At 73.1% G+C, this 57,029-nt stretch carries 52 protein-coding genes and 3 pseudogenes (1 of these 55 running past the window's edge); 27 read left to right on the forward strand and 28 right to left on the reverse strand.

Features of this window, described 5'->3' with window-relative positions; translation table 11 throughout:
- Both J421_RS24045 and J421_RS24050 read left to right on the forward strand, forming a co-directional pair.
- A protein-coding gene (locus J421_RS24045) for a WD40/YVTN/BNR-like repeat-containing protein (RefSeq protein WP_025413666.1) crosses the window boundary here: on the forward strand, window positions 1-2,851 show its 3' portion. The gene continues 584 nt to the left of window position 1, outside the view; the window shows 2,851 of its 3,435 coding nt (coding positions 585-3,435); its start codon lies off the left edge, out of view; it ends in the stop codon at window positions 2,849-2,851.
- Between the two features lies 1 nt (window position 2,852).
- On the forward strand, window positions 2,853-3,434 hold the full coding sequence (locus J421_RS24050) for a TMEM165/GDT1 family protein (protein ID WP_025413667.1): 582 nt from the start codon (window positions 2,853-2,855) through the stop codon (window positions 3,432-3,434).
- On the opposite strand, the gene J421_RS24055 is transcribed toward J421_RS24050, so the two are convergent.
- A complete protein-coding gene (locus J421_RS24055; RefSeq protein WP_025413668.1) occupies window positions 3,435-4,799 on the reverse strand; it encodes a Gfo/Idh/MocA family protein in 1,365 nt (454 codons plus the stop codon).
- A 319-nt stretch (window positions 4,800-5,118) separates the two neighbouring features.
- Here J421_RS24055 and glpK point away from each other — a divergent pair, with 319 nt between their 5' ends.
- Both glpK and J421_RS24065 read left to right on the forward strand, forming a co-directional pair.
- A complete protein-coding gene (gene glpK / locus J421_RS24060; protein ID WP_025413669.1) occupies window positions 5,119-6,651 on the forward strand; it encodes a glycerol kinase GlpK in 1,533 nt (510 codons plus the stop codon).
- Window positions 6,648-7,559, forward strand: a complete 912-nt coding sequence (locus J421_RS24065) for an MIP/aquaporin family protein (protein WP_025413670.1) — start codon at window positions 6,648-6,650, stop codon at window positions 7,557-7,559. The genes glpK and J421_RS24065 overlap by 4 nt, the downstream gene beginning before the upstream one ends.
- Before the next feature lie 22 nt (window positions 7,560-7,581).
- Here the strand turns inward: J421_RS24065 and J421_RS24070 are convergent, their stop codons facing one another.
- Entirely contained in the window at window positions 7,582-8,496 is a 915-nt protein-coding gene (locus tag J421_RS24070; RefSeq protein ID WP_025413671.1) for a hypothetical protein, read from the reverse strand.
- Between the two features lie 228 nt (window positions 8,497-8,724).
- On the opposite strand from J421_RS24070, the gene J421_RS24075 reads away from it, so the two are divergent.
- Window positions 8,725-9,333: a choice-of-anchor R domain-containing protein gene (locus tag J421_RS24075; protein ID WP_104023236.1), complete on the forward strand. Its 609-nt coding sequence runs from the start codon at window positions 8,725-8,727 to the stop codon at window positions 9,331-9,333.
- Window positions 9,334-9,512: 179 nt separating this feature from the next.
- On the opposite strand, the gene J421_RS24080 is transcribed toward J421_RS24075, so the two are convergent.
- The 4 genes and pseudogenes from J421_RS24080 to J421_RS24095 form a co-directional block, all read right to left on the reverse strand.
- Window positions 9,513-10,391, reverse strand: coding sequence for a hypothetical protein (locus J421_RS24080; RefSeq protein WP_025413673.1), 879 nt, complete (start codon window positions 10,389-10,391; stop codon window positions 9,513-9,515).
- A 45-nt stretch (window positions 10,392-10,436) separates the two neighbouring features.
- Window positions 10,437-13,171: pseudogene (locus J421_RS33740) on the reverse strand (CHAT domain-containing protein).
- 417 nt (window positions 13,172-13,588) lie between these two features.
- Window positions 13,589-14,842, reverse strand: a complete 1,254-nt coding sequence (locus J421_RS24090; protein WP_148306513.1) for a hypothetical protein — start codon at window positions 14,840-14,842, stop codon at window positions 13,589-13,591.
- A gap of 248 nt (window positions 14,843-15,090) precedes the next feature.
- Window positions 15,091-15,864 carry a rhomboid family protein gene (locus J421_RS24095; protein ID WP_025413676.1) on the reverse strand — a complete coding sequence of 258 codons (774 nt, stop codon included), beginning with the start codon at window positions 15,862-15,864 and terminating at the stop codon, window positions 15,091-15,093.
- A 79-nt stretch (window positions 15,865-15,943) separates the two neighbouring features.
- Here J421_RS24095 and J421_RS24100 point away from each other — a divergent pair, with 79 nt between their 5' ends.
- The 9 genes and pseudogenes from J421_RS24100 (at window position 15,944) to J421_RS34710 (ending at window position 24,113) form a co-directional block, all read left to right on the forward strand.
- Window positions 15,944-16,882 (forward strand): 2-dehydropantoate 2-reductase, encoded by a 939-nt coding sequence (locus J421_RS24100; protein ID WP_025413677.1) that lies wholly within the window; start codon window positions 15,944-15,946, stop codon window positions 16,880-16,882.
- A 394-nt stretch (window positions 16,883-17,276) separates the two neighbouring features.
- Complete coding sequence (gene ilvD, locus J421_RS24105; protein WP_025413678.1) at window positions 17,277-19,010, forward strand: dihydroxy-acid dehydratase; 1,734 nt, start codon at window positions 17,277-17,279, stop codon at window positions 19,008-19,010.
- Window positions 19,007-20,794, forward strand: coding sequence for a biosynthetic-type acetolactate synthase large subunit (gene ilvB / locus J421_RS24110; RefSeq protein ID WP_025413679.1), 1,788 nt, complete (start codon window positions 19,007-19,009; stop codon window positions 20,792-20,794). The genes ilvD and ilvB overlap by 4 nt, the downstream gene beginning before the upstream one ends.
- Complete coding sequence (gene ilvN / locus J421_RS24115) at window positions 20,791-21,192, forward strand: acetolactate synthase small subunit (RefSeq protein WP_236646361.1); 402 nt, start codon at window positions 20,791-20,793, stop codon at window positions 21,190-21,192. The genes ilvB and ilvN overlap by 4 nt, the downstream gene beginning before the upstream one ends.
- Entirely contained in the window at window positions 21,189-22,280 is a 1,092-nt protein-coding gene (ilvC, locus tag J421_RS24120) for a ketol-acid reductoisomerase (protein WP_025413681.1), read from the forward strand. The genes ilvN and ilvC overlap by 4 nt, the downstream gene beginning before the upstream one ends.
- On the forward strand, window positions 22,277-23,254 hold the full coding sequence (locus tag J421_RS24125; protein WP_104023238.1) for a branched-chain amino acid transaminase: 978 nt from the start codon (window positions 22,277-22,279) through the stop codon (window positions 23,252-23,254). Before ilvC ends, J421_RS24125 begins: the two co-directional genes overlap by 4 nt.
- Complete coding sequence (locus tag J421_RS24130) at window positions 23,251-23,451, forward strand: hypothetical protein (protein WP_025413683.1); 201 nt, start codon at window positions 23,251-23,253, stop codon at window positions 23,449-23,451. The genes J421_RS24125 and J421_RS24130 overlap by 4 nt, the downstream gene beginning before the upstream one ends.
- A gap of 169 nt (window positions 23,452-23,620) precedes the next feature.
- Window positions 23,621-23,872, forward strand: a pseudogene (locus tag J421_RS34825) (PIN domain-containing protein); the annotation flags it as partial.
- Complete coding sequence (locus J421_RS34710) at window positions 23,817-24,113, forward strand: PIN domain-containing protein (protein WP_425485854.1); 297 nt, start codon at window positions 23,817-23,819, stop codon at window positions 24,111-24,113. The pseudogene J421_RS34825 and the gene J421_RS34710, both read left to right, overlap by 56 nt.
- Here the strand turns inward: J421_RS34710 and J421_RS34120 are convergent.
- The 9 genes and pseudogenes from J421_RS34120 to J421_RS33045 form a co-directional block, all read right to left on the reverse strand.
- On the reverse strand, window positions 24,072-24,617 hold the full coding sequence (locus tag J421_RS34120; RefSeq protein ID WP_236646363.1) for a hypothetical protein: 546 nt from the start codon (window positions 24,615-24,617) through the stop codon (window positions 24,072-24,074). The two genes, J421_RS34710 and J421_RS34120, sit on opposite strands and share 42 nt — an antisense overlap.
- A 437-nt stretch (window positions 24,618-25,054) precedes the next feature.
- A pseudogene (locus J421_RS34830) lies at window positions 25,055-25,273 on the reverse strand (competence protein CoiA family protein); the annotation flags it as partial.
- 345 nt (window positions 25,274-25,618) lie between these two features.
- Window positions 25,619-26,710 (reverse strand): 3-isopropylmalate dehydrogenase, encoded by a 1,092-nt coding sequence (leuB, locus tag J421_RS24150; RefSeq protein WP_104023374.1) that lies wholly within the window; start codon window positions 26,708-26,710, stop codon window positions 25,619-25,621.
- Window positions 26,707-27,321 (reverse strand): 3-isopropylmalate dehydratase small subunit, encoded by a 615-nt coding sequence (gene leuD / locus J421_RS24155; RefSeq protein ID WP_025413688.1) that lies wholly within the window; start codon window positions 27,319-27,321, stop codon window positions 26,707-26,709. Before leuD ends, leuB begins: the two co-directional genes overlap by 4 nt.
- A complete protein-coding gene (gene leuC / locus J421_RS24160) occupies window positions 27,318-28,763 on the reverse strand; it encodes a 3-isopropylmalate dehydratase large subunit (protein ID WP_104023239.1) in 1,446 nt (481 codons plus the stop codon). The genes leuD and leuC overlap by 4 nt, the downstream gene beginning before the upstream one ends.
- Entirely contained in the window at window positions 28,760-30,427 is a 1,668-nt protein-coding gene (locus tag J421_RS24165) for a 2-isopropylmalate synthase (protein WP_104023240.1), read from the reverse strand. The genes leuC and J421_RS24165 overlap by 4 nt, the downstream gene beginning before the upstream one ends.
- On the reverse strand, window positions 30,424-30,606 hold the full coding sequence (locus J421_RS24170) for a hypothetical protein (RefSeq protein ID WP_025413689.1): 183 nt from the start codon (window positions 30,604-30,606) through the stop codon (window positions 30,424-30,426). Before J421_RS24170 ends, J421_RS24165 begins: the two co-directional genes overlap by 4 nt.
- A 287-nt stretch (window positions 30,607-30,893) precedes the next feature.
- Window positions 30,894-31,607: an ATP-binding cassette domain-containing protein gene (locus tag J421_RS24175; RefSeq protein WP_025413690.1), complete on the reverse strand. Its 714-nt coding sequence runs from the start codon at window positions 31,605-31,607 to the stop codon at window positions 30,894-30,896.
- Window positions 31,604-31,924 carry a hypothetical protein gene (locus J421_RS33045; protein WP_025413691.1) on the reverse strand — a complete coding sequence of 107 codons (321 nt, stop codon included), beginning with the start codon at window positions 31,922-31,924 and terminating at the stop codon, window positions 31,604-31,606. Before J421_RS33045 ends, J421_RS24175 begins: the two co-directional genes overlap by 4 nt.
- Before the next feature lie 80 nt (window positions 31,925-32,004).
- Between J421_RS33045 and J421_RS24180 the strand changes: the two genes are divergently transcribed.
- Window positions 32,005-32,748: a chromate resistance protein ChrB domain-containing protein gene (locus J421_RS24180; protein ID WP_025413692.1), complete on the forward strand. Its 744-nt coding sequence runs from the start codon at window positions 32,005-32,007 to the stop codon at window positions 32,746-32,748.
- A 24-nt stretch (window positions 32,749-32,772) separates the two neighbouring features.
- On the opposite strand, the gene J421_RS24185 is transcribed toward J421_RS24180, so the two are convergent.
- The 4 genes from J421_RS24185 to J421_RS24200 all read right to left on the reverse strand — a co-directional run bounded on the left by J421_RS24185 (window position 32,773) and on the right by J421_RS24200 (window position 36,905).
- The gene (locus J421_RS24185; RefSeq protein ID WP_025413693.1) at window positions 32,773-33,516 is read right to left on the reverse strand and encodes a DUF2306 domain-containing protein; all 744 of its coding nucleotides are present in this window, start codon (window positions 33,514-33,516) and stop codon (window positions 32,773-32,775) included.
- A gap of 21 nt (window positions 33,517-33,537) precedes the next feature.
- Complete coding sequence (locus tag J421_RS24190; protein ID WP_025413694.1) at window positions 33,538-36,234, reverse strand: ABC transporter permease; 2,697 nt, start codon at window positions 36,232-36,234, stop codon at window positions 33,538-33,540.
- A 1-nt stretch (window position 36,235) separates the two neighbouring features.
- Window positions 36,236-36,571, reverse strand: a complete 336-nt coding sequence (locus tag J421_RS24195) for a PadR family transcriptional regulator (RefSeq protein WP_025413695.1) — start codon at window positions 36,569-36,571, stop codon at window positions 36,236-36,238.
- Between the two features lie 73 nt (window positions 36,572-36,644).
- Window positions 36,645-36,905 (reverse strand): hypothetical protein, encoded by a 261-nt coding sequence (locus J421_RS24200; protein ID WP_025413696.1) that lies wholly within the window; start codon window positions 36,903-36,905, stop codon window positions 36,645-36,647.
- Window positions 36,906-37,042: 137 nt separating this feature from the next.
- Here J421_RS24200 and J421_RS24205 point away from each other — a divergent pair, with 137 nt between their 5' ends.
- The gene (locus J421_RS24205) at window positions 37,043-37,900 is read left to right on the forward strand and encodes a hypothetical protein (RefSeq protein WP_025413697.1); all 858 of its coding nucleotides are present in this window, start codon (window positions 37,043-37,045) and stop codon (window positions 37,898-37,900) included.
- Between the two features lies 1 nt (window position 37,901).
- Here the strand turns inward: J421_RS24205 and J421_RS24210 are convergent, their stop codons facing one another.
- The 3 genes from J421_RS24210 to J421_RS24220 all read right to left on the reverse strand — a co-directional run bounded on the left by J421_RS24210 (window position 37,902) and on the right by J421_RS24220 (window position 39,317).
- A complete protein-coding gene (locus J421_RS24210) occupies window positions 37,902-38,486 on the reverse strand; it encodes a DinB family protein (RefSeq protein ID WP_025413698.1) in 585 nt (194 codons plus the stop codon).
- A 70-nt stretch (window positions 38,487-38,556) separates the two neighbouring features.
- Window positions 38,557-39,024 (reverse strand): GyrI-like domain-containing protein, encoded by a 468-nt coding sequence (locus tag J421_RS24215; RefSeq protein WP_025413699.1) that lies wholly within the window; start codon window positions 39,022-39,024, stop codon window positions 38,557-38,559.
- A gap of 50 nt (window positions 39,025-39,074) precedes the next feature.
- Window positions 39,075-39,317 carry a hypothetical protein gene (locus J421_RS24220; RefSeq protein WP_025413700.1) on the reverse strand — a complete coding sequence of 81 codons (243 nt, stop codon included), beginning with the start codon at window positions 39,315-39,317 and terminating at the stop codon, window positions 39,075-39,077.
- A 274-nt stretch (window positions 39,318-39,591) separates the two neighbouring features.
- On the opposite strand from J421_RS24220, the gene rsgA reads away from it, so the two are divergent.
- Window positions 39,592-40,662: a ribosome small subunit-dependent GTPase A gene (gene rsgA, locus J421_RS24225; RefSeq protein ID WP_025413701.1), complete on the forward strand. Its 1,071-nt coding sequence runs from the start codon at window positions 39,592-39,594 to the stop codon at window positions 40,660-40,662.
- Window positions 40,663-40,769: 107 nt separating this feature from the next.
- On the opposite strand, the gene J421_RS33050 is transcribed toward rsgA, so the two are convergent.
- On the reverse strand, window positions 40,770-40,922 hold the full coding sequence (locus J421_RS33050; RefSeq protein WP_158508886.1) for a hypothetical protein: 153 nt from the start codon (window positions 40,920-40,922) through the stop codon (window positions 40,770-40,772).
- A 10-nt stretch (window positions 40,923-40,932) separates the two neighbouring features.
- Between J421_RS33050 and J421_RS24230 the strand changes: the two genes are divergently transcribed.
- Window positions 40,933-41,211, forward strand: coding sequence for a LytTR family DNA-binding domain-containing protein (locus J421_RS24230; RefSeq protein WP_025413702.1), 279 nt, complete (start codon window positions 40,933-40,935; stop codon window positions 41,209-41,211).
- Here J421_RS24230 and J421_RS24235 read toward each other — a convergent pair.
- The gene (locus tag J421_RS24235; RefSeq protein WP_025413703.1) at window positions 41,208-41,807 is read right to left on the reverse strand and encodes a winged helix-turn-helix domain-containing protein; all 600 of its coding nucleotides are present in this window, start codon (window positions 41,805-41,807) and stop codon (window positions 41,208-41,210) included. The genes J421_RS24230 and J421_RS24235 overlap by 4 nt on opposite strands.
- Window positions 41,808-41,849: 42 nt before the next feature.
- Between J421_RS24235 and J421_RS24240 the strand changes: the two genes are divergently transcribed.
- From J421_RS24240 to J421_RS24265, 6 genes are all read left to right on the forward strand, one after another.
- Entirely contained in the window at window positions 41,850-43,055 is a 1,206-nt protein-coding gene (locus J421_RS24240; RefSeq protein ID WP_104023243.1) for an aspartyl protease family protein, read from the forward strand.
- A 79-nt stretch (window positions 43,056-43,134) separates the two neighbouring features.
- Window positions 43,135-44,466 (forward strand): aspartate aminotransferase family protein, encoded by a 1,332-nt coding sequence (locus J421_RS24245; RefSeq protein WP_025413705.1) that lies wholly within the window; start codon window positions 43,135-43,137, stop codon window positions 44,464-44,466.
- A 150-nt stretch (window positions 44,467-44,616) separates the two neighbouring features.
- Window positions 44,617-46,353, forward strand: coding sequence for a glycoside hydrolase family 9 protein (locus tag J421_RS24250; protein WP_025413706.1), 1,737 nt, complete (start codon window positions 44,617-44,619; stop codon window positions 46,351-46,353).
- 151 nt (window positions 46,354-46,504) lie between these two features.
- Window positions 46,505-48,295, forward strand: coding sequence for a hypothetical protein (locus tag J421_RS24255; protein ID WP_025413707.1), 1,791 nt, complete (start codon window positions 46,505-46,507; stop codon window positions 48,293-48,295).
- 51 nt (window positions 48,296-48,346) lie between these two features.
- Window positions 48,347-48,835, forward strand: a complete 489-nt coding sequence (locus J421_RS33055) for a hypothetical protein (RefSeq protein ID WP_025413708.1) — start codon at window positions 48,347-48,349, stop codon at window positions 48,833-48,835.
- Window positions 48,836-48,849: 14 nt separating this feature from the next.
- The gene (locus J421_RS24265) at window positions 48,850-49,419 is read left to right on the forward strand and encodes a hypothetical protein (RefSeq protein ID WP_025413709.1); all 570 of its coding nucleotides are present in this window, start codon (window positions 48,850-48,852) and stop codon (window positions 49,417-49,419) included.
- 114 nt (window positions 49,420-49,533) lie between these two features.
- Here J421_RS24265 and J421_RS24270 read toward each other — a convergent pair whose 3' ends face one another.
- Window positions 49,534-50,667 (reverse strand): metallophosphoesterase, encoded by a 1,134-nt coding sequence (locus J421_RS24270; protein WP_025413710.1) that lies wholly within the window; start codon window positions 50,665-50,667, stop codon window positions 49,534-49,536.
- A gap of 62 nt (window positions 50,668-50,729) precedes the next feature.
- Here J421_RS24270 and J421_RS24275 point away from each other — a divergent pair, with 62 nt between their 5' ends.
- Complete coding sequence (locus J421_RS24275; RefSeq protein ID WP_158508887.1) at window positions 50,730-51,494, forward strand: ATP-binding cassette domain-containing protein; 765 nt, start codon at window positions 50,730-50,732, stop codon at window positions 51,492-51,494.
- Between the two features lie 95 nt (window positions 51,495-51,589).
- On the forward strand, window positions 51,590-53,119 hold the full coding sequence (locus tag J421_RS24280) for a glycine betaine ABC transporter substrate-binding protein (protein WP_104023244.1): 1,530 nt from the start codon (window positions 51,590-51,592) through the stop codon (window positions 53,117-53,119).
- 195 nt (window positions 53,120-53,314) lie between these two features.
- On the opposite strand, the gene J421_RS24285 is transcribed toward J421_RS24280, so the two are convergent.
- From J421_RS24285 to J421_RS24295, 3 genes are all read right to left on the reverse strand, one after another.
- Window positions 53,315-54,112 (reverse strand): carboxypeptidase-like regulatory domain-containing protein, encoded by a 798-nt coding sequence (locus J421_RS24285; protein WP_025413713.1) that lies wholly within the window; start codon window positions 54,110-54,112, stop codon window positions 53,315-53,317.
- A gap of 100 nt (window positions 54,113-54,212) precedes the next feature.
- Complete coding sequence (locus J421_RS33060; protein ID WP_025413714.1) at window positions 54,213-54,401, reverse strand: hypothetical protein; 189 nt, start codon at window positions 54,399-54,401, stop codon at window positions 54,213-54,215.
- Entirely contained in the window at window positions 54,341-56,188 is a 1,848-nt protein-coding gene (locus J421_RS24295; RefSeq protein ID WP_025413715.1) for a DUF2339 domain-containing protein, read from the reverse strand. Before J421_RS24295 ends, J421_RS33060 begins: the two co-directional genes overlap by 61 nt.
- 75 nt (window positions 56,189-56,263) lie before the next feature.
- Between J421_RS24295 and J421_RS24300 the strand changes: the two genes are divergently transcribed.
- On the forward strand, window positions 56,264-56,941 hold the full coding sequence (locus tag J421_RS24300; RefSeq protein WP_025413716.1) for an NAD-dependent epimerase/dehydratase family protein: 678 nt from the start codon (window positions 56,264-56,266) through the stop codon (window positions 56,939-56,941).
- Window positions 56,942-57,029 lie beyond the last annotated feature (88 nt).

Genomic DNA, 57,029 nt, shown 5'->3' on the forward strand with positions numbered 1-57,029 from the left:
CGGCACCGGCGAGGGGAACAGCGCCGAGTCGCCGAACCGCAACGTGCGCGCGGCCGGGCTGCTCGTGTCCGACGACGCCGGCGCGACGTGGGCCGTGCTCCCCGGCGCGACGTTCGTCGGCATCAGCTTCTACGACCTCGTCGTCGATCCGACGAACGGCGACCACCTGCTCGCGGCGACGACGAGCGGCCTGTGGGAGTCGACCGACCGCGGCGCGACGTGGGCGCGGCGCCGCGCGGGGCTCGTCTGGAGCCTGTCGATGCATCCGCCCGTACCGACGAACCCCGCGGCGTCGCGCGAGGTGCTCGCCGGGTGTGCCGACGGCGTGTGGCGCTCCGTCGATGGCGGCCGCACGTGGGCCGCGGTCGCGATGCCCGGCACGCCGGCGGGCTTCCAGGCGAACCGCATCGCGGTCGACCACGCGCCGGGCAACGGCAGCGTCGCGTACGCGTACGCCGCCGGACCGCCTAACGTCGTCGACACCCTCGCGACCGAGGAGTCGGGCCAGACGGTGCGCATGCCCAAGCCGTACCTCTGGCGGCGCGAGACGTTCGGCGGCGCGTTCGCGAGCGTTAGGCCGCCCCCGGACATCCAGACGGCGCAGGCGTGGTACGACTGGTTCCTCGCCGTCGCGCCGAACAACCCCGACGCGGTGTACCTCGGCGCGATCAACGCGCACCGCGGCGAGCGGCAGGACGACGGCGCGTGGGTGTGGACGAACATCTCGGCGAAGCGGCCGACCGGCGACAGCATCCACCCCGACCAGCACGCGATCGCGTTCGGGCCTACCGACCCGAACGTCGTCTACATCGGCAGCGACGGTGGGTTGTTCCGCTCCCCCGACGCCGGGCAGCAATGGAAGTCGCTGAACAAGGGGATGTGCATCACCGAGATCGAGTTCCTCGCGCAGCACCCCGAGTACGACGCGTGGCTGCTCGCCGGCACGCAGGACAACGGCACCATCCGCTACGAAGGGCAGCAGGTGTGGTACCACGTCGCCGACGGCGACGGCGGCGACTGCGCCGTGGACGCCGACGAGCCGTACGTCTGCTATCACTCGTACTACGGCCCGTACGTCGAGCGCTCCGACGGCGGCGGCGCGTGGAACGACTGGAAGGCGGCGACGCCGAAGGCGCTGAACGACGAGGACGCGCTGTTCTATCCGCCGCTCGACGTGAACGGCAAGCTCGTCGTACGCGGCGCGACACAGGTGTGGGTCTCGCGCGACGGCGGCGCGCACTGGCGCGCGGTGCCCATCGGCGCGGAGGGGTTCCCGAGCGCGGTGACCGCGGCGACGGCGGACCGCATCTACGTCGGCACCGACGGCGGCGAGGCGTTCCGGCTCGATCGCGCGGGCGCGTCGTGGCACGTCGCCGCGCTCACCACGCCCGCGCAGGGCTACATGACGGAGATCCTCGTCGACCCCGTCACGCCGACGGTGCTGTGGTGCGCCGTGAACAGCGGCGGCCGCGGCACCGTGTATCGCTCCGCCGACGGTGGCGCGACGTGGACCGCGGTGCGCGCCGGCCTGCCCGACGTCGCGGTGAACGCGCTCGAGATCGACCCCACGGCGCCGGACACGCTGTTCGCGGCCACCGACGTCGGCGTGTCGCGCACCGACGACGGCGGCGCCACGTGGACGTCGTTCGGCCGCGGGCTGCCCAACGTGCTCGTGAAGGACGTGCTGCTGCACCCGCGCACGCGGCTGCTCCGCGCCGGCACGCAGGCGCGCGGCGTGTGGGAGATCCCGGTCGACGCGACGCCGACGCCCGACGTGCAGGTGTACGTGCGCGACCACGCCGCCGACACCGGGCGCGTACTCCCTTCGGTCGTCGACGTGCCGAACCCGTTCGCGAAGGGGACGAACCTGTTCTGGTGGCAGTCGCCGGACGTGAAGATCGACGCCTCGCCGTTCCGCACGTCGCGGCTCGACGACCTGCAGTTCGACGTCTACTCCGACGACCGGAGCAAGGTCGACGAGCAGGGCGTGCAGTTCGCCGCCGGGCTGCTCGACGAGCGGCCGGCGCGCGGGCAGTCGGTGCGCGTGTACGTGCAGGTGCACAACCGCGGCCGGCTCGCCGCGCAGCAGGTGGCGGTGCGCGTGTTCTTCGTCGGCGGCAGCGCGACGCTCCCCGGGCTGCCGAACGGATTCTGGACGGCGTTCCCGAGCAACGTCGTGCCGGCGGCCGCGCCGTGGCAGCCGGTCGCGCCGCACCGCGTGATCGACCGCATCGAGTCGGGGCGCAGCGCCGTCGTCGGCTTCGACTGGTCGGTGCCGATGACGATCGGCAGCGCCGTCGCGCTGCTCGCGATCGTCTCCGCGGGGAACGATCCGATCACCGCCGGCTCGCTCGACGTCGGGGACCTCGTGCGCAACTCGCGGCAGTGCGCGCTGCGCAACCTCGCCGTCATCAACCCGCCGGCGGTCGTCGGCCCGAAGTCGCACGCGCTCGTGCTCGACCTGTGGCCGAGCGGCGCAGCGTCGCTCACGCTCGACGCGGCGGCGCGCGCGCTCGTGCGCGGCGTGGTGATGAGCAAGGCACTCGGTGCCGCGGCGAAGAAGGCGGGATGGAAGTCGCTCGCGACGACGAAGCTCGACGCCGCGCATCTCACGCAGGCCACCGACGCGCGGCCGGCGCTGAAGCAGCAGCTCGATCTGCGGCGCGCGTACGTGCCGACGGCGAAGGCGTTCACGCTCGATCTCGCGGCACTGGCGATGCCGGGGCCCGAGCCGGTGATCGTGCTGCTGAAGCGCGGGGCACGCCGGGGCGCGGGGTCGCTCGTCGCGCGGATGCCGGGCGGCGCGCCGTCCGGCGGCCTCACGATCGTGAACCTCGCCGGGGAGAGCTGACGTGCGCGACGCGCTCGCCTGGGTCGGCGCCGCGTACGCGACGGTGCTCGCCGCCGAGCTGCTCGGCGACCGCTCGCTGTTCGCGGTCGGCGCGCTCGCGGCACGCTACGGCAGCGCGCGCGTGCTCGCCGGCGTCGTGCCGGCGTTCATGGGGAAGGCGCTCGCCGCGGTGCTGTTAGGCAGGCTGCTCGCCGGGCTGCCGTCGTGGGTCGTCGCGTCGGCGAGCGCGTCGACGTTCGGCGTCGCCGCGATCGTGCTGTGGCGCGAGCGCGACGAGGCGCCGGCGGCGGGCGACGTGGCGCGCGCGGCGGGGTGGCCTGCCGTGCTCACCGCGTTCTCGTCGGTGTTCTTCACCGAGTGGGCCGACCCCGGGCAGCTCGCCGCGGCGGCGACGGCGCTCGAGTCGCACGCCCCGCTCGGCGTGTGGCTCGGCGCCACGCTCGCGCTCAGCACGAAGGGCCTGCTCGCCGTGACGCTCGGGCGACAGGTCGGCCGCCGCGTGCCGCGCCGGGTGCTGCGGCGCGCGGCGGTCGCGCTGTGTCTCGGGATGGGGATGCTGGCGCTGCTGGTGCCTAACTCTTGACTAACTCTTGATCGTCCGCGCGCCCTCGTCCCACCGCACCGAGTCCTGCCGGAAGTAGGACTCGTTCGCCAGGTGGCAGGCGAGCGCCGCGTTGTGCCCGAACAGCGCGTCCTCCACCACCGGCTTCCGCGTGCGCACCGCGTCGAAGAAGTTCGCGAGGTGGCCCTTCGTCGCGTCGAAGTTCCCGCCGCGAATGACGACCGCCTCCGACATCGACTCGCGCGCGAGGCGCTCGTCGTTCTCGGCGTGCCACTGCTTCACGTACGCGTCGCGCATCGCCTTCGGGAAGCTGCCCGAGTAGTAGCTCGGCGAGCGGTCGTCGCCCCACTGCGGCGTGAGCGCGATGGTGTTGCCGGTCATCTCGAGGATGCCCTTCGATCCCTGGAAGCGGTACGTCTCCGGCATCTCCGTGCCGAGGTTGAGCCGCATGTAGACCGGGAGCCCCGCGTAGTCGTACACGGCGGCGTGCACATCGGGCATGTTGCGTCCGTCCTTCCACCGGCGGATGCCGCCGACCGACGCGACGCGCGTGGGCGGCCGGTTCATGTCGAGCATGAACAGCAGGCCGCTGACGAGGTGCACGAGCAGGTCGCCCGCGACGCCGGTGCCGTACTCCTTCCACGCGCGCCACCGCGCGAACGTGATCGGGTCGAACGGCTTCTTCGGCGCGGTGCCGAGCCACGTGTCCCAGTCGAGGTTCGCGGGGGAGAGATCGAGCGGCGGCGGATACTGCCACGCGCCGGTCGGGTCGTTGCGCCCGTTCCATCCCTCGACCAGCGTCAGCTCGCCGATCATCCCCTGCGCGATCAACTCGCGCGCCTTCGCGCAGATGGGCGAGCTGACGCGCTGCGATCCGATCTGCACGATGCGCCCCGTCCTGCGCGCGGCGTCGAGCATGGCCACGCCGTCCGCCGGGGTGTGCGACATCGGCTTCTCGCAGTACACGTCCTTGCCCGCGTTCAGCGCGTCGATGACGAGCTGCTTGTGCCAGTGGTCGGGGACCGCGGCGATGATGGCGTCGATGTTCTTGTCGTCGAGCAGCTCCTGATAGCGGCGCGTGACGCGCAGGCTCGGGTTGTTCGTGATCTCGCGCGCGAGCACGTGCCGCCCGTCGTACAGGTCCGCCGCCGCGACGCACTCCACGCCGGGAACGGTGATGGCGGTGGCGAGCAGCCCCGATCCCTGCATGCCGACGCCGACGATGCCGAAGCGCACGCGATCGCTCGGCTGGCTCGAGACCGGGGGCTGCGCGGGAGCGTCGAGCACGAGCTCGCGCGCGGGACGGATGCGGCGGCCGGCGAGCGACGCGCCGGCGAACGCGCCGAGGCCGAGGAACTCTCGGCGGGAGAACTGGTTGTTGTCCACGATGTCTCCTGGGCGGTGGGCCCACGGGGGGCCACTGGGCGGGGCGTGGGATCAGAATGCAGGCGGCGCTCCCGATGCGCCATGGTCTCGCCGGGCGGACTCCACGTACGTGTTCGTGTGGGACTGAAGGAGGACTGAAGGAGGACTGAAGCAGGAGAACACCAACAAAGGTGTTGGTCCTGCTTCAGTCCTCCTTCAGTCCTTCTTCAGTCCTGCAGAAACTCATACGTGGAGCCCTGGCGCTCCGCGCCACGCCGCGCGAACATAGCCGCCTCTCCGGGGCACGCGCCCCCGACTTCCCGCCTAACAGGAGCGACCGGTGAGCGACGGCGTGGTGCTGGCGATCGACCAGGGTACCACGGGCACCACGGTGCTCGTCTTCGACCACGCGGCGACCATTCGCGGCCGCGCGTACGGCGAGGTGACGCAGCACTACCCGCGCCCCGGCTGGGTGGAGCACGACGCCGAGGAGATCTGGCGCGGCGTGCGCATGCTCGTCGGCGCCGCGCTCGCCGACGCCGGCGTGCGGCCCGCCGAGGTGCGCGCCGTCGGCATCACGAACCAGCGCGAGACGACCGTGCTGTGGGACCGCGAGACCGGCCGCCCGGTGCACCACGCCATCGTGTGGCAGGACCGGCGCACCGCGCCGCTCTGCGAGGAGCTGAAGGCCGCCGGCCGCGAGGACGACGTGCGGCGGCGCACGGGGCTCGTGCTCGACCCGTACTTCTCCGGCACGAAGCTCCGTTGGCTGCTCGACAACGTCGACGGGCTCCGCGCGCGGGCCGAAGGGGGCGAGCTCGCGTTCGGCACCATCGACGCGTGGCTGCTCTGGCAGCTCAGCGGCGGCACCGCGGCCGCCGGCGCCGTGCACGGCACCGACGTGACGAACGCGTCGCGCACGCTGCTGTTCGACATCGGCGCGCTGCGGTGGGATCCCGCGCTGCTCGATCTGTTAGGCATCCCCGCCGCCGTGCTTCCCACGGTGCGCCCGTCGGCCACGCTGCACGCGCGCACGAATCCCGACGCGTTCCTCGGCGCCGAGGTGCCGGTGGCGGGGATCGCCGGCGACCAGCACGCGGCGCTGTTCGGGCAGGCGTGCTTCCAGGAAGGGATGGTGAAGAACACGTACGGCACCGGCGCCTTCCTCATGATGCACACCGGCGCGCGGCCGGTGCCGAGCCGCCACGGGCTGCTCACCACGCTCGCGTGGCAGATCGACGGCGAGCCCGCGGAGTACGCGCTCGAGGGATCCATCTTCGTCGCGGGCGCGGCGGTGCAGTGGCTGCGCGACGGGCTCGGGGTGATCGAGAGCGCGGCGGAGACCGAGGCGCTCGCGACGTCGCTGTCGTCGAACGAGGGCGTGTACTTCGTCCCCGCGCTCACCGGCCTCGGCGCGCCGCACTGGGACCCGTACGCGCGCGGCACGCTGTTGGGCCTCACGCGCGGCTCGACGAAGGCGCATCTCGCGCGCGCCGCGCTCGAGAGCATGGCGTACCAGACGGCGGACGTGGTGAGCGCGATGGGGAACGATGCCGGGCTCACGCTGCACGCGGACCGCCCGCTGCGCGCCGACGGCGGCGCGGCGGTGAACGCGTTCCTCATGCAGTTCCAGGCGGACGTGTTGGGCGTTCCGGTGGAGGTGCCGCGCGTGAGCGAGACGACCGCGTTGGGCGCCGCGTACCTCGCCGGTCTCGCCACGGGGTTCTGGAAGGACCGCGCGGAGCTGGCCTCGCGGTGGCAGCTCGCGCGCCGCTACGAGCCGCGGCTCGGCGAGAGCGAGCGGCGACGACTCACGACACGCTGGCTGCGCGCCGTCGAGCGCGCGCGATCCTGGGAACAGGAGGACGCATGACGGAGATCAGGGTGACGCAGCGACGCGGATGGCGCGGCGGCGTGCTCGGCGAGTGCTGCGCGGAGTTTCTCGGCACGCTCGTGCTGATCGCGTTCGGCACCGGCGTCGTCGCGACGGCGGTGGCCGCGCTGAGCCAGTCGGGACGCGGCTCCGCGGCGTTCGTCGCGGGCGGCGACTGGCTGCTCATCACGTTCGGCTGGGCGGCGGCCGTCACGTTAGGCGCGTACGTCGCCGGCGGTGTGAGCGGCGCGCACCTCAACCCCGCGCTCACCGTGGCGCTCGCGCTGCGGCGCGGCTTCCCGTGGGGCAAGGTGCTGCCGTACGCGGTCGCGCAGATCGCCGGGGCGTTCGCGGGTGCGGGGCTCGTGTACCTGAACTACGCCGACGCGATCCACGCGTACGAGATGAGCCAGGGGATCGTGCGCGGCGCCGCGTCGGGCGCGGGCACGGTGGGCATCTTCGTCACCGGGCCCGCGCCGTACTACGGCGGGAGCTTCGTCGGGCCGGTCGTCGACCAGATCATCGGCACGGCGATGCTCGTCCTCGTGATCTTCGCGCTCACCGACGAGCGCAACCAGCCGCCGAAGTCCAACCTCGCGCCGGCGGTCGTCGGGCTGCTCGTCGCCGCGATCGGGATGTCGTTCGGCGCGAACGCGGGCTACGCGATCAACCCGGCGCGCGACTTCGGGCCCCGGCTCGTGACGTGGCTCGCGGGGTGGGGAAGCGCCGCGTTCTCCGGCGGCGGCTACTGGTGGGTGCCGATCGTCGGCCCGCTGATCGGCGGACCGTTAGGCGCGTACGTCTACGACTTCTTCGTCGGCGGCGTGCTCGTCGCGCGCGGTGAGCCGCCCACACGCGACGTCGAGACGGGCGGTCGCGTCGTGAAGGAGGAGCCGGTCGTCGCGTGACGCGGGAGCGCGCCGCGCCGGGTCAGAAGCTGCCCATCATGTCGCCCCAGTAGGTCGTCGGTACGTCGCAGTGGTTCTCCGTGGAGCTCTTGAAGGTGCGCCCACCGCCCGGCGGCATGAATCCCTTCGCGGCGTCGGTGGGCCTGGGCGCGTAGGTGATGACGACGTTCGGCGCCGCGAGCGAGGCGCGGCTGGCGTCGGGATCCTTCGTCGCGTTGCTCCCGGCGCCGCCGTTCGCCTTCGCGAGGATGCCCCGCATCGTCGTCACGTTGCTGCCGTACTTCTTGCTGTCGTTGGCGCCCTCCGCGGTCCAGAACAGGAAGTACTTCCCCCCCGCGGCCGCCCAGTCCACCCACGCGCTCGGCGACCCGTACATCGAGTCGAAGCCCCAGCACTCGCGCACCTTCGCGAGCTTCGACGCCTTCAGCTCCTGGGCCATCTTCAACATCGGGGAACCGCCGCCCGAGTGCGCGGCCAGGACCAGGTTCCGGATGTGCATCACCGGGTCGCTCTTCTGGTCGTCCGTCGGCTCGGCGCCGTGCCACTTGAACGGATCCTTGGTGACGCGCGCCGCGATGAACCCCACGACCTTGCTCAGGAAGTCGTCCGCGCCCATGTCGAGCTTCAACCCTCCGTCGAGATTCAGGCGCGGCGCGACGAGCACCACGTTCTTCTTGCTCTTGTTCACCATCTCGCGCAGGGGAAACGTGCTGCTGCGCCAGATGTCCCGAATCGTGTCCGAGTTGCTGCCGCCGCACGGCGTCGGCAGACCGTGAAAGTACACGAGCAGATCGAGCGTGCCGCTCGGGATGTACGCGTCGGGAAAGTAGATGCCGACGTCGTTGGCACCATGGTTCTTGACGATCGACGCGGGGTAGACGGTCAGCTTCGACGGCGCCTTCGAGTTCGTGCCGGGACTCTCCTCGATGTCGGGCATGCCAGGCTCCTGTCTCGGGCATGTGGGGGCACCCGACGTCCGCGGTGACGTCGCCCCCGATTCGCCATACGCAATCCGTCGGGTCGACCGGACACGGCCCCATGCATGGAGACGTCGAGACTGGTGAACGCGTGGCGAAGGAGGAGCCGATGGTGACGTGACGAACCGGGCGCTCGCCGCCTTTCACCATGGAGGGCCGTCGAGTGTCCTTCCTCTAGGAGGTGAGCCATGCGTGTCGCGAGTCGAGCCGTTCTGCTGGCGTTGCTGCCGTGCGCGGCCGGTGCGCAGGTGACGGTATCGGTGCCGTGGGACGGCGTGCACACGTTCACGTGCACGGCGGGGTCCGAGTTCTTCTGCGGTCAGAGCTTCACGACGCCGACGACGTACACGACGCTGCAGAGCTTCAGCCTCCACATGCAGACCGCGTCGAGCCTCTCGTTCGAGTTGTACGCGCTGAACGGAAGCGACGTGGTCGGACCAGCGCTGTTCACGCAGACGTTCGGGCCGACGGCCGGGATCGCGACGGTGACGTTCGCGCCGTCCGGCGGTCTCGCGCTGACCGCGGGCGCGCCGTACGCGGCGCTCGTGCGCGTCGCGGCGGGGACGCAGATCGTCTTCCTGGACGACTGGGCGGCCCCGTACGCGGGCGGCGCGCTCGCTTTGGGATGTCAGCCGACGTGCGACTTCTCGGTCCCTGGCCAGGACCTCGACCTCGCGTTCACCGCGTCGTTCGTCCCCGAGCCGGCGACGCTTGGCCTCGTCGCGATCGGGATGCTGGCGATCGGTGGGGCGGCTCGATCGCGTGGCAGACGGCATGGGGCGGTGCTCTTCGAGTGAACCGCAGAGGACGCAGAGGGCCGAAGATCACATCGATGGGGCGAGGTGCCAGGCGAGTACTCCGGGGATCCACGTGCGATTGAAAAGATCTCGAGATCCTCTTCATCGCCGTTGGATCGCCAGGGTACTCGCCGAGCACCTCTCAAAGAGAGCGGTCCTCTGCGGCCCTCCGCTCGCCATCACGCGAACTTCGCTTGAGACTCGGAGCAGATGGCGCTCGGCGAGGTGAGGTCGGTCGCGAGCTGCTTCCGTCGTGCAAGCTTTTCCTTCGGAAACATCCACTTGTCGTGATCGACGAGCGGCGTCGCGAGGTCGTAGTACGCGATGAAATGATCGTTCGGGTTGTGATGTGGCGGGGCACCGCCACTGCCCGGCAGCGCCGCGTCGATCGCGTGGAGCAATCCGATCTCCACGCTGCCGTCCCTCGCGAACAGGAAGCGCGGAAGCGGCTCGGATTGCGACGGCGTCGTGACGATGCCGTTCAGCTGGACCAGCGCCGCGACGTCGACTGCCTCGCCGTGTGGTGTCATCGTCGAGGGAAAGCCCGAGATGCGCCACGGCACCTGCTCCGCCATGAGCTGGCATCGCCTCTCCGGGCCCGCAGGATCGTCGAACCGGACGAAGCAGTGCTCTACCGCGTCGTTGATCCGCTGCTGCGCTCCGTCGTGCAGCTCCACGCGTCCGATGAGCGGAACGCCTGCCGGCAGCGAAGGCTGAATGCATCTCGGATCGACGGCGCCGAAGTTCTCGCCGCTACCGAGCAGGACGACCGCGGCGGGGTCGACGACCGCCTTGGCGGAAGCACCGGTCCGCTGCCCGACGGCGACGCGAAAGCCTTCGAGCTTGATGCTGTGAAAGTCGCGCACCGTGCCACCCGGTGGCGTCGTGGCGTTCCGATCGAACACGAAGGCGAAGAAGTGCTCGTCGTGCAGCCTCCGGCCGGCGTTCCCCGCGTCGTGCCGGCCGGCTCGCGGCATGAGCACGTGCATGATCCTACCCCCTTTGTCCGGAACGAACATGCACAGCCCCGCGATCGTCAGCGTGATGTCGATCGGCATCGTCTCTCCCGGTGATCGAGAAGTCTCAGCGTCGCTCGCCGACCGTCATCGGCCGACGTAGCGGAACCCCGCCCACGCCGTCGGGGCGCGGAGAGCGGGACGTGCCGAGTGGAGGAGCGCGAGCTGCGCACCACGCAGCGCGGCGGCCGGCTCTCCGCTCTCCACGTAGCGGCGGTGGAACTCGGCCATGAGCGCGGCGGTCGCATCGTCGTGGACACGCCACTGCGCGCCCACGACGCCGACGGCTCCGGCTCCGAGGAATGCGCCGGCGAGCCCCGAGAACCCCCGCCGCGCGCGCCGGTCGAGCGCAGCGTCTCGCACGCCGAGAGCACTACGAGACGCACGCGCTCGAGCGGCAGCGACGCGATCCGCTCGGCCGTTAGGCCGCCGCCCGGGCCGGCGAGCAGCAGCATCGATCGCTCCGGCCGATCGTCGTCGAAGACGGCGTGGCCGGCGTAGTGCACGACGCTCACGCGCCGCAGCGCGGCCGACACCGCCGCCGGCGTGGCGTCGGCGCCCCCGATCACGCGCGCGCGGGCGTACCGCTCGCTCACCGTGCGCGCCTCGACGCGGGCGCCGGTCAACGGCGCGAGCGCGGGATAGGCGGCGCGATCGAACGCGGGGTCGGCGATGACGAGCGCGTCGCCGTCGGCGGCGCGCGACGTCGGCGGCGCGTCGCCGCGCAGCGTGAGCGCGTCGCGCAGCACGAAATCCTCCACGAGATAGCGTCCGCGCGCCGTGTCGAGCAGCGCAGCGAACGGCACCGCCGACAGCTCCCCGTCGGCGACGAGAACGAGGCGTGTCCCGTCGGGCCCGAGCTGCGCACGCACCGGACGCGCGAGCCAATCGTACAGCCTCGCCAGCTCGACGCGTGCGTCGTCCGTCGTGCGCAATTCGAGTGCGGCGCGCGCTCCCTCCGCGGTGCGCACCAGCGCATCGTGCGCGACGACCGCCTGCTTCAGGCGCACGTCCGATCCGCGCACGGTCCACGTCAGCAGCGTGTCGCCGACGAGCGCGTAGACGAGCGCCGTCTCGCCCGGCCGCGCGTGGATCGGCGAGGCGTCCGTCGCCACGCGCGACCGCTCGAGCCCCGCGCGCCCCGTCTCGAGCTGTCGCAGCGACGACGCGGCGTCGCCGCGATTGGCGTAGTACATCACCGCGCGGTCGACGGCCCCGCGCGCGGCGTCGACCAGCGACGCGCGCAATGGCAGGCTGTCGGTCGCGCGCTGCTCGCGCGCGAGCAGCGCCACGGCGCGGTCGAGATCCGCGGCGGCTCCGCGGGCGTCGCCCGCTTCGGTACGCGTGTCGGCACGGACGAGCAGCGCGGGGATGAGTCGCGGCGGTACCACCGGCCGCTCGTACATCGCGACGACCGAGTCGAGCACGCGGAAGCTCCGGGCGCGCTCTTCGGGTGGGCGCAGCGTCAGCTCGACGATGCTGAGCTCCGAGGCGATCCAGTCGCGGCCCGAGCTCGCGGGCGCGTCCGCGATCGTAGCACGGGCGCGCATCGCGTCGGCGGCCGCGCGCGCCCGACCGTCGGCACCGGCCCGCATCGCGAGCTGCGCGCGAACGACGAGCGCTTCCGCCGCGAGCGCGGCGTTCCCCGTTCGCGCGGCGACCGCCACGCCCTCGTCCGCGGCGATCCGCGCCGTCCCGAGCAGGCCGTCGCTCTCCGCGGCGAGCGCCGTCATGTAGAGCGCGTTGTAGCGCCAGCCGGAGCGGCGCCCGGCACGAAGCGCCGTGAGCGCGCCCGACACCGAGCTCGCCGTTAGGCGCGAGTCGCCGAGCAGATACGCCGCGTGCGCGGCGAGCGTCTGCACCGCGCCGAGGTCCTCGCTTTCGTGCGCGCGCGCGAACCCGTCGGCCGCGGCCCGCAGCTCGCGCAGCGCGGAGTCCGACCGGCCGAGTCGAATGAGCGCGTGGCCGAGCGACCAGCGCGCACGCGCGACGAGTGCGGGATGTCGCGCCGAGTCCGCGCGCTCGATCTCGCGACGGAGCGCGCGCTCGGCGCCCGGCAGATCGCCCGCGTACAGCACCGTCGACGCCGCGAACACACGGGCCCACGCGCCGAGCGGCCCCGGCGCATCGGTCGCGCGCCGCAGCGACACGGCTGCCGCGGCGTGCCGCGTCGCGGCGTAGTCGGCGTAGCCATCCGCGTACGCGCGGTGCGCGATCGCGAGCGCGCGCGTGCGGGCCGCGTCGCCCGCGGCGGCATCGATGACGCGCACGGCGTCGATGAGCGTCGCGTCGTCGCCCTGGGACTCGAGCGCGCGTCCGATCGCGCGCGCCGACGTCAGGGCGCGCGAAGCGGCCGCCGTGTCGCCGCGGGTCATCGCGTCGCCCCAGGTCCGGAGCGCCACGTCCCAGCCGTGCAGGCGCGCGCCCTGCGGGTCCCTGCGCACCGCGTGCGCGACGTCCGGATCGTCCGCGCGGAACGACGTGCCGCCCGCGCCTTCGATGGCGGCGAGCCGCCGCCGCGCCTCGTCGGCCCACGGTCCCGTGGACTCCACCGCGAGGAAGTCGCGCCACGCACGCTCGGCCGCGTCGCCGAAGCCGAGTCGAGTCAGCGCGAGCGCGAGATCGAATCGGGCCGGCGCGCTGGTGCTGTCGAGCGACACGGCGCGCGCCGACTGCTCGGCGGCGTCGAACAGATCGCGTGCGTCGTGCCGGCGATCGGCGCGCACGAGCAGCGCGGCCGAGAGGTCGATGAGCGCGGCGTCGGCATTCGGCAGGAGTCGCGCGGCGGTCCGCAGCTGCGCGACGGATCGGTCGAGCGCCATCGGCGACGGATGGGCCCACGCGAGATCGCCGAGCGCGAGCGCGTGCAGCGCGTCCACGTCGACGTGCGTGCGACCGCGTGCGGCCGCGACGGCGAGCACGTGCGCGAGCTGCGACGGCGTCTCGAGCGCGGCCGGCGTGGCGCACGTCGTTCGGCGGCTCGCGGAGGTGTCGGCGTCGTCGCACGGTGCGTAGCTCTGCGGCAGCGACAGCCGCGCGGCGAACAGGCGACGTGGCGCGGGCAGCGCGCGCAGCGCGGCCACGGCACTCGTCGGCTCGGCCGTCGCGTCGGCGTGCCGCGCCTGGGCGCGACGCAGGAACACGAGCCCCACGACGGCGACGACGAGGGCGATGGTGAAGCGAGGCAGCGCCGTCAACCCGCCGCGCGGCCTCACGAGCGTTCGCCGCGCCGGGTGCACTCAGCGTCCGCCGGAGAAGAGGACCGACAGATAGCGCAGGTCGACCGACAGGCCGAGCGTGCCTCTGTGCTCCCACCGGAACGCGGTGGGGATCGTGGCCGCGGTGCCGGTGAACGGGGCCGCGGTGTCGACGTTCGGCGCGAGCCCGCGGATCCGCGCGTAGTCGAGCACCCAGATCACGTTCACGCCGTATAGCGCCTCGAACGACGCGCCGATGTCGAAGCGCGACATCGGATTCTTGATGCCGACGCCGATCACGGCGCCGAGGCGGTCGAGGAAGTCGCCGTCGTGGATCGGATCCCGTCCTGCGTACGGCCCCTGTCGCGTGAAGTCCAGGCGCCCGAGCAGCTGCGGGAAGTACTTCAGCACCGCGTACAGCTCCAGCGCCGCGACGTACTCCGGGCCGCTGTTCGTCGGTCCCTGATCGTAGATGAACTGCTTCGTCGGGTCGGCCTGATCGGCGCGCAGCGCGAAGCTCGCGTCGTGGAGCTTGGACAGCAGAATGCCCGCGTGGAGCGTCGCGCGATAGCGGTCGTACTGGTTGAGCGGGTACTTCTGCGCGACCGCGGGCGTCGGCTCGGCGACGACGACCTCGACGTCGACGGGGGTGTTGAAGCAGGTGCGCGGCAGGAACTTCTGGATCGTGTACTCGTTGGCCGCGAGCGTACGGGCGACGACGTCCGGAAACTTGTCGGAGCCCTGAAGGACGTTAGGCGCGGCGTTCTGCAACGCGCACGGCTCGAACTGCGCGCGGAGCCAGGAATCGGGTCGCGTCGTGAACACGCCGACGAAGATGGGATCACCGACGACGCCGTAGTCCCGGTTGTAGTAGCACACGCCGCCGCCCGGCTCCGCGCCGTCGAGGAACACGATCTCGGTGAAGCTGCCGCCGCGGCCGCGATGCGCCGTCTCGATCTCACCCTTCCACCGCTCGCCCGCGTTGAAGCAGTCGTCGAGGGTGCTACCGCGTCGCGCCGGTTGCGGCGGCGCCGGAACGCTGGCGACACCTGCGATGGCGACGACGTAGGGTCGACGGCAGATGGCCCCGTTCGCCGCGTCGAACTCGAGGATGCCACCGGAGATCTGACCGCGCTGCAATGTGACGAGCGCGGGAGCGTCGACGGTCCACGCGCCGTCCTTGACGCTGCCGACCGGCGTCGCCGTCTCCCGCCCGTTCACCGCCGTGACCAGCAGGACCTGCGTGGTCCCATTCGGCAGCGCACCGGCGACACGGCCGACATCGTGGAGCTCCACTCGGCCGTCGTTTGCCGTGAAGCACTGCGCGCGGCCCGTGCGTGCCAGGCACAGCAGGGCAGCGCCGAACAGGCACGCGGACCGCCCGAGAGGCGAGAGTGCGAACATGCCTCGTCACCATGCGTCGAGGAGGGCGCCGCGGGTGCAGCGCCGTCATGGTGGAATGGACGGCCGGCGTCGGCCGATTTCCCGCGGGGACTACCCTACACCCGCCCTCGGCGCACGCAAGACGAGGCCGGAACGGCGGCTCACGACACCGGCGGCTTCCGATCGTCCATCGGCACGAAGTTCGACAGGAAGATCCGCTCCTCCGGCGTGAGCGAGTCGACCCCCTGCGCGCTGATCTTGTCGAGGATCCGATCGACCTCGGCGCGGTTCACCTCGTGGATCGACGAGCGGTCGATCGACCGGAAGTCCGTGCCGGCCGGGACGCGCGGCGCGCCCTTCGCCACCTGACGGCGGAATGCGCCACGCGCGCGGCGCTCGGCGCGCTGGATCCACACCAGGTAGAGGAACGCACCCGCGTAGCCGCCGAGGTGCGCGAAGTGCGCGATGCCGCCGCCGCCGGAGAAGCCGCTCCACAGCGAGAGCACCGTCGTGATGATCACCAGCAGCCGCGCCGGCACCGGGATCACGCCGTAGATGTAGATCAGCTCGTGCGGCCAGAAGTACGCGAACGCGAGCATCACGCCGAACACGCCGGCCGACGCGCCGATGATCGGCGCCGGCGAGAGCACGAGCGACAGCAACGCGCCGCTCACGCCGCTCAGGAAGTAGAGGATCGTGAAGCGCCGCGTCCCCAGGCGCGCCTCCACGCGCGGGCCAAAGAAGTACAGCCCGAGCATGTTGAACAGGATGTGCGTCACCCCCGCGTGGAAGAACATGTACGTCACCATCGTCCACGGGTGCGTGAGCACGTCGCCGGGATAGAAGATGAACGCGTTCTCGATCCCCCGCAGCGTGAACTGCAGGAAGAACGCGGCGACGGTGGCGATGAGGATCGTGCGCGTGGCGGGAGTCACGGCAGGCGGATGCGTCTCTCGGGTGAGTCGGCGGCCTCCTGAAACATAGCTTACGGGCGTCGGCGGCCCCGGAGGGCGCATGCGGTTCGCGGTGGTGGGCGTGGGAGGCATCGGCGGGTACTTCGGCGGGCGGCTCGCGCTCGCCGGGGAGGACGTCGCGTTCGTGGCGCGCGGCGCCCACCTCGCGGCGCTGCGCGAGCGGGGGCTCGCCGTGGAGAGCGTGCGCGGCGACTTCGCGCTCCCGAGCGTGATGGCGACCGATGATCCGGTGGCCGTGGGGCCGGTGGACGTCGTCCTGGTCGGCGTGAAGACGTGGCAGTTAGGCGACGTCGCGGCGACGATGGGGCCGATGCTCGGCCCGGAGACGGTCGTCATCCCGTTCCAGAACGGCGTCGAGGCGGCCGACGTGCTCGGCGCGACGGTAGGACGGCAGCGCGTGCTGCTCGGCACCGCGCGCATCTTCAGCTTCATCGACGGTCCGGGGCGCATCCGCCACCTCGGCGGGCCGGCGTCGCTCGCGTTCGGCGAGACGGACGGCGGATCGAGCCCGCGCGTGGAGCGGATCCGCGCCGCGATGGAGCGCGCCGGCATCACCGTCGAGCGGCCGGCCGACATGCGCGTCGAGCTGTGGGAGAAGTTCCTGTTCGTCGTCTCGTTAGGCGGTGTGGGCGCGGTGGCGCGCGTGCCCGTCGGCGTGCTGCGCGCCGTGCCCGAGACGCGCGCGCTGCTGCGCCGCGCGATGACGGAGATCGGCGAGGTGGCGCGCGCGAGCGGCGTGACGCTGCCCGGCGATGCGATCGACCGCGCGATGACGTTCGTCGACGCGCAGCCGGCGGGCGCGACCACGTCGCTGCAGCGGGACCTCGCGGACGGCCGGCCGTCGGAGCTCGAGGCGTGGAACGGCGCGGTGGTGCGACTCGGCGCGCGCGCCGGCGTCGCGACGCCGCTGCACGAGTTCCTGTATCACGCGCTGCTGCCGACCGAGCTGCGGTCGCGCGGCGAGCTCGGGACGGGATGACACGACCTGGTGCTGTGTGTTTGGACAGGATGAACAGGACGGACAGGATGAGAACCCACAACAAGGCAGTTTTGTCTGGTTCTCATCCTGTCCGTTCTCTCCGTACAATCGTGAAACAAATTCCCGGGGGCTTGCACGACGTGGCCCCCCGGTCCTAAGATGGCGGCGTGACGCTCGCCGCCCTCGCCCTCATTACGCTCGTCGTACTCTCCGTAACGCTCGTTGCGGAGCTTATCGGCATGCGAGAGGGCGAACCGGCGTAGCACACCGACGACCGCGTCCCCTCTCGAGACGGGAGGGGACGCGAGCTTCTCGAACGAAGCCGCGGCCCGTCCCTCTCCGGACGGGCCGCGGTCGCTTTCTCCCCCCATTTCGGAGAGGCGACGAGAAGCGAATGCGATCGGACACGATCAAGCGCGGGCTCCAGCGGGCGCCGCACCGCAGCCTGCTGCGCGCCACCGGCCAGATCCGCGACGCCGCGGACTGGGACAAGCCGTTCGTCGCCGTCTGCAACTCGTACGTCGACATCGTCCCCGGCCACGTCCACCTGCAGGCGTTCGGCAAGGTGGTGAAGGACGCCGTGCGCGCCGCCGGCGGCGTGCCGTTCGAGTTCAACACGATCGGCGTCGACGACGGGATCGTCATGGGCCACGACGGCATGCACTACTCGCTCCCGTCGCGCGAGCTCATCGCCGACGCCGTGGAGACGATGGTGCGCGCCCACTGCTTCGACGCGCTCGTCTGCATCCCGAACTGCGACAAGATCGTGCCCGGGATGCTCATGGGTGCCGCCCGCGCGAACGTGCCCACCGTCTTCGTCTCCGGCGGGCCGATGGCCGCGGGACGCGACGCGGCGGGACAGAAGATCGACCTCATCACCGTGTTCGAGGGCGTCGGCGCGCGCGCCGCGGGACGCATCGACGACGCGCGCCTCTCGGACCTCGAGCGCAACGCGTGCCCGACGTGCGGCTCGTGCAGCGGCATGTTCACCGCGAACTCGATGAACTGTCTCTGCGAGGCGATCGGCATCGCGCTGCCGGGCAACGGGTCGATCCTCGCGACGTCGCCCGAGCGGCACGACCTCGCGCGCCAGGCCGCGCGCCGGCTCATGGCGCTCGTGCGGGACGGCGTGCGCTTCCGCGACATCGTGACCCGCGAGTCTATCGACAACGCGGTCGCGCTCGACGTCGCGATGGGCGGCTCGACGAACACGGTGCTCCACGTGCTCGCGCTCGCGCGCGAGGCCGAGGTGGACTACCCGCTCGCGCGCTTCAACGAGGTGGCCGAGCGCACGCCGCACCTCGCGAAGGTCTCGCCGGCGTGGGACGGCGACCGGCAGTGGCACATGCAGGACGTCGGCGAGGCGGGCGGCATCCCGGCGATCCTCGCCGAGCTCGCGAAGCTCCCCGGCGCGCTGCACCTCGACGCGCCGACGGTGATGGGCACGTCGCTCGGCGCCACGCTCCAGGGCGTGACGAACGCGAACCCCGCGTGCATCCGGCCGGCGAACGACCCGCACTCGCCGCGCGGCGCGCTCGCGGTGCTCCACGGCTCGCTCGCGCCGTTAGGCGCGGTGATCAAGGTCGGCGCGGTCGACCAGCACGAGATGCGGTTCCGCGGTCCGGCGCGCGTGTTCGACGGCGAGGAGGCGGCCACGGAAGCGGCGCTCAGCGGCGGCATCGTGCCGGGCGACGTCGTGATCGTGCGCAACGAGGGGCCGCGCGGCGGACCGGGGATGCGCGAGATGCTTTCCCTCACGAGCCTCCTCAAGGGCGCGCCGCTCGGCGACAAGGTGGCGCTCGTGACCGACGGGCGCTTCTCCGGCGGCACGCGCGGGCTGTGCATCGGCCACGTGTCGCCCGAGGCGGCGGAGGGCGGCCCGATCGGGCTGCTGCGCGACGGCGACATGATCGACATCGACCTCGCCGAGCGGCGCATGGACGTGGAGCTCGACGCCGAGACGCTCGAGGCGCGCGCCGCCGACTGGGCGCCGCCGGCGCCGCGCTTCACGCGCGGATGGCTCGCCCGCTACGCGGCCATGGTGACGAGCGCGCACACCGGTGCCGTGCTCGAGGTGCCTAACGCCAGGCCGACCGCCGCGCCGGCGCTCGCGGGGACCGTCGCATGAGCGCCGACCAGACGATGACGGGCGCGCAGATCCTCTGCGAGGCGCTCGTGCGCCAGGGCGTCGACGTGCTGTTCGGCATCCCCGGCGGCGCGATCATGCCGTTCTATCACGCGCTGCCGGAGTACGCCGACCGGCTGCACCACGTGCTCTGTCGCCACGAGCAGGGCGCCGGCCACGCCGCCGAGGGCTACGCGCGGGCGAGCGGCCGCGTCGGCGTGTGCGTGGCGACGAGCGGCCCCGGCGCGACGAATCTCGTGACGCCGATCGCCGACGCGTGGATGGACTCCACGCCGCTCGTCGCGATCACCGGGCAGGTGCCGAGCGCGCTGTTGGGCACCGACGCGTTCCAGGAGACCGACATCACCGGCATCACGGTGCCGATCACGAAGCACAGCTACCTCGTGCGCGACGCGCGCGAGCTGCCGCGCGTGATCGCCGAGGCGTTCCACCTCGCGTCGACGGGGCGTCCGGGGCCGGTGCTCGTGGACGTGACGAAGGACGCGCAGCAGGCGCGCGTGATCCCCGATTGGGAGGTCGCGCTCGACCTCGAGGGGTACGAGGACCACCGTGCCGCGCGCCCCGATCTCGACGCGGTGCGCCGCGGCGCGGAGCTGCTCGCGCGGGCCGAGCGTCCGCTCATCCTCGCCGGCAACGGCGTGATCCAGTCGGGCGGCACGCACGAGCTGCGCGCGCTGGCCGAGCGCGCGGGCGTCCCGGTGATCACCACGCTCCACGGACTCGGCGCGTTCCCGCACGACCACCCGCTGTCGCTCGGCATGCCGGGGATGCACGGCTGGGTGCACGTGAACCGCGCGATCCAGCGGTGCGACGTGCTGCTCAACGTCGGCAGCCGGTTCGACGACCGCGTCACGGGCAAGGTGTCCGCGTTCGCGCCGCACGCGAAGATCGTGCACGTCGACGTCGATCCGTCGGAGATCGGGAAGCTCGTGCGCGCCGACGTCGGCATCGTGGGGGACGCGCGCGAGGTGCTGTGCGCGTTGCTGGAGGCGCTCGGGAGTCGGGACTCGGGACTGGGGACTCGGGACTCGTCCCCCCCGAGTCCCGAGTCCCCAGTCCCGAGTCCCGACTCCCGCTCCGCCTGGCTCTCCGAGGTCCACGCGCTGCGCGACGAGTTCGAGCCGCGGCAGGCGTACCGGCGTCGGCCCGACACGCACGCGTTGCAGCCGCACGACGTGTACGCGGCGCTCAATGCCACGCTGCGCGAAGGGACGTGCCGCGTCGTGACCGACGTCGGGCAGCACCAGATGTGGACCGCGCAGCTCATCGACTGGGGACGGCCGCGGACGCACATCACGAGCGGCGGCGCGGGGACGATGGGCTTCGCCGTACCCGCGGCGTTAGGCGCCGCGATGGCATGCCCGGACGAGACGATCTGGGTGGTCGTCGGCGACGGCGGCTTCCAGATGACGAACCAGGAGCTGGCGACCATCCGCCAGGAGGGCGTGACCAACGTGAAGATCGCGATCATCAACAACGGCTTCCTCGGCATGGTCCGGCAGTGGCAGGAGCTGTTCGAGGGACGCCGTTACAGCGCCACGCCGCTCTCCGGCCCCGACTTCGCGCAGCTCGCCCGCGCCTACGGCGTGCTGGGCATCACCGTCGAGCGGCCGGAGCAGGTCGACGACGCGCTCGCCGAGGCAGCCGCGCACGACGGCGCGGTCGTCATCGACTTCCGCGTCGAGCGCGAGGCGAACGTGTTCCCGATGGTCCCCGCCGGCCGCGCGATCGGCGAGATGCTGCTCGACGCGGGAGTGCCGGCATGAGCGCGGAAATGAGCGCCGCGCCGCGTCACACCGTCGTCGTGCGGCTCCACGACCGCCCGGGCGCGCTGTACCGCGCCATCGGCCTCATTCGTCGCCGCGGCTACAACGTCGCGAGCCTCGTCGTCGGCGCGAGCGAGCGGCCGGGGACGAGCCGCATGGTGCTCGTCGTCGAGGCGAGCGACGTCCGCCAGGTCGTGCAGCAGCTCGCGCGGCTCGTCGACGTGCTGTCCGTGCAGGAGATCGACGCCGAGCCGGCGCACGTCGACGCGCTCGTCGAGACGATGCTCGCGTTCGATGCGGGACTCGGGACTCGGGACTCGGGACTCGAGTTCCGGAAACCAGTCCCGAGTCCCGAGTCCCGAGTCCCGACTTCCACTCTTCAGGAGACCGCCCGATGACGACGCTCTACTACGACGCCGACGCCGACCTCACCCGACTCGCCGGCCGCCGGTTCGCCGTCATCGGCTACGGCAGTCAGGGGCACGCCCACGCGCTGAACCTGCGCGATTCCGGCCTCGACGTGCGCGTCGGTCTCCCCGAGGGCTCGCGGTCGCGGCCCAACGCGGAGCGCGAGGGGCTGCGCGTGCTGACGCCGTTCGACGCCGCGGCGGAGGCCGACTTCATCGTGCTGCTCACGCCCGACCACACGCAGCGCGCCGTGTACGAGGAGGCGATCGCGCCGAATCTCACCGCCGGCAAGACGCTGCTGTTCGCGCATGGCTTCAACGTGCGCTTCGGCGAGATCGCGCCCGACGGCGACGTCGATGTCATCCTCGTCGCGCCGAAGGCGCCGGGGCACCGCGTGCGCGAGCTGTTCGCCGAGGGGGCCGGCGTGCCGTCGCTCGTCGCCGTGCACCGCGACCGCTCCGGCGGCGCGCTCGCCGACGCGCTCGCGTACGCGAAGGGGATCGGCTCGACGCGCGCCGGCGTGCTGCAGACGACGTTCGCCGAGGAGACGGAGACGGACCTGTTCGGTGAGCAGGCGGTGCTGTGCGGCGGCGTGTCGGCGCTCGTGAAGGCGGGCTTCGAGACGCTCGTGGCGAACGGCTACCAGCCGGAGGTCGCGTACTTCGAGTGCCTGCACGAGCTGAAGCTGATCGTGGACCTCATGTACCGCGGCGGCTTGAACTACATGCGCCACTCGGTGTCCGACACCGCGGAGTACGGCGACTACGCCGCGGGCGACCGCATCGTCACGAACGCGACGCGCGCCACGATGCAGGCGCTGCTCGACGAGGTGAAGGACGGCAGCTTCGCGCGCCGCTGGATCGCGGAGAACCGCGACGGCCGCCCGACGTTCGAGGCGCGGCGCGATGCGGAGTCGCACCACGCGATCGAGGAGGTCGGCCGGCGCATGCGCCGCATGATGCCGTTCCTCGACGCGAAGGAGGTGCTGCCCGGCCAGCGCGGCGCCGCGCCGGCGCAGACGCCTAACGATTTCGCCCTGGCCGAGCCCGAGGCGGCGCTCGCCGGAGCGGGACGATGAGCGCCGCGAACCCCGCGACGGTGTCGCTCGCCACGACCCCGGAGCTGATCTGGTTCAACGGGCGCCTCGTGCCGTGGGAGAAGGCCACGGTGCACGTGATGACCCACGCGCTGCACTACGGGTCGTCGGTGTTCGAGGGGATGCGCAGCTACGACACGGCGCGCGGCCCCGCGCTGTTCCGCGCCCGCGAGCACGTGCGACGCCTGCGCGACTCGGCCCGCGTCTACCGCATGGACCTGCCGTACGACGACGCGGCGCTCGTCGACGCGTGCCGCGCGGCGGTGCGCGAGAACGGGCTCACGAACGCGTACCTGCGCCCGCTCGCGTGGCGCGGCGCGGGCGCGCTGTCGGTGAGCCCCGTGCGCCACCCGGTGGAGGTGATGGTCGCCGCGCTCCCGTGGAACGTGCCGGCCGGCGACGAGTCGCTCGCGCCCGGCGCCGACGTGTGCGTCTCGTCGTGGACCCGCGCCGCGCCGAACACCATTCCCACGGGGGTGAAGGCGGGCGGCAACTACCTCTCGGGACAGCTCGTCGCGATGGAGGCCGAGCGGCTCGGCTACGCCGAAGGGATCACGCTCGACACGTCGGGCACGGTGAGCGAGGGGTCGGCGGAGAACGTGTTCCTCGTGCGCGACGGCGTCATCGTGACGCCGCCCGCCGCGTCGTCGATCCTGGCGGGGATCACGCGCGACACCGTGCTCACGCTCGCGCGCGAGCTGGGGCTGACGGTGCGCGAGGAGCGCGTGCCCCGCGAGGCGCTCTACGCGGCCGACGAGATCTTCTTCACCGGCACCGCGGCCGAGGTGACGCCGGTGCGCTCCGTGGACGGCGTGGTGCTCGGCGATGGCGCGCGCGGGCCGGTCACGACGCTGCTGCAGCGCGCGTTCTTCGCCACCGTGCGCGGCGAGACCGAGGACCGGCGCGGGTGGCTCACGTACGTGGCGGACGAGCTGGCGACGGAGGCGGCGGCATGATGCACGAGCGACACGGAGAGCATCACGGTGGCCCGCGGGAGAGCGGGCCGCCGCGCCCGCGCGAGACGACGCGGCCTAACGGCGAGCGCGGCACCGTGCGCGTCGCGGCGCCGCGCATCCCGGGGTCGCACGCGGAGCCGCCGACGCGACACGTGAAGCCGCGCGGCGGTCCCCCGCGGCCGCGCGGCGTGCGGTAGCCGGTAGCTTCGTCGTTGCGGACTACCTCGCCAGCCTCGCGCACACGCGCGCGGCTTCGCGCTCGTCGTATACGCCAACGGTGCGGCGGCTGCTCGGGATCCTGCCACCGGCGACGCGTGTCGACGACTATCACCAGCATCTGGACGACAAGTACGGCCGCGTGGACAGATGACACCCGCGAGGCGGGGCAGGGGCCGCGGCCGGACTTCGAAGGACGGCAGTCGGAAGGTGGCCGAGACGCCGCGATCCCGGCTGCGCCTCCTTCTCGACGCGAACGTCGTGCTCGATGTACTCGCGGCCCGCGCGCCCTCGTATCGCGACGCGGCCATGCTGCTCTCTGCGATTGAAGAGGGTCGTGCCGCGGGTGTCGTTGCAGCGCACACCATCACGACGCTTCATTACTTGCTCGCCGGGTCGCTCGGTCGCGAGGCGACGCTGGCAGCCCTCGCGCGCCCTCACGAAGCTCCTCGACGTGGTATCGGTCGACCGAACGATCGTCCTCGAGGCCATGGCGATGGGGCTCCGCGATCTCGAGGACGCGGTACAGGCCGTATGCGCGATCCGCGTGGAGGCGGACTACATCGTGACGCGGAACGCGAAGGACTTCCGTGGTAGCCGCCTAACGGTCGCGACGCCGGCCGAGGTGCTTGCGCGCCTCTGACTCCGCGACGTCCAGCGGTTCGGCGAGCGCCCACCGCGCCGTGCCGACACCGGGCCGCCGCGCCCAGCGACCGGACTCGCGGTCGAACCGCAGGCGCTGCGGGTAGAGCGTCGTGCCGGCGAGCCAGCGGCCGTCGTCGTCGCGCAGGCTCGCCGCGGGCGCCCACGGCATGGGGCTGTCGATGCGCTCGCCCTCCGCGCGTCGCGCGCGCGCCCACGCGAGGAACGCGTCGTGGGCGGCCCGGAGCACCGTCGCCTTCGGGCCGTTCGCCAGCATCGCGATCGGCTCGTCGCTTGCGCGGTGGGCGACGACGACGCTCGACACGCGCCCCCCGCGCACGACTCCCGCCACGAACACGACGTCGCGCCTGACGCGGCCGTCGGGGAGATAGCGGTCCACGACCCGCGCCGCCCACGGCCGGTGCGCCGGATCCGCCTCGGCCACCCGCCCCCGGCCACGGCGCGCGCGCGCGGCCGGTGCGCGTCGCACCACCACTGCGCGCACCGGTCGGTGCGGAGCACGGTGAGCGGCTGCTCTGGCGTCCACGCGCTGAGCCGCGCGTACAGCGCCCGCGACGCCACGACCTCGGCCCACGGCACGCCAAGCGTCGCGAGCCGCTCGACCTTCCCTGCGGTCACGGCGTGCGTGCGCCGCACCTCGAGCGCCGCCACCGGCGCGCCGCCGCGCCGCAGCAGGATGTCGGGCCGCGTGTCCGACAGCGCGGCCTCCACCTCGACGGCGTCCCACTCTCCCACGAACGGCACGTCGCACACCGCGCCGCACGGCACGAGCCCCGGTGTGAACACCGTCTCGCCGAGCACGCCGAAGCGGTGGGCACACAGGTGCCTAACGGTGAGCGTACCGCCCGCCCGCAGCGCGGCGGCGAGGTGGTGCTTCGTGTTCAGGTGCAGCGCGGTCTCCCACGACTGCACCGGGCAGCTCGACCCCGCCCGGTGTGCCGCGTGGTGCGTGTTGACGTGCCCGAGCTTGAGCAGCACGGGCTCGCGGCACACGGGACAGCACACCGCGGGGCGGTCGCGCGGCGCGAGGTGCGCGAACTCCGAGACGTGCCGCACGCGCGCCTCGTCCACCACCCACACGAGGCGGACGGGCTCGTGCGGATCGGCCGCGCCTTCGGCCGGCGGGTGCGACGCGGACATGCATCGAAGTTACACGCCGCGCGCGCCCCTCGGCCTCCCGAGGCGGTAGAAGCGCGCCTCGGGGCCGAAATGGAGCAGCAGGCCGTGTCCGAGGGTCGTCGCGCAGATGTAGCTGTGGACCTGCCGCGACGCGGACCGTGGAACTCCTCGCGCTCGAGCGCGGCCATGTAGATGTGCTCGAGAAAGGCGTACCCGGCAGGGGACGACTCCACGTTCTTCGTTTTTCAATTCGAGGAATCGGGAGAATTCAGGGAATCCTCTTCTTGGCCGAGAGGAATTGCTTGAATTCTCCAAATTCCTTGGATGAGGAACGAAGCACGTGGAGCCCGGCCCGCCTCGCCGACCTCAGACCGCCACGGCAGCCGCCGTCCGCACCTCGAGCCTCCCCATCACCGCGTCCGTCATCTCGCGTGTGGAGAGCGACCCGCCGAGGTCCGCCGTCCGCGCGCCGTCCGCGAGCGCCTCGGCCACGGCCCGCTCGACGAGCCGCGCCTCGCGCTCGAGGCCGAGCGAGTGCCGCAGCAGCAGCGCCGCGCTGAGGATCGTCCCGACCGGGTTCGCCACGCCGCGTCCCGCGAGGTCGGGCGCCGAGCCGTGGATCGGCTCGTAGAGCCCCATGCGCGTCTGCCCAACGCCGTTAGGCGCGCCGAGCGATGCCGATGGCAGCACGCCGATGGATCCCGCGAGCACCGCCGCCTCGTCGGTCAGGATGTCGCCGAACATGTTCTCGGTGACGATGACGTCGAAGCGCGCGGGGTTCGTCACGAGGTGCATCGCGCACGCGTCGACCAGCACGTGCTCGAGCGACACGTCCGGGAACTCCGCCGCGACGACGCGCGTCGCCACGCGTCGCCAGAGACGCGACGTCTCCAGCACGTTCGCCTTGTCCACCGACGTGAGCCGGCCGCGCCGCGCGCGCGCCATCTCCGCGCCCACGCGCACGATGCGCTCGATCTCCTCCGTCGTGTACGAGCAGACGTCGCGCGCGCGCTCGCGGCCCGGCTGGCCGTACGTCCCCTTCACGCCGAAGTAGATCCCACCCGTCAGCTCCCGCACCACGAGGAGATCCACGCCGGCGAGCCGCTCGGGCTTCAGCGGCGACGCGTCGGCCAGCGCGGGGAACGGCGCGACCGGGCGCAGGTTCGCGAACAGTCCCAGCGCGCGCCGGATCGCGAGCAGCCCCTGCTCCGGTCGCACCGGCGACAGCGGGTCGTCCCACTTCGGGCCGCCGACGGCGCCCAACAGCACGGCGTCGGCGCGGCGGCACGCGTCGGTCGTGTCGTCGGGGAGCGCGGTACCGGTGGCGTCGATCGCGGCGCCGCCGATGAGCGCCTCGTCGAACGCGAGCGCGCCGCCGGTCACCGCGTCGAGCACGCGACGCGCCTCGGCCACCACCTCCGGGCCGATGCCGTCGCCGGGAAGGAGCGCGACTCTCACGCGGCCTCCCACGACGCGGTCGTGTCGATCATCGACGGACGGCTCCGCTCGTGCCGGTCGACGTCCTCCGCGGCGCCGAGCAGGAAGTCCATCTCGTCGATGCCGTGGAGCAGGCAGTGGCGCGCGAACGGCGCCACCGGGAAGCGCACCTCGTCGCCATCGGGGAGCGTGAGCGTGCGCGCGGCGAGATCCACCGTCACCGCGGCGTCGGGCGACTGCGCGGCATGGAGCCGCTCGAGCGTCGCCGCGTCCACCTGGATGGGAAGCAGCCCGTTGCCGAGCGCGTTGCCGCGGAAGATGTCGGCGAAGGAGCTCGACACGACCGCCCGGAACCCGGCGCCGAGCAGCGCCCACACCGCGTGCTCGCGCGACGACCCGCAGCCGAAGTTGTCGCCCGCCACGAGCACGCGCGCGCCTAACGATTCCGCGCGGTTCACGGGAAACTCGGCGCGCGGCTCGCCGCCGGGCTCGTAGCGCCAGTCGTGGAACGCGTGCGGGCCGAGGCCGTCGCGCCGCGTCGTCGTGAGGAAGCGCGCCGGGATGATCTGGTCGGTGTCGACGTTGTCGCGCGGGAGCGAGACGTAGGGCGAGGTGAACGTCCACGAGGTCATGCGGGTGCTCCTCCGGCGAGCAGGGTACGCGGGTCGGTGATGACGCCGGTGACGGCGGCGGCGGCGGCGGTGAGCGGGCTGGCGAGCAGCGTGCGGCCGCCGCTCCCCTGCCGCCCCTCGAAGTTGCGGTTGCTCGTCGACACCGCGAGCTGGCCCGGGCGGAGCTGGTCGCCGTTCATCGCGATGCACATCGAGCAGCCCGCCTCGCGCCACTCCGCGCCCGCCTCCTGGAAGACGTGATGCAGCCCCTCCGCCTCGGCGGCGCGCTTCACCTGCTGCGAGCCGGGGACGACGAGCGCGCGGACGTTAGGCGCCACGTGCCGGCCGCGCAGCACGCGCGCCGCGTCGCGCAGGTCGCTGAGCCGCGAGTTCGTGCAGCTCCCGAGAAACACGACGTCCACCGGCGTGCCGGCGAGCGGGTTCCCGGGCGTGAGGCCCATGTACCGGAGCGCGCGCCACGCATTCTCGCGCTCCGCGCGGTCGTCGAGCCGATCGGGGTCGGGGACCGCCGCGTCGATCGGCACGCCCATCCCCGGGTTCGTGCCGTAGGTGATCATGGGCCGCAGCGCGCTGCCGTCGATCGTCACGGACCGGTCGAACGTCGCGCCCGCGTCGGTGGCGAGCGCGCGCCAGTCGGCGACCGCGGCGTCCCACGCGGCGCCGGTCGGCGCGTGTGGGCGTCCCTGGAGGTACGCGAACGTCGTGTCGTCGGGGGCGACCATGCCGGCCCGCGCGCCCGCCTCGATCGACATGTTGCATACCGTCATCCGCTCCTCCATCGACAGCCCGCGGATCACGGCCCCGGTGTACTCGATGACGTGTCCCGTCGCGCCGCCGACGCCGAGCGTGGCGCAGACGGCGAGGATGACGTCCTTCGCGCTCACGCCGGGAGCGAGCGCGCCGTCGACGCGCACCTCGAGCGTCTTCGGCTTCGTCTGCAGCAGGCACTGCGTCGCCAGCACGTGCGCCACCTGCGACGTGCCGACGCCGAACGCGAGCGCGCCGAACGCGCCGTGCGTGCTGGTGTGGCTGTCGCCGCAGACGACGGTCATGCCGGGCTGCGTGAGGCCGAGCTCCGGCCCGATGACGTGCACGATCCCCTGCCGCGCGTCGCCCAACGGCAGCAGCGGCACGCCGAACTCCGCGCAGTTGCGCGCGAGCGTCTCCACCTGCGCCTGGCGCGACCGGTTCGCGTCGTCGAGCACCGGCAGCGCCGCGAAGCCGCCCGGCGTCGTCGGCGTGGAGTGGTCCATCGTCGCGATCGTGCGGTGCGGCGCGCGCACGCGGATCCCGCGGCGGCGCAGCTCGTCGAACGCCTGCGCGGAGGTGACCTCGTGCACGAGGTGCAGATCGACGTAGAGCACCGCCGGCGTGTCGAGCGTCTCGGCGCGCACGACGTGACGGTCCCACAGCTTCTCGAAGAGCGTCCGTGGAACGCTCACGACACCACCTCCGTGGCACCCGCCGGCGACGGGTATGCCGAGCGTGGAGCGTGGAGCGGGGAGCGTGGAGCGACCGAATCAGTCCCTCCACGCTCCCCGCTCCACGCTCCGCGCTCGGCCTGGCTGTCTCGTGCCATGTACAGGCGATTGATGGCGTCGACGTACGCTTCGGCCGATGCGGTGACCACATCGGTATGCACACCGTGGCCGAGGTGCGTGCGGCCGGTGTGGACGTCGCGCACGCGTACCGTCACCTCGCCCGCGGCGGCGATCCCCTCGGTCACCGCGCGCACCGTGAACCCTTCGAGCTCGCCGACCTCACCGACGACCGCGTTCAGCGCGCGGCAGCTCGCGTCCACCGGGCCGCTGCCGGTGCCGGAGGCGACGTGTGTGCCGCCGCCGGGCGCGCGCACGCGCACCGTCGCCGTCGGGATGACGTGCGTGCCGCTCGCGACCTGGAGCTGCAGCAGCGCCCATCCGGTCGCCACGTGCTCGTGCGCCGCGGTGACCAGCGCGCGCAGGTCGCGCGCGTCGACCACCTTCTTGCGGTCGGCGAGCTCCTTGAACCGCGCGAACACCTCGTCGAAGCGCGCGTCGTCGAGCGAGAGGCCCATCGACTCCAGCCGGCGGCGCAGCGCGTGGCGCCCCGAGTGCTTGCCGAGGACGAGCGACGAGCCGTCGGCGCCCACCGACTCCGGCGTCATGATCTCGTACGTCGCGCGATGCTTCAGCATCCCGTCCTGGTGGATCCCGGCCTCGTGCGCGAACGCGTTCGCGCCCACGACGGCCTTGTTCGGCGCGACGTGCGCGCCGGTGCACGCGGTCACGAGGCGCGACAGCCGCGTCAGCTCGCGCGTGTCGACCGTGGTGCCGACGCCGAAGTGGTCGGCGCGCGTGAGCAGCGCCATCACGACCTCCTCGAGCGCCGCGTTGCCCGCGCGCTCGCCGATGCCGTTGATGGTGCACTCCACCTGCCGCGCCCCGGCGCGCACGCCGGCGAGCGAGTTCGCCACCGCGAGCCCGAGGTCGTCGTGGCAGTGCGTCGACACGACGACGCCCGGCGAGCGCGCGGCGAGCGCGCAGACGCGCGCGACGAGCGCCTCGTACTCCGCCGTCGTCGCGTAGCCGACGGTGTCGGGCACGTTCAGCGTCGTCGCGCCGGCGTCGACCGCCGCGGCGAGCACCTCGCACAGGAAGTCGGGGTCGGAGCGCGTCGCGTCCTCCGGCGAGAACTCCACGTCGTCGACGAGCGTGCGCGCGAGCGACACGGCCGCGTGCGCGCGCGCGATCGCCTCGTCGCGCGAGATGCGGAGCTTGTGGCGGAGGTGGATGTCCGACGTGGCGAGGAACGTGTGCAGCCGACGGCGCGCCGCGGGCGCGATCGCCGCGGCACACGTCACGATGTCGCTCTCGGTCGCCCGCGCGAGCCCACACACGACGGGCCCGCCGGTGCCTAACGACTCGGCGATCGCGTGCACGGCCTCGGCGTCCCCGGGCGACGCGGCGGGGAAGCCGGCCTCGATGACGTCGACGCCGAGTCGCGCGAGCGCGCGGGCGACGTCGAGCTTCTCGGCGAGCGACATCGTGCACCCCGGCGACTGCTCGCCGTCGCGGAGCGTGGTGTCGAAGATGCGGACCGGTGACGGCTCGGTGGGCGCGCTCACGGCTCGCCGTCCGCCTGCGAGACCGCGACGTCGGCGGCGCGCTCGCCCCGTCGCGGGTCGGTGGGCGTCGGGTACGACGTCTCCGCGCGGAACGCGCGACGCGGCGTCCGCGTCGAGGTGTCGCCGGTGGCGTCGGCGGTGGCGTGACTGGGCTGTCGGTCGGGCGCGAACGAGAACATGGCGACGACGGTGAGAGGGGGATCGTGCCCTCTCGCGCTCCGCAGGCGGCCTAACGCAAAACGGCCCCTCCCACGGTGGCGGGAGGGGCCGTACGCGACGATGAGCGCCGCGCTACTCGGAGCGTCCTCCCAAGCACGAGAGCCCGCGACCGATAAGTCGGCCGAGGGCGCTGGTAAGGAGGAGAACCGCGTGGCGTTGCATGGGACGCAGTTTGGGGCGTGGGCGGGGCGCGGTCAAGAGCCGCGTGCGGAATGCCGCATGTACCATCGTCGTACGAATGCCCGGCTCACGACGCGCGCGGGCCCAGGTACTCGCGGCGGAAGTCGTGATGCGCGCGCGCCGCGTCGGGCGGGCCGAGGTCGTACGTCATGCCGCCCGTGCACCACGTCACGTGGTCCGCCGCCTCGAACAGCGTCGGCACCTCGTGCCCGGTCGCGACCACCGCGCAGCCGTCGCGCGCCAGGCGACGCACCACGGCCACGAGCGCCTCCGCATCGCGCGGCGCCACCCCGCGGAACGGCTCGTCGGCGAGCAGACAGCGCGGCCGTCGCACGAGCGCCGCGGCGAACTCGGCGCGGCGCAGCTCGCCGCCCGACAGCGACGGCGGCACGCGCTCGGCGAGCGCCGCGACACCGGCGAGCGTCAGCGCCTCGTCCACGTCGCCGCCGTCGAACCGTCGGCGCAGCAGCTCGAGCTGGTGCCGCACGGTGAGCGTGGGGAAGAGCAGGTCGTGGTCCGCCAGGTAGAACAGCCCGTGCCGCGCCAGCCGCGACAGCGACGGCCGCAGGTACGCGCGCCCGGCGAAGTGCACCACGCCGCTGTCCGGTTGCAGCCATCCCGCGGCGATCTTGAGCAGCGTGGACTTGCCGGCGCCGTTGCGGCCCAACAGCACGCGCACCTCGTTAGGCACCGCGCGCAGCGTCGCCGCGGCGAGCACGCGGCGGCTGCCGAACCACTTCCCGACACCGTCGGCGACGAGCACGCTCGGGTCGCGACTCACCCGAGCGTTCCCGCGAGCGCGCCGAGCGCGATCTCGCCGGCGAGCGCGGGGAGCGCGACCCACGCCGTGAGCCGCATGCGCGACACGCCGAAGTTGCCGAGCAGCGCGCGCTCCCCGCGCCGCGCGACGTCGACGTGGCCGAGCGCCGCGGCCACGCCGACCATGAGCAGCGCCGCCGACGGTGCGAGCACGAACGCCTCCCGGGGCGGCGCGCCGGCGAGCACCAGCGTGAGCCCCGCCGCGGCGCGCGCGAGCGCCCACACGACGAGGCCGCGCGTGGCGAAGATGAGCGGAAGGGGCGTCGTCGGCCGGGACACGGCGGCACGTTAGTCGCCCGCCCGTCGACTCGCCACGCGTGGCACTGGTCCGCCGCGGGGCCGGCGGCTATCCTCGCGCCATGGCCGACACGCCGCGGTGGCTCCTGCTCGTCACGCACCTCCCGCCGAAGCCCGACTACCTGCGCGTGAAGCTGCGGCGGCGCATCCAGCGGATCGGCGCGCTGCCGCTCAAAGGCTCGGTGTACGTGCTGCCGCTGCGCGACGGGACCACCGAGGACCTGATGTGGCTCCGCGCGGAGCTGCTCGCCGACGGGGCCGACGCCGTGGTCTTCGCCGCCACGCCGCTCGCGGGCGTGACCGACGCGCAGCTCGCCGCGCTGTTCGGCGACGCGGACGCGGCGGAGCCGACCGCGGAGGAACCGCGCGACGAGCGCGCGACGGGACGGACGTGGGTCACGCGCGCCGGCGTCTTCGTCGACCGCATCGCGAGCGCGTGGCTCGTTCGCCGCTTCATCGATCCCGAGGCCCGCTTCGCGTTCACGTCGGACGCGCGGTACGCGCCGCGTCCGGGCGAGGTCCGCTTCGACATGTTCCAGGGCGAGTACACGCACGAGGGCGACCGCTGCACGTTCGAGACGCTGCTCGCGCGCTTCGATCTCGACGCGCCGGCGCTGCGCGCGATCGGCGAGATCGTGCACGATGTCGACATGCGCGACGGGAAGTTCGAGCGACCGGAGGCGGCGGGCGTGGAGGCGGTGCTCGCGGGGCTCGTGCACGAGGAGGCCGACGACGCACGCCGGATCGAGCGCGGTGCGGCGGTCTTCGATGCCCTGTACGCGCGGCTCGGCGGGGCGGATCGTTAGGCGGCGCCGGCGTGCGTCTACGTGTCAGGTCACCGGCGCCTCGACCACGCGCGCCGGCCGCAGCCGCGGGATCCACCGCCGCACGCGCACGCGCCACAGCCACCAGAGCATCACGACGAGCGGCAGCAGCGCCGGCACGGCGAGCAGCTCCGGCACGCGCAGCGGCTTCGGGATCACCTTCGCCTGGCCGAGGAAGAACGAGCCCGCGGCGATGAACAGCGCGATGCGCCACAGGTGTCGGATCAGCCGCGCCGTGCCGCGTACGCCGCCGCGGCGCAGCATGCGCGCGTCGGCGATTCCACAGGCGAGCGCGATCGCGCCGAAGATGAAGAACACGCGTACGGGCACGCCGTCGCGCGCGCGCAGGCCGTGGGCGGCTGCATCGAACCCGCGCGACAGGTTCGCCGCGCCGGTCGCGAACGCGACCAGCATGCCGCCGAGCTCCACTCGCCGCGACGCGACGGTCGGCGGGCGCACGGTCAGCAGCGCGGTCGTCACCATGTACGCGGTGAGCAGCCCGCCGTTCACCGACCCGATCTTCCCCTCGTACGCGGCGATGGCTGCGCCCACGAGCGCCATCGCGAGCATCGCGTAGACGAACAGCGTGCCGCTACGCCGATGCAGCCCCGCACCCTTCGCCGCGTACAGCGCCACGTACCCCGTGACGATCGCCACCATGCCGGCCGTGACGTGCAGCAGCAGCGGCGCCTGCACCGACCAGCCGCCCGACCCGAGCGTGACGCGCGGACCTGCCAGGACTGCCATCATGTTCGCGACCTCCGGAGTGGGTCATTCCGCCCGCAGCGCGACGGCGGGGTCGACGTGCGCGGCGCGCGCCGCGGGAAGCCAGCACGCGGCGACGCCGACGGCGACGAGGACGAGCGCGACGCCGACGAGCGTCACCGGGTCGTGCGGCGTCACGCCGAACAGCATGCTCGACATCGCGCGCGTCGCGGCGAGCGCGCCGAGCACGCCGACCGCCACGCCCACGCCGAGCAGCGCGCCGCCCTCGCCGAGCACCATGCGATAGACGCGTCCCGGGTTCGCGCCGAGGCTCATGCGGATCGCGATCTCCGCCACGCGCGCGCTCACCGAGAACGCCAGCACGCCCGCGATGCCGACCATCGCGATGATCAGCGCGAGCGCGCCGAACGACGCGATGAACAGCGCGTTCAGTCGACGCGGCGCCACGGTCTTGTCGCGCAGCGCCTCGAGCGTCGCGACGTTCTCCACGAGCTGCCGCGGGCTCACGTCGCGCACGGCGCGCAGGATCGTGCGCTGCAGCGTCTCGGGATCGCCCGTCGTGCGCACGACGAGCGCGCCGCCGAGGATCGCCTCCTGCGCGAACGGCATGTACAGCGTCGGCGTCTCGCCGCCGTCGAGCCCGCGGTCGCGCGTGTCGCCGACGACGCCGACCACCGTGCGCCAGTCGCCGGAGAACGGCGTGAACTTCAGGACCGCGCCCGTGAGCGCGACGTGCTGTCCGAGCGGGTCGCGGTCGCCGAACAGCTCGCGCGCGAGCGACCGGCTCACGATGACCACGGCCGCCGTGCCGCGCGCGTCGGTCGTCGCGAACGGACGCCCGGCGAGCATCGGGATGCCGGCAGCGGTGAAGTACTTGCCGTCGACCATGCGGAGCGCCGGGTGCGGCGTCGGCCGGTCGGGCGGCAGCGCGACGCTCTCCGCCTTCACGTCGAAGTCGATGATGGGTGAGCGCAGCGGCGGCGCGGATCCCACCGACGCGAGCTCGACGCCGGGGAGCGCGGCGACCCGGTCGCGCATGCGCTCGTAGCGCGCGAGGTTCTCGGGCTGACGCATCACCTGCTTCAGCAGATCGCCGTCGAGCGGCAGCTCCATCGTGAGGACGTGCGCGGCGCGCACGCCGGTGTCGACCGATGCGAGCTTCGTGAGCGTGCGCGCGAGCAGCCCCGCGCCGGTGAGCAGCACCATGCACACCGCGAGCTGCGCGACGACGAGCGACTGCTGGAAGCGCTGCCGCCCGCGGTCGAGCGTCACGCGGCGGCCCGCCGGCGCGAGCGACGCGGCGAGCGTGCGCGCGCCGCCGATGCGCGGCACGAACGACAGCGCGATCGCCACCGCGACGCTCGTCGCCAGCCCCACGGCGAGCACCACGCCGTCGACGCGGATCTCGGCGGCGCGCGGCGAGAGCTGCGCGGCGAACGCGACGAGCAGCTTCACGCCGGCGAACGCGACGAGCACGCCGAGCGCGCCGCCGGTGAGCGCGAGCGCGAGGTTCTCCACGAGCAGCAGCCGGCGCAGCCGTCCGCGTCCCGCGCCGAGCGCGGCGCGCACGAGCATCTCGCGCTCGCGGTCCACGCCGCGCATGAGCGTGAGGTTGGAGACGTTCGCGCACGCGATGAGCAGCACGAACGCCGCGGCACCCATGAGCAGCCACACCGTGAGCGACGCGCGCGCGTTCACCGCCTGCTTGAGCGGCGACACCGCGATGGTGTAGTGCGACGCCTGCGCGTACGCCTCGGGATGGTCGTGCCGCGCGCGCGCCGCGAGCCGCTCGATGTCGAGCCGCGCCTGCTCCACCGTGGCGCCGGGCGCGAGCCGGCCGAACAGCTCCGTCATGCGGTGCGAGCGGTCCGTCACCATCGTCGCGCTGAGATGGTGCGGGCTCACGACCGTGTTCACGAACACGTCGGTGCGCTGCGGGTAGCTCGGCGCGGGCTGCGCGACGCCGACGATCGTCGTCACGATGTCGTTCAGCCGCACCGTGCGTCCGACGATGCCGGCATCGCCGCCGAAGTGCTCCATCCAGTACGGGTACGAGAGCACCGCGACGGGGGCCGCGGCGGGGCCGTCGTCGCGCGGCGTGGTGAGGCGGCCGACCGCGGGCTCGAGCCCCATGACGTCGAAGTAGTTGCCGCTGACGATGCCGACGCGCGCGCGCGCGGGCGCGCCGTCGTCGCCCGCGATGGTGAACGGCACCGCCGACGAGAACTCCGCCAGCTCGGCCAGCGAGCGCGCGCCGGCGCGGTAGTCGGCGACCTCGGGGACGGAGAAGAGGACGTTGTCGCTCGTCGCCGCGGACTGGCGCAGGTACACGAGCCGGTCGCCGTCGCGGTTGGGCAGCGGACGGAGGAGCGTGCCGCGGAGCAGCGTGAACATCGCCGTGTTGGCGCCGATGCCTAACGCGAGCGTGAGCACGACCGCCGCCGCGAACCCCGGCGCGCGACGGAGCCCACGCACGCCGAGCGCGAGATCGCGCGGCAGCTCCTCGGCCCATCGCGTGCGGCGCGTGGCGCGCACCTGCTCCTTGCGGATCTCGAGGTTGCCGAGCGCGCGGAGCGCGGCGGCGCGGGCGGCGTCGGGCGCCATGCCGAGGCGCTCGTTCTCCTCGGTCTGTCGCTCGACGTGGTACGCGAGCTCCGCGTCGAGCTCGTGATCGACGTCGCGGCGGCGGAAGATGGAGCGGAGCCGGAGGGCGGCGATCCGCAGCCAGCGGTCGATGCTCATGCTAGACCTCCTGCAGGCGGACGAGCGCGGTGATGGCGCGGGCGAGGCGATCCCAGTTGCCGGCCTCGATCTGGAGCTGCTTCCGGCCGGCGCGGGTGAGCGAGTAGAACTTCGCGCGCCGATTGTTCTCGCTCTGCCGCCACTCCGACGTGACCCATCCTTCCTGCTCCAGCTTGTGGAGCGCGGGGTAGAGGGATCCGTCGCTGACCTGGAGGACGTCGGCGGAGAGCTGCTTGAGGCGCTGGCCCATCGTCCACCCGTTCATCGGCTCGAGGGCGAGCATCTTCAGGATGAGCAGGTCCAGCGTGCCCTGTACGAGATCGTTCGGCTTGCTCACGGTTCTCTCCCTCGGTTACCGATATGAGAGTACGGACGGGGGGCCGGGCGGGTTTCACTCGGTTACCGAGGCGTCAGACGCCGACCAGCTCCTCCTCGCCCACGTCCGACTCGGCGTCGTCCCACGCCGGCGTCTCGTCGTGGTACCAGTCCTCGTGCGGCGACCCGACGCCGCAGCGATGGCAGAACGTCACGCGCCACTGCTTGCTGCAGCCGGGACAGCGCGCGGCCGTCTCGAACGTGTTCCACACGCACTGGCACCCCGGCAGACAGATCCAGCGGTCCTCGGGGCCGGGGGCCCACTCGCACTGCGGGCAGTAGATGCGGCACGCCATGGCGTCACTCCCGTGTCGGCTCGAGCGTGGACGCCGCGCCGCCGTGATCGGCCGCGAGGCGCCCCGACGTAGGGTATGGATGAAGGGAACGACGCGTCCGCGCAGGGTGCAACTCCTCGTCGGCGGAGGGTGATCGCATGCGGTCCTCACGGTGGCTGCTCGTGCTGTCGTTCGTGTCCTCGTCGCTCGCCTCGGCGCAGACCCCCGAGCTGTCGTTCCGCGACCCGCCGGGGTTCTACCGCAGCGCTTCCTATCCGCCCGCGGACTTCTCGTCGCAGGAGGTGAACGCGTCGCTCCAGGTGTACCCGTTCCGGGTGCTCGGCGACGTGCGGCAGGCCTTCACCCGCACGCTGCTGCGCGAGCTGGTGGACCCGCGCTACCGCGAGGAGAACGTCGCGCCGGGCGTGCGCTTCGACGCCATCTCGCTTCCCGGCGCCGACGTCGTACTGCGCGCGCAGTTCAACGAGGTCGTCGTCGGGCAGCCGCGCCCGCACGTGCGGATGGTCGTCGTGGTGGGACCGGCGGCGGCGATCGTGGACGCGTCGGCCGGCAGCCCGGCCGCGTGGATGCGCATCCTCCCCGCGCTCAACGCGTTCGCGCAGACGCTGCACGTCGCCGCCGCGGCGCCGGAGCCCACGTACGCCGCGCCGACGAGCGCCGACGGCCAGCGGCTGGCCGGGCTCTACATGACGCTGAAGAACAAGTACAACTCGCTGTTCAGCCGGTGGGAGACGGCGGCGTACTACTACCTGTTCTCCGCCGACGGCCGCGTGTACCGCAAGTACGACGACCTCACGGTGCCGGGCAACGACCCCGCGCGGTTCGACTACGCCGGCGCGCAGCGCGCCGACCCGGTGAACTCGGGGCGCTACGTGATCCGCGGCGACGTGGTCTACGTGCGTATGGGCACCGCCGACCAGCCGGAGACGTTCGAGATGCGGCTGCCCTCGGGCAACGTGCTCGTGATCGGATCGTCGCGCTACGAGCGGCAGTGACTCACCGGTCGCCGCCGGGCGGACGTGGCCGCGGCAGCGCCGTCGGCGGTACGAGGTTGTTCAGCCGCATGTAGTTCGCGATCTGGCTGTAGTGGTCCGCCATGTCGATGATGTGTCCCATCACCGGCCCGGCCCTCGTCACCGTGCGCGACTGGCCGTTCGGGAGCTGCTGCGTGACCTGCTCCGCGAGCTTCGCATCGTCGAGCTGCGCGAGCGCGTCCTCGCAGAACTTGAAGGACGCCTTCATCTGCGCGACCAGCTTCGCCTTCGGCCACTTCGCCTTGACCGTATCGGGCGCGCTCGTGTCCCCCGGATCGAGCGCGCCCTTCATCGCGCCGAACTGGTTGCAGTAGAAGTAATTGTCGTCCGCGAGGTGCTGCGCGATGTACCCGATGGTGAGCTGCGCCGCCGTCGGCTTGTACCCGAAGATTCGCTCGGGAATCGAGTCGAACGCCTGGGCCAGACGCTGCTGGAACGCCATCGTCCGCTGCTTCATCACGGTCGTGATCGGATTCGCCGGCGGCTGCTGCGCTCCGAGAGCGATGGGGAAGGCAACGACGACGAGCGCTGCGCGCGAGACTCTCATGCGGTCCCTGCCGGTGAAGAGGGTGACGGAGAATTGACCGGCGCGCGCCATGGCCCGCCAGACCGTCCCGTCACCGTCGCAGGAGATGGTAGACGTCGGTCCGCCGCTGTGCCGGATCGTCGCTCCAGTGTCCATAGACTTCCCACCGCACGCCCGTGAGCTCGCGACCCTGCGCGCGGCACCACTCGATCACCGCGGCGTGCGCCCGGCCGAGCTCCGCGTAGTCGCCCCAGTGCGTCGTGCCCGCGACCTCGCCGACGGGGAGCGGGGCGTACTGCACGGGCCCGATCGGCGCGAACGGCGCCGCGACGCCGACGCCGAACTCGACGTCGGTGGTTCGCTCCGGGCCGCTGCCGCCGCGATAGACGAAGATGTTCTGGCCGTCGACGCGCACCGCCCCGCGCCGCGCTGCGGCGTACACCTGGTCCAGGTACTCGGCGAAGTGCACGGGCACCGCGGCGATCGGCAGCTGCGCGCGCACCGCGGCGATGCCGCGCTGCGTCGCGATCTCCAGCCGGACGGGATGGTCCGAAGACATCGAGATGCTCTCTCCTCGCCGGTGATCCCGCGGCCGCCTAACGCCAGGGCTCAGGAGCCCGCGCTCGGGTTGTCCGCGAACGCCCGCTCGGCCAGCGCGAGCGCGTCATCATACAGCGCGCGATGCGACGTCGCACGATCGAGGTCCTGCGCCGCGAACACGGCGGCGACGAAGCTCTCGGCATCCGCTGGCGCCTGGTCCAGCACCGCGCGCCGCGCCTCGGGCGAGAGGCACAGACCGAGCTGGTCGCAGAGCGCGGCGAGGAGGAACCCGGTCGCTCGAAGATTCAGCATGCCGTAATCTACGGCCGGCGTCCGACCGCTGAGTCGCCCACGGCTTGACGCGTCGTCCGGGCACCGAGAGCTTTCCCTCGCGCACGCCAGCGTCGGCGTGCCCACACCGAGAGGCGCCTGTGCGTACCGCCGTCCCTGTCTCCCACGTGGCCGCCTAGCCCACGTCCGACGGCGTTCGTTCGCTCCACGACGAGGCTCCGCGGCCAGCACCGCGTGACTCCGCACGCCGGTCACTCCGGCCGGCGGCACCCTCGCCCGTCACGGAGCCCCTCGCATGCCTAACGATAATCCGCTCGCGTCCCTCGGCTGGGACGACGAGTGGCGGACGCACTTCGCGCCGTTCGTGAATTCCCTCGTGCCGGCGCGCGTCGTCGCCGAGCACCGCAGCCGGTATCTCGTCGCCGGCGACGGTGGGGAGCGGAGCGCCGTCGTCGCCGGCCGTCTGCGCCACGACGACGACACGACCGACGCCCGGCCCGCCGTCGGCGACTGGGTCGCGGTCGACGCTGGGCCCGACGGTGTCGCGGTGATCCGCGCGGTGCTGCCGCGACGCACCGCGTTCGTGCGCCGGGCCGCGGGGCGCGCCGCGCGACCGCAGGTCGTCGCCGCGAACGTCGACGTCGCCGCCATCGTCGCGCCGCTGTCCGAGCCGCCCAACGCGCGGTGGGTGGAGCGGTTCGTCGCCGTCGCGTGGGAGAGCGGCGCGGTGCCGCTGGTCGTGCTCACGAAGGCGGATCTCTGCAACGACCCCGAGGACGCGGTCGCCGCGCTGCGTCCGTCGGTACCCGGCGTCGACGTCGTCGCGGTCTCGGCGTCGGCGGGGACGCTCGACCCGCTGCGCGCGCACCTCGTGCCGGGGCGCACGCTCGTGCTGCTCGGCAAGTCCGGCGCCGGCAAGTCCACGCTCGTCAACGCGCTGCTCGGCCACGAACGCATGGCGACGCGCGACGTGCGCGACGACGGCAAGGGGCGCCACACGACGACGCACCGCGAGCTCGTGCCGCTCGATGGCGGCGCGCTGCTCGTCGACACGCCGGGGATGCGCGAGCTCGCGCTGTGGGGCGGCGACGGCGGTGTCGAGGCGACGTACGCCGACGTCGAGGCGCTCGCCGATGAATGCCGCTTCCGCGACTGCGCGCACGACGGCGAGCCCGGTTGCGCGGTGGCCGACGCCGTGGCCGCCGGCACGTTAGGCACCGACCGGCTGGCGTCGTGGCGGAAGCTGCGCCGCGAGCTGGCCCATCTCGCGCGTCGGGACGACCCCCGTGCCGCGGCCGAAGTGCGGGCGCGCACGAAGGTCATCATGCGCAACGTGACGCGGCTCTATCGTGAGCGCGGGCGTTGAGGCGCTCCTGGACTCCACGTACGAGTGTTCGTAGGACTGAAGGAAGACTGAAGAGGGACTGAAGAAGGAAACACCAACGAAGTTGTTGGTCCTTCTTCAGTCCTCCTTCAATCCTGCTTCAGTCCCACGAGAAACACGTACGTGGAGGCCGGCCGAGCGCGCCCACGCAGCCTATGGTCGAGGTCGAACGGGCGCGCGAGGCTGTTCCCGGCGACGTCCTCGAGCGCGGCGTCGACGTGCAGCGTGTACGATCCCGGCACCCACTTCGTGATGCTGCACGTCGAGGAGATCGACTGGATCGAGGCGGCGGCGAGCTACGTGCGCGTGCACGCGCGCGACCGCGTGTTCGTGCTGCGCGGCACGATGAGCGCGCTCGAGCAGCGGCTCGACCTGCGGCAGTTCGCGCGGATCCACCGCTCCACCATCGTGAACGTCGACCGGGTGCGCGAGATCCGACCTGAGCGGCACGGTGACTACGACATCGTGCTCGCGGACGGCCGTACGCTGCGGCTGGGGCGTGCCTATCGTGAGACGCTGCTCGGGCGCTAGTCCCGCGAGTCGCGATTCGACGGCGCGAGCACGAAGGTGAGCTCGTACGGCGAGCGGTTCGTCGCGCGTGCGCCGGCGCGGTCGCGTCGGCCCGATCGCATGAGCGTGATGAGCCGGTCCAGCAGCGCATTCACCTCGGCCAGCTCGCTCGCGGAGAGCGACCCGCGGGCCCGGCCAGCCCAGAGATTTCGCCGCGGGCCCTCCACGACGGCGATGTCCGGTCGGAACCCGCGGCGAAACGTTCGTTCGGCGCTGCGCAGCATGGATCCGATGACCCGCAGCACGGCGGCTTTGTTGGTCCGACTCGCCGGCCGGTACTCGAGATACAGGGACTTGTGCGCGACGTCGAGGCGCAGGTCGGCGCGCCCGTTCGCCTCCTCCCGCACTTCCGTCAGCAGCCGAACCTCGAGCAGGCGCCTGACGTGGTAGTACAGGCCGTCCGCCGGCTTGCCCAGCGCGGTGGCCAGCTCGGCGACCGAGCACGGCCCGATCGCCGCCACGGCATCGAGGATGTCCTGTCGGATCGGCGACGACAGCGCCCGGATCTGGCGCGGATCGGCAATCGGTAAACCCTGCGACGCGATGGAATGTCTCATGGGGTGGTCTTGAAATTCTAGCGAAAATTTCAGGGTGCCACCATGACACGCTCTGCCGCCTACGCCGCCCTGGCGATCATTTGTGCTGGCCGTGTCGCCGCGAGCCAGAGCGCGCCGAGCGCGCCGAACGTGCCGGTCGTGATACCCATTCGGGTCGTCAACAATCACGTCCACCTCCGAATGTCGAGCGGCGGCCGCGACCTCTCGATGATCTACGACACCGGCGCCGGCACGACGCTGCTCGACCTGCCCGTCGCCGAGAGCCTCGGGTTGCGGCTCGGGCCGGCCGTGAACATCGGCGGCGCGGGCCCCAATGCGGCTCGCGGCTTCCGCCTCGCCAGCGGCTCGCTCGTCCTTCCGCAGGACTCGACGATCACGGTGACGCCGGCCATCGCGTTCCCGATGAGCATCGCCGTCTTCGAGGGCCTCCCGGTGAACGGCATCCTCGGCGCGGACTTCACCGCGCAGTCCGTCGTGCAGCTCGACTACGCGCGCCAGCGGATGATGCTGTATCCACGCACGTTCCGGTACGCCGGCGACGGCATCCGTCTGCCGCTCACGTTCAAGGACGGACATCCCCACACCGTCGGCCAGGTGGTGCTCGCGGACGGCGCGCGCCTCTCGGCCGACTGCGCGATCGACGTGGGGGCCTCGTCCGCTCTCATGCTCACCAAGCCGTTCGTCGAGAAGCACCACCTGCTCGATCGGGTCGGGCCCACCATCCACCGCAAGTCGGGTCGAGGCGTGGGCGGCAGCGCATGGACGACGATCGGGCGCGTCGCCGCCGTGCGACTCGGCACCGCGGAACTTCGCGCGCCGATCACGGCGTTCTACGGCGATTCGGCCGGTGTCTTCTCCACGGACCGCAGCTTCGAGTGCAACGTCGGTGGAGAGATTCTTCGCCGCTACATCGTGTATCTCGACTACGGCCGGAAGGAGATGATCCTCGAGCCCACCGCCGCGGTCGACGATCCGTTCGAGGCCGACATGAGTGGGGCGGCGTTCCGGATGGACACCGCAGCGGGTGGCATCCGCGTCACGGACATCATGCCGCGCGGGCCCGCCGAAGCCGCGGGCCTGCAGGAAGACGACCTGCTCGTCGGCATCGACGGGCGCCCCGCGCTGGAGGTCGGCGTGGAAGCGCTGCGGCGCCGCTTCCGACAGCACGGCGGCGAGGTGGAGCTCACGGTGCGTCGCGCGCAGGGGGACCGCGTGATCGTCCGCCTTCCCGTGCGCCGATTGATCTAGACGTCGGAATCACGTCGCGCCCTGCACGAGCGGCGACACGCGGCCAGATTGAAGCACTCCCAGGCGCCGACCGATTCCGATGTCCCACGTCTTCCACCGCGACCCGAGCGTCGCGCTTCCCGTCGTCGTCGCCGGCGACGGCCCGTACCTGATCGACCGCGACGGCCGCCGCTATCTCGACGCCTCGGGCGGCGCGGCGGTGTCGTGCCTCGGCCACAGCGACCGAGAGGTGATCGCGGCGATCAAGGCGCAGCTCGACGTGCTGCCGTACGCGCACACGAGCTTCTTCACGAACGAGCCGGCCGAAGCGCTCGCCGAAGCGCTCGTGTCGCACGCGCCGGAGGGCTTCTCGCGCGTGTTCTTCGTCTCCGGCGGATCGGAGGCCGTGGAGGCGGCGCTCAAGCTCGCGCGGCAGTACTTCGTCGAGATCGGGCAGCCGGCGCGCCACCGCATCGTCGCGCGGCGCCAGAGCTACCACGGCGGCACGATCGGCGGGCTCTCGGCCGGCGGCAACGTCGCGCGGCGCGAGCTGTACGGGCCGATCCTGCTCGACGTGTCGCACGTCTCGCCGTGCTACGCCTACCGCGGCAAGGAGCCCGGCGAGTCCGACGACGCGTACGGCGCGCGCCTCGCCGCGGAGCTGGACGCCGAGCTCCTGCGACTCGGCCCGGAGACGGTGATGGCGTTCGTCGCCGAGACCGTGGTCGGCGCGACGTTGGGCGCGGTGCCGGCCGTGGCGGGGTACTTCCGTCGCGTGCGCGAGGTGTGCGACCGCCACGGCGTGCTGCTGATCCTCGACGAGGTGATGTCGGGGATGGGACGCACGGGTACGATGTACGCCTGCGAGCAGGAGGGGATCGTTCCCGACCTGCTCTGCGTCTCGAAGGGTATCGGAGCAGGCTATCAGCCGCTCGGCGCGACGCTGGTGCACGAGCGGATCTACGACGCGATCGTGAGCGGCTCGGGCGCGTTCCGCCACGCGCACACGTTCATGGGCCACGCGACGGCGTGCGCCGCGGGGCTCGCCGTGCAGCGGGCGATCGCCGAGCGCGGCTTGCTGCCGCAGGTGCGATCGTTGGGCGACGCGCTGCTCTCGGCGCTGCGCGAGCGGTTCGCCGAGTACCCGTTCGTCGGCGACGTGCGGGGGCGCGGGCTGTTCGTCGGCGTCGAGCTGGTGGCGGATCGCGAGAGCAGGCAGCCGTTCGAGCCGGGTCGCGCGGTGCACAAGCGCGTCAAGCGCGCGGCGATGGCGCGCGGCATGTTGTGCTACCCGAATGGGGGCACCGCGGACGGGGTCCGCGGCGACCACGTGCTGCTCGCGCCGGCGTTCATCGTGGACGAGCGGCAATTGACCATCATCGTCGACACGCTGGCCGAGGCGATCGACGAGGCGACGACGACCGATCACTGAGTGGCGTCTCACGACGCCTCGGCAGGCAAGGCTCCTCGCGTTTGGTCGCGGATCAGCGGATCAGCGGATTCGCGGATTCGTCGATCCGCGACCAAGACACGAGGGGCTCTCACTGCTGGGGAGTCGTGAGACAGCGCGCGGAACCCTACGATGCTCTCTCTGTTACTCGCCGTTCTCGACTCGACGCACTTCGTCCGCGTCAACCAGGTGGGCTACCTCCCCGACGCGCCGAAGGTCGCGGTGGTCTGCTCGCTCGACGGCACGACGCTCGGCCGGTTCCACGTGGAGGACGAGGGTGGACGCATCGTGCTGCGCGAGCGCGCGTCGACCACGGCCGGCCCGTTAGGCCCGTGCGCCGCCACGGAGCGGCTGGACTTCTCGGCGGTGCGCGCGGCGGGGCGCTACGTGATCGTCGCGGGGAACGTGCGGTCGCCGGTGGTGCGCGTCGGGCCGGACGTGTGGGCCGGGGGCGCGGACACGGCGCTCTACTACCTGCGGCAGCAGCGCTCCGGCTACAACCCGTTCTTCCGCGACTCCGTGCATCGCCACGACGGCAACGTCATCGACGACTCGGGGCGGGTAGTGAAGTTCCTGCCGGTGAGCGGCGGGTGGGCGGACGCGTCGGACTACCTGCAGTACGTCACCACGTCGGCGACCGCGACGTACGCGCTGCTCGCGGCGTATCGCGACCACCCGCGCGCGACGGCGGACGCGTTCGACGCGCGCGGCCTTCCCGGGCCGAACGGCGTGCCCGATGCGCTGGACGAGGCGCGGCACGGGCTCGCGTGGCTGCTGCGCATGTATCCCGGCGGCGACGAGATGTACAACCAGCTCGCCGACGACCGCGATCACAGCTACTTCGACCTGCCGACGAACGACTCGTCGGACTACGGCTGGGGGAAGGGGCGCGAGCGGCCGGTGTACCCGTGCACGGGGCGGCCGCAGGGGCTCTTCCAGTACAAGAACCGCGCGACCGGCTACGCCTCGACCGCGGGCAAGTACGCGGCCGCGTTCGCGCTCGCGGCGCGGCTGTACGCGCGCACCGAGCCCGCCTTCGCCGACACGCTGCGGCGGCGAGCCGAGGCGGCGTACGCGTTAGGCCGCGCGCACCCCGGCGCCTGCCAGACGGCGCCCGGACGCGCGCCGTACTTCTACGAGGAGGACAGCTGGGCGGACGACATGGAGCTCGGCGCCGCCGAGCTGCACGCGCTCACCGGCGAGCGACGCTACCTGCGCGAGGCGCTCGCCTACGCGGTGCAGGAGCCGGTCACGCCGTGGATGGGCGCCGACACCGCGCGCCACTATCAGTGGTTCCCGTGGTTCAACGCCGGACACCACGCGCTCTGGCGCACGGGCGGCCGGCGCGAGCGCGGGCGAGCGGCGGCGTTCTATCGCGCGGGGCTCGAGCGCGTCGTGCGGCGCGGCGCGTCGAACGGCTTCCGTGTCGGCGTGCCGTTCATCTGGTGCTCCAACGACCTCGTGCTCGCGTTCGCGACGCAGGCGCTGCTCTACCGGCGCATGACGGGCGACGCGCGATTCCGCGTCGAGGAGCAGGCGGCGATCGACTGGCTGTTCGGCGCGAACCCGTGGGGCACGTCGATGGTGATCGGCTATCCGCGCGGCGGCCGGTGGGCGCGCGACCCGCACTCCGCGGTCGCGTCGCGCTTCGGTCCGGAGGCGCTCACCGGCGGGCTGCTCGACGGGCCGGTGTACCGCTCGATCTACGGCAACCTGCGCGGCATCGCGTTGCACGACGCGGACGAGTACGCGCGGTTCAACACGGGCGCGGTCGTCTACCACGACGACATCGGCGACTACTCGACGAACGAGCCGATCATGGACGGCTCGGCGAGCCTCGTGTACCTGCTCGCCGCGCTCGTGCGTTAGGCGGCTGCCGGCGGCGTCGTTAGGCGGCGTCCCCGCCCGGCGGGCTGAGCCGGCCGCGGCTCGGGGCCACTTGCATTTCCGACCGGCCGGGTGAGTGATGGCCGAGTCGCCGCCGAGCAGCGCAAGTCGACCGAGCGCTTCGGAGGGTCGCATGATCGACTACGTGAGTCACACGGCCGTGCTGGCGCGCGTACGCCTCGCACTCGCCGCCGTAGCGGATCCCGCCGTCGACGCGGACCGTGACGAGCTGCTCGCCGACGCGGCGGGCTACCCGGAGGCGCTCGTCGTCGGCGCGGTCGTCGACCACCTGCTGATGCACGCGGGGACGGATGGCGTGGAGCTGCAGCTCCTCGGCCGCGCGGCCGACCTGTGGACGCGCGGCCTGCAGGTGTACGAGGCCATCACCGCGGTGCGCGCTGGCGTGGAGTCCGCGCTGGCCGACCCTACCGCGCTCACGGCCGTCGCGACGTTCAACGCCGCGATGGCGCAGCTCGGCGCGCTGCGCACGGCGCTCACGGCGATCGGCGCGGACGTGGACTCGCTCCGCGACGACATCATCCCGCTGCCGTACCTGTCGACGCCGCACCCCCGACAGCAGGACCTGGCGATCGCCGCCTGGCCGTGGGGCGATCGCTTCCTCGCGCGGCGCACCGAGGCGTTCGTGCGGGCCGCGTTCGAGCACGCGAAGACGCCGCGCGCGCGCGCGTTCGCGTTAGGCACGCTCGCTTCCTACGCCGGCAACGTCGCCGGCTCGTCGTATCTCGTGCACGCCGTCGGCGGACCGCGGCGCACGCACCCGCGGCGCGACCGCCTCGCGCGCAACACCGTCGGCGCGTGGCTGCGCGCGAACCGGCCGCTGCCGTCGCTGCGCAAGCTGGCCGAGATGGTGGGACACGCCGGCGCCGTCGGCGGCGCGCCCGGCCTTCCACCCGACGTCGACGGGCAGCTGAGCGCCGCGCTGGCCGATGCCTACCCCGGCATGCCGCCGGCCGACGTCGCGCTCGGTCTCCAGCGTCTGCGCCAGCACCTCGAGCTGCTGTCGGTGTTCGTGCGCCCGCCGCTGCCGGCGCCGCCGCCGACGGTGCTCATGGGAGCGTTGGCGCCGCTCGACGCGGTCGCCGGGCCGATCGACGTGGTCGAGGATCCGCCGCCGGGCGACCCGGGACCGCCGCCGCCGACCGGGCCCGACCCGGCGCCCGGCTCGCCGCCCGGCGCCGACGACAAGAGCAAGAAGAGCGACGCCTGCACGATCGTGATCGGGATCCTCGTGCTCGGGGTCGTGCTCCTGATCGACTGCATCGTCCACTGGGTGCAGAATCAGAAGTGCGACCCGATCAAGGATCTCGAGGACGCGCTCGGCGAGGACGGCGGGAATCCGGATCCGGAGCCCGACCCCACCGCGTCGCAGGCGCAGCTCGTCGCGCTCGCCGCGTCGCCTAACGGCACGATGCTCGTGATGCAGCTCTTCCAGTACCAGACGATCGCCTGGCAGGCGCTCAGCGGCGCGCTGGACTTCCTGGTGCACAAGGGGCTCGTCTACCCCGACGACCCGATGTTAGGCACCGTGCTGTTCACGCAGTTCACGGCGCTGCCGCCGCAGCCGACGTTCCCGATGCGCGACGAGGTCGCGGCGAACGAAGGCTACGTGAAGCCGCCCGGCGGCGCGGTGGAGCACCCGACGACCGCACCGCCGTCACCGTATCCCGTCGGTGCCTCGCCGGCGATCTTCGTCGACGGCGCCGCGGTCTACTCGCCGGCGACCGGCGCGCCCGAGGTGGCGGTGCGCGTGTGGCTGCAGATCGCCCGCGGCGTGCTCGACTCCGAGAACTTCGACCTCGACGCCGACCGGCGGGCGCACGCCCCGTGCTGGCAGGTCCACGCCGGCACGTCGATCGACGACGACCCGCTGCAGGTCGAGACGCTTCCCTACGCCGCCCTCTGAGCGCTCCGACGCCGCGCGGCGCACCCATTCCACTCCAGTGCCGGAGCCGCCATGGCTCACCCGGGCGATCCGAACCAGCCGGACTTCCCACAGACCCCGTGGATCGTGATCCCGTACTGGGGCGGCGTCGGCGCGAGCGCCGATCAGGGACGGGCGGACCAGCGGCCGCTCCCGCCGTCGCCGACGCCCGGGCCGTCCGCGAACTCGAGCGTCGCGTCGTGGGCGTGCGAGTCGATCCGGGTCGGCGGCGGCGGTCCGGCCGACGTGTTCACGCCCGACGTGCCGACGACGATCTCCGTCGACGTCCGCGACTACGGCCGCGGCTCGGTGCTCGACGTCGTCGTCATCGACCTCTGGTGGGCGGCGCCGACGCCCACCTTCGGGTTGGTCACGATGACTCCGCCGATGGCGCAGGCAGTCGGCGCGCTGTCGCGGGACGGCACCGGCGCGCTGCCGCCGCTGACCAGCACGGTGCAGATCACGATCGACGCGAAGTACGGGCAGCACGTCTGTCTGCTCGCGCGCGCGCGACGACCGTAGCGGACACCACGCCCGTGTCGCCGCCGAACCCGCTCGGGGATCGGCACTGGGCGCAGCGCAACCTGCACGTCGTCACGCCGACGGCGGGCGGCAAGTTCCACCTCTCGTTCAACGTCGGCAACGCGACGCGTCGCCAGGCCGCGTACACGGTACGCGCGCAACCGGTGCGTGGCCGCGCGCTGGAGTTCCTCGCGCGCCAGGTCGGCGCCGTGCCGCTGCCGGCGGACGGCGTCGCGCTCGCGATCCGCCCGACGCTCGCGTCGCTGCTGGACATCCCCCGGCGGCGCGTGGAGCGCGGCGACACCGTGTTCGAGCTGCCGGTCACGCTGAAGCCGCGCCGCCGGCTGGCGCTCACGCTCCAGGGACAGCTCGCCCGCCCCGTCGCGCCCGGCCACTTCGTCGCGTTCGAGGTCGCGCAGATCCCCGCCGGAGACGGCGAGCAGGACGCGGGGCGGGAACGCGACAGCGACGCCGCGCGCGATCCCGAACGCGACCCCGCGCGCGGGCGAGTGCGCCCACGCCGCGACGTCGCGCCCCCGGCCGGCGGGTCGCTCGGCGTGGTCGTGGTCGGGCGACGTGCCTAACGCGGATCGTGCGGCTGATCACCGCCGACATCCCCACGAACGCCTACCTGTCCCGTCGCTGTCGCTGATCCGCGACCTCGTCGCTTACCGTCGCTGACCGTCGCGCCGGCGGCGTCACGCGGCTGGCGCGCGCCGCAGCTCGATCACCGCCACCTCCGGCGGGGTGCCTAACCGGAACGGGATCCCCCAGTAGTTGGACCCCGGGTGCACGTACAGCACCGACTCCCCCTCGACGTAGCCGCCCATCGCGTGCGCGTTGAACGGCGACGCGAGGCTCCAGCCGAGCCCCGGGATCGCGAGCTGGCCCCAGTGGGTGTGTCCGCTCAGCGTGAGTCCCACGCCACGCTTCGCGAGCGCCGGCCACAGCGCGGGGTTGTGCGCGAGCGCGATCACGAACGCGTCGGCGGGCAGGCCAGCGAACGCGGCGTCCAGGTCCGGGCCGCCGGCGTCCGTGCCGCCGCGCCCACCGGCGGGGTCGCCGGTGCCCAACAGCACGAACCGCGTGCCGCGGTGCTCGATCCAGCGCCACTCGTTCACGAGCACGGTGAGCGGCAGCGCGCGAAGGCGCTCGCGCACCGCGGGCCATCCCGCGTACACGTCGTGATTGCCGGCGACGGCGTACACGCCGAGCGGCGCGGCGATGCGGCCGAGGCCCGCGTCGTAGTGCGTCACGTCGGGCGCGTGGTCGTCGACGAGATCGCCGGTGACGACGGCCAGGTCGGCCCGCGCTTCGGCCGCGAGCCGCGCGATGCGCGCGAGATAGCGACGCGGCGTCTGCGGCCCGACGTGGGTGTCGGAGATCTGCACGATGCGGAGACCGTCGAGCGCCGGCGTCAGATCGGGCCACGATACGACGACGTCGGTGCGCACGAGCCGGCGCGAGCCGAGGTAGCCGAGCAGCGCGAGGAGCGCGAAGAGCGCCGTGACGACCGCCATCGTCGCGCGCCCCGCGTCGCCCGCGCGCCCGAACGGCACCCCGCCTAACGCGCCGAGCATCCCGCCGGCCGCGAGGAGCGGGAGCAGGAGCTGCGCGTAGACGAATGGCCGGAGCAGCCACACCCGCGCCGCCGCACCGGGCACGCGCCCCGCCCGCCGTCCGCGCAGCATGATCGGGAGCGGCACCGTGGTGAGCACGGCGAGTGCCGCGATCGCGGCCCATCCGCCCGGGAGCGCGGACGCCAGCAGGGCGCCGACGACGCTCCAGCACGCGAGCAGCCAGAGCGCGACGACGGCGAGGAAGCGGGACATGCCGGAGTCTAACGCACGCCGCGGCGCTCGCGGTGCGCGACGACGGCGCGTACACTGTGCGCGTGTCCGCGTCCGTCCCACCTCCCGCGCTCGCCGCGCGCGACGTCGTGCACCGCTACGGCGTGGAGCGCGCGCTCGATGGCGTGAGCCTCGACGTGGCGGGCGGCGCGACGTGCGCGCTCGTCGGCGAGAGCGGCTCGGGGAAGACGACGCTGCTCCGCTGCTTCAATCGCATGGTCGAGCCGGAGCATGGTGCCGTGTCGGTGGGCGGCGCGGACGTGCGCGCGGCGAGCGCCGTGGCGCTGCGGCGCAGCGTGGGCTACGTGCCGCAGGACGGCGGGCTGCTGCCGCACTGGCGCGTGCTCCGAAACGTCGCGCTCGTGCCGTCGCTGCGGCGGATGCCTAACGCGACCGCGCTGGCCTCGGACGCGCTCGCGCTCGTCGGGCTGCCGGCCGAACGGTACGGGCGGCGCTTCCCGCACGAGCTGTCGGGCGGCCAGCGCCAGCGTGTCGCGCTCGCCCGCGCGCTCGCCGCGCGTCCCGGCGTGATCCTGCTCGACGAGCCGTTCGGCGCACTCGACGCCATCACGCGCGCCGACCTGCAGAGCGCGTTCGCCGACGTGCGCGCGGCGACGGGCGTGACGACGCTGCTCGTGACGCACGACCTCGCGGAGGCGGCGCGGCTCGCCGACACGGTCGCCGTGATGCGTGCGGGGCGCGTGGAACAGTGCGCGCCGTTCGCCGGCCTCGCCGCGTCGCCGGCCACCGCGTACGTCGCCGCGCTCGTCGCGAAGGCCGTCGAGGCGACGGGGGCGCTGCGGCGATGAGCGCTCTTCGTTTGAACCGCAGAGGACGCAGAGGACGCAGAGGAGAACCATTCCTGGCTGGTTTCCTCTGCGTCCTCTGCGTCCTCTGCGGTTCGATGTCGTTATCCGCCCAGCCGGTCGTCGTCGCATCGAAGCCGTTCGGCGAGTCGTACCTGCTGTGCGAGATGTTCGCGCAGCTGCTCGAGTCGCACGGCATCGCCGTCGTGCGCCGCCCCGGGCTCGGCGCGACGGAGGTGGCGTTCGGTGCGCTGCGGCGCGACGCGATCGACGTCTACCCGGAGTACACCGGCACGGGGCTGCTCGCCGTGCTGCACGACTCGCTGCCGCCGGCCGCGGCGCGCGACCCGCGCGCGGTGTACGCGTACGTCGCGCGCGCGTCGACCGAGCGGTTCGGGGTGCGGTGGCTCGCGCCGCTCGGGTTCCAGAACACGTACGCGGTCGCGGTGCGGCGCGCGACGGCGGACAGCCTCGCGCTGCGTACGTTGGACGACCTCGCGCGCGCGGCGCCGCGGCTCCGCGCCGGCCTGACCGCGGACTTCATCGGTCGACCCGACGGGCTTCCCGGGCTCGCGCGCGCGTATGGCCTGCGCTTCGCCGAGGTGCGGCCGCTCGCGCCAGCGGTGAAGTACCAGGCGCTCGCGGCGCGCGCGGTCGACGTCATCGACGGCTACTCCACCGACGGGCTGCTCGCGAAGTACGACCTCGTCGCGCTCGACGACGACCGCCGCTTCTTCCCGCCGTACGAGGCGGCGCCGGTGCTCGGCCCGCGCGCCGCGTCGCGTGCCGACGTCGTCGCCACGCTGTCGCTGCTCGCGGGCCGGCTCGACGAGCCGCGCATGCGCGCGCTGAATCGCCGCGTGGAAGTGGACGGCGAGGACGTGGCGCGCGTGGCGGCGGACGCGTTGCGCGACATCGGGCTCGGACGTGGCGCGCGGCCGGCGGGTGCGGCGCGGAGCGCGACGCGCACGACGTCGCTCGGCGCGTACCTGTGGGGACGGCGCGCGACGATCGCGTCGCTCACGGCGCGGCACCTCGCGCTCGTCGGGGCGGCGCTCGGGCTCGCGGCCATCGTCGCGGTGCCGCTCGGCCTCGCGCTCGAGCGCGCGCGCGGCGCCGCCGGGCCGACGTTAGGCGCGCTCGGCGTGCTGGAGACCGTGCCGAGCATCGCGCTGCTCGCGTTCATGCTGCCGCTGCTCGGCGTCGGCGTGCTCCCGGCGCTCGTCGCGCTGTGGCTCTACGCGCTCTATCCGATCGCGCGCGGCACGTACACCGGCGTGCGCGACGCCGACCCCGCGGCGGTCGAGGCGGCCGAAGCGCTCGGCGCGACGGCGGCGCAGCGGCTGCTGCTCGTGCGGCTGCCGCTCGCCGCGCCGGTGATCATGGCCGGCGTGCGCACCGCGGCGGTAATCACGGTCGGTGCCGCGACGCTCGCCGCGTTCATCGGCGCGGGTGGGCTCGGCGAGCCGATCGTGACCGGGCTCGCGCTCGCCGACACGCGGCTCGTGCTCTCCGGGGCGCTCCCGGCCGCGGCGCTCGCCCTCCTGGTGGACGCGGCGTTAGGCGCCGTGGAGCGGCTCGTCACGCCGCCGCACCGGAGGGGAGGGGCGCGGCGGGAACGACATTGAACCGCAGAGGGCCGCAGAGGGCCGCAGAGGACTGCCTCTTTTCTTGAACCACAGAGGACACGGAGGACACAGAGGAGAACCCTTCAAGAGACTTGGGTTTCCTCCGTGTCCTCTGTGTCCTCTGTGGTTCAAAAGAAAGGCTCTGCGGCCCTCTGCGGTTCGACTCGAAGAGCGCCCTCGCCCGTCCTCTCGCAGTCAGCTCCCCCAGAAGATGAACGCGCGCGACGTGCCGTTGTCGTTGCCGCATCCCGAAGGCGAGAACGCGAGCGGCATGCTCGTGCCGGTCGGCGAGATGTTGGGCCCCACCTTCAGCGGCGAGCGCGCACCGTTGCGGCCGATGGCGACGACCGACGCCGTGTACTGACCCACGGGCACGTCGTACAGGAAGTCGTACGCGCCGACGCGGCGCGTGATGGTCTGCGCCGCGCTGCCGTCGACGAGCGGCGCGGTGGGCGTGAGCGTGACCTCCACCGTGTCGCTCTGCTTCAGCGTGCCGTCGCCGAGCAGACGGATCTCGCCGCCGAAGTAGGCGTTGCCGAGGTCCGGGATGCGTCCCGTGAGCTGCCAGCGGAAGTTGCGCACCGCGCCTGCGGTCGGGGTGAACGCGTCGTAGTCGCCGGCGCTCGGCATCGCGAGGCGCAGGCAGTACTGCTGGTTCGCATACGTGACCTCCGTCCACGCCTGCGCGTAGTACGGCACGTCGATGAGCCCCGTCGCCGTGTAGCGGCCGTCGGCGCCGGTGCGGGTCTGCACGAGCCCCGTGGTGAGCGCGGGTCGGATCCAGATCTTCGCGCCGGCCATCGGGCGGCCCTTCGTGTCGAGGACGAGGCCGGTCACCGTGTGCGGTGCCGCGCCGCTGGACGGTGTGGATGGTGTGGACGGTGTCGACGGCGTGGACGGCGTGGACGGCGTGCCGGGCTCGGTGGTCTCTTCGACGGCGCAGGCGGCGAGGAGCGTCGCGAGCGTCAGGGTGACGGCGAATGATCGGCGCATGGCGCGGGAGTCTCGTGGGCGTGAGGTCGTGGGCGGTAGTCACCGCGCCGCGAGACTAACGGGACCCGGCGACCCCCGGCATGGGTCGTTCGACCGGGCGTCAGGCCTCGGCGCGCGCCCCGGCCGCGCGGTACCACCACCCGACGCCTAACAGAAAGCCGCCGACGAGCAGGTAGCTCCCCACGCGCAGCCCCACCGGATCGAGCGTCGACGCCTGCACGATCGCCTTCAGCGCGGCGTACAGCGCGAGCGCGAGCCCGGCCTGGCGCGCCGCCGGGATGCGGCGCACGCGGCCGGCGAGGATCGCGACGATCCCCGCCGCCGCGAAGTAGCCGACGAGCAGGAACGTCGCGACGTCGTGCGACACGGCGCGCGCGCGAGCTCCTCGCGTCCCCACAGCAGCGCGACCATCGCGGCGAGCGCGGCGAGCGCGCCCCGCTCGCCGAGCGTGAGCACCGGCGTGCGCCAGGCGAGCCACGCGAGCGCGATGCACCCCGCGACGACCGTGGCCGCGGCGAGCGACGCGCTGGTGAGGAACGGCGTGTACGCGAACGCCGGCCGCTCCCAGAGCAGCAGGTACGCGCCGCCCGCCGCCGCGGCGAGGCTCGTGAGCGACGGGAGGACCGCCACGCGCCGCCGCACGCGCGCGAACACCGCCGCGCACAGCGCCCCGTGGGCGGCGAGCCCCGCGACGCGCGCGACGCCCCGATCGCGCAGGAGCAGCGCCGGGACGAGCGCGCTCGCGAAGCCGGCGACCGCCGCGTGCGCGCCGAGCAGCGGGTCGTCGCCGTTAGGCACCGTGCGCGCGCCGAGGAGCGCCGCCACGATCGCGAGTGCCGCCCACGCCGCGCCGACCGCCGCGCCGGCATCCGAGACCGCGTCGGGGAGCGCGACGAGCGCCCCGAGCAGCAGCGCGAGCGGCAGGAGCAGCGCCGTGGTCGAGGTGCGGATGTCGGTACGCGGGTCCGTCGGTGCCGCGCGCCGCGCCTCGCGCACCGCGCGCCAGAGCGCCGCGTAGCCGAGTGCGTCGCCCACCGCGGCGAGCAGCGGCAGGCGGGGCGCACCGCTGCTCGCGTCGAGCGCGAGCGCGATCACGCCGCCCGCCGTCGTCGTGACGTGGGCGAGCGCGAGCCACGGTGCCGCGACCGGTCCCCCGACGACGAGCGCCGCCGCCGCGGTGGCGAGCGCGAACAGCACGGGCACCTCGCCCCGCGGTGGCGCGAGCGCGAGGCCGGCGGTCGCCGGCGCGAGCATCGCCGCGGTGTACGCCGCGGCGCCGATGCCTAACAGTCGCGTGGCGAACGCCCACCGTCGCTCGCGCGGCAGCGCCAGCGCGCCGCTCGTCAGCACGACCCATCCGTAGAGCGGCAGGACGTACGGGTGCCCCGGTCCGGCGCTCGTGACGTACGGCGCGACGAGCGCGCCGCCGACGCCGACGACGAACAGCGGCTGGTCGCGCTCGTGCCACGCGAGCAGCGCCAGCCCCGCCGACGCGATCGCCGCGATCGCCAGCGCGGGCCCCGGCGACAGGAGGCCGAGGTACGGTCCCGCGCCCCACGCGTCGACGTGCACCACGGCCAGCGCGAGCGCGAGCAGCACGTCGCCGTAGCGGCGTCCCTCGTGCGCGTCGCCGCGCCGCACGCGCCAGCCGAGCGCGCCGAGCGCCGCGGCGAGCACCACGCCTAACGCGACGCGCGTCCCCGGCCCGATCGTGTAGTTCGCGATCGCCCACGTGAGGAACGCGCCGACGCCCATGAGGATGAGCAGCGCCGCGAGCGCCACGGTGCCGTATCGTCCCACGATCGCCTCGACGTCGGCGCGATCGTGCGGCAGCGTACCGAGGCCGAGCCCCTCCATCTGCCCGGCGAGCCACTCGCCGGCGGAGCGGCGAGGGGCGTAGCGCGCGATCGGCGGCGGGGCGGCGGCCCGCGTGATCGGCGGCTCGCGCGGCGCGTCGCGCAGGGCATCGCGTAGCGCATCGCGTGGTCTCTCGCGCTCGGCGCGCAGCGCGGCGATCTCGCGGCGGAGCTCCTCGACGGACTGCTCGAGGCGGCTGAGGCGGTCGTCGTCGGTCACGCCGCATATTGCCCGGCGTCCCGGAGGCGCGCCACCCGCCGCAATCCGATCCCCGGGGCGCGGCGTATCTCCGGCATGCGACACCGGCACCACGTCTTCGTCACCGGCGCCACGGGCTACCTCGGCGGCGCGCTGCTCGGCGCGCTCGCGGCGCGCGGTCACACGGTGCGGGCCCTCGTGCGGCCCGGCTCCGAGCGGCGCCTGCCGAGCGGCGTGCCGTACGTCCTCGGCGACGCGCTCGACCCGGCGAGCTACGCGTCGGGCGTCGCGCCCGCGGACACGCTCGTGCACCTCGTCGGCGTGCCGCATCCGAGCCCGGCGAAGGCGCTCGAGTTCGAGCGCGTGGATCGCGCGTCGGGGCTTGCGGCGATCGCCGCGGCACGCGCGGCGGGGGTGCGGCACCTCGTCTACGTGAGCGTGGCGCAGCCGGCGCCGGTGATGCGTGCGTACGTCGCCGTGCGCGCGGCGGTGGAGGCGGCGATCCGCGACGCCCACGCCGCCGGGGATCTCGACGCGACGATCCTGCGCCCGTGGTACGTCCTCGGTCCGGGGCACCGGTGGCCGCACCTGCTGCGCCCCGTCTACGCCGTGCTGCGGCGGATCCCGTCGACGCGCGACGGGGCGACGCGGCTCGGGCTCGTCACGCGCGCCGAGATGGTCGCCGCGCTCGTGCGCGCGGTGGAGGCGCCGGCGTTAGGCGTGCGCGTCGTGGACGTTCCCGGGATTCGAGGGGTGAAAGGGAACGCGGCGTGATGGTGCTCACGGCGCCTATCACAGCGCGGGCGGTCCGGCGCGGATGGCACGGCGTGATGAGGCGCAAACGGCGCCCACACCGCTGAAC

Origin of the sequence: Gemmatirosa kalamazoonensis (assembly GCF_000522985.1) — a bacterium.
In the GTDB taxonomy this organism is placed as follows: Bacteria; Gemmatimonadota; Gemmatimonadetes; order Gemmatimonadales; family Gemmatimonadaceae; genus Gemmatirosa; species Gemmatirosa kalamazoonensis.

Coding starts and splice junctions, on each gene's coding strand:
- J421_RS24180 (WP_025413692.1), top strand. CDS start 32,005: ATGGCCGACACGCCGCGGTGGCTCCTGCTCGTCACGCACCTCCCGCCG.
- J421_RS24285 (WP_025413713.1), bottom strand. CDS start 54,112: ATGCGCCGATCATTCGCCGTCACCCTGACGCTCGCGACGCTCCTCGCC.
- J421_RS24190 (WP_025413694.1), bottom strand. CDS start 36,234: ATGAGCATCGACCGCTGGCTGCGGATCGCCGCCCTCCGGCTCCGCTCC.
- J421_RS24240 (WP_104023243.1), top strand. CDS start 41,850: ATGACACGCTCTGCCGCCTACGCCGCCCTGGCGATCATTTGTGCTGGC.
- J421_RS24250 (WP_025413706.1), top strand. CDS start 44,617: ATGCTCTCTCTGTTACTCGCCGTTCTCGACTCGACGCACTTCGTCCGC.
- rsgA (WP_025413701.1), top strand. CDS start 39,592: ATGCCTAACGATAATCCGCTCGCGTCCCTCGGCTGGGACGACGAGTGG.
- J421_RS24230 (WP_025413702.1), top strand. CDS start 40,933: ATGCTGCACGTCGAGGAGATCGACTGGATCGAGGCGGCGGCGAGCTAC.
- J421_RS33055 (WP_025413708.1), top strand. CDS start 48,347: ATGGCTCACCCGGGCGATCCGAACCAGCCGGACTTCCCACAGACCCCG.
- J421_RS24270 (WP_025413710.1), bottom strand. CDS start 50,667: ATGTCCCGCTTCCTCGCCGTCGTCGCGCTCTGGCTGCTCGCGTGCTGG.
- ilvB (WP_025413679.1), top strand. CDS start 19,007: ATGAGCGCCGACCAGACGATGACGGGCGCGCAGATCCTCTGCGAGGCG.
- J421_RS24280 (WP_104023244.1), top strand. CDS start 51,590: ATGTCGTTATCCGCCCAGCCGGTCGTCGTCGCATCGAAGCCGTTCGGC.
- J421_RS24215 (WP_025413699.1), bottom strand. CDS start 39,024: ATGTCTTCGGACCATCCCGTCCGGCTGGAGATCGCGACGCAGCGCGGC.
- J421_RS24200 (WP_025413696.1), bottom strand. CDS start 36,905: ATGGCGTGCCGCATCTACTGCCCGCAGTGCGAGTGGGCCCCCGGCCCC.
- J421_RS24065 (WP_025413670.1), top strand. CDS start 6,648: ATGACGGAGATCAGGGTGACGCAGCGACGCGGATGGCGCGGCGGCGTG.
- J421_RS24205 (WP_025413697.1), top strand. CDS start 37,043: ATGCGGTCCTCACGGTGGCTGCTCGTGCTGTCGTTCGTGTCCTCGTCG.
- ilvN (WP_236646361.1), top strand. CDS start 20,791: ATGAGCGCGGAAATGAGCGCCGCGCCGCGTCACACCGTCGTCGTGCGG.
- J421_RS24210 (WP_025413698.1), bottom strand. CDS start 38,486: ATGAGAGTCTCGCGCGCAGCGCTCGTCGTCGTTGCCTTCCCCATCGCT.
- J421_RS24080 (WP_025413673.1), bottom strand. CDS start 10,391: ATGCCGATCGACATCACGCTGACGATCGCGGGGCTGTGCATGTTCGTT.
- J421_RS24300 (WP_025413716.1), top strand. CDS start 56,264: ATGCGACACCGGCACCACGTCTTCGTCACCGGCGCCACGGGCTACCTC.
- ilvC (WP_025413681.1), top strand. CDS start 21,189: ATGACGACGCTCTACTACGACGCCGACGCCGACCTCACCCGACTCGCC.
- J421_RS24075 (WP_104023236.1), top strand. CDS start 8,725: ATGCGTGTCGCGAGTCGAGCCGTTCTGCTGGCGTTGCTGCCGTGCGCG.
- J421_RS24070 (WP_025413671.1), bottom strand. CDS start 8,496: ATGCCCGACATCGAGGAGAGTCCCGGCACGAACTCGAAGGCGCCGTCG.
- ilvD (WP_025413678.1), top strand. CDS start 17,277: ATGCGATCGGACACGATCAAGCGCGGGCTCCAGCGGGCGCCGCACCGC.
- leuD (WP_025413688.1), bottom strand. CDS start 27,321: ATGACCTCGTGGACGTTCACCTCGCCCTACGTCTCGCTCCCGCGCGAC.
- J421_RS24125 (WP_104023238.1), top strand. CDS start 22,277: ATGAGCGCCGCGAACCCCGCGACGGTGTCGCTCGCCACGACCCCGGAG.
- J421_RS24185 (WP_025413693.1), bottom strand. CDS start 33,516: ATGATGGCAGTCCTGGCAGGTCCGCGCGTCACGCTCGGGTCGGGCGGC.
- J421_RS24100 (WP_025413677.1), top strand. CDS start 15,944: ATGCGGTTCGCGGTGGTGGGCGTGGGAGGCATCGGCGGGTACTTCGGC.
- J421_RS24170 (WP_025413689.1), bottom strand. CDS start 30,606: ATGTTCTCGTTCGCGCCCGACCGACAGCCCAGTCACGCCACCGCCGAC.
- J421_RS24130 (WP_025413683.1), top strand. CDS start 23,251: ATGATGCACGAGCGACACGGAGAGCATCACGGTGGCCCGCGGGAGAGC.
- J421_RS24255 (WP_025413707.1), top strand. CDS start 46,505: ATGATCGACTACGTGAGTCACACGGCCGTGCTGGCGCGCGTACGCCTC.
- J421_RS24220 (WP_025413700.1), bottom strand. CDS start 39,317: ATGCTGAATCTTCGAGCGACCGGGTTCCTCCTCGCCGCGCTCTGCGAC.
- J421_RS24245 (WP_025413705.1), top strand. CDS start 43,135: ATGTCCCACGTCTTCCACCGCGACCCGAGCGTCGCGCTTCCCGTCGTC.
- J421_RS24235 (WP_025413703.1), bottom strand. CDS start 41,807: ATGAGACATTCCATCGCGTCGCAGGGTTTACCGATTGCCGATCCGCGC.